The organism is Pseudochelatococcus contaminans, from assembly GCF_014195635.1.
In the GTDB taxonomy this organism is placed as follows: domain Bacteria; phylum Pseudomonadota; class Alphaproteobacteria; order Rhizobiales; family Beijerinckiaceae; genus Pseudochelatococcus; species Pseudochelatococcus contaminans.
The window spans coordinates 575,878-633,548 of the sequence record NZ_JACICC010000001.1; the positions used below are offsets into that span (position 1 = coordinate 575,878).

Below are 57,671 nucleotides of genomic sequence, written 5' to 3' on the forward strand. Positions count from 1 at the left end.
GGCGCTGTGGTGGTCGATGATCGCGAGCAACCAGTCGATATCAACCAGATGATCGCGCAGCAGAATGCGGCAGCCGAGGCGCGGGCAATTCAGGATCGCGCGGCTGGTGTGCAGACCGAAACCACGACCGCGCCGAACGTTGATGCTGCGGATGTCGTGTTGCCGGAAGCGCCGGAACCGACAAGCCCGGCTATCGCCGCGCTTGGTGAACCGCGCCGCGTGCGCACGGTTTCCGTGCGGCCGGATGGCAGCATCCTGCCGTCTAATGGCGCGCCGCAGGCTCCCGTCGCTCCCACGGCCCCGACCATCGAGCAACTGGCGTCCGGCACCACGCCTTCAGTGTCGTCACCGGCGACGACGCCAGTCGACGAGCCTCAAGCGCCTGCTGTGACGCCGAACGTCGCGCCGGTACCGCGTCCGGCGGCGGTGAACAGGCCTGCAACCCGTGCGCCCATGCAGCTCGGTCCGATGGCGCTGACGCCGTCCTCCGGCGCGCAGGTCGCGCAGGCGCCGGCCGCTCCGCAAGCCGCAGCACCGGCCGCATCAGGCGCATTCACGGTGCAGCTTGCAGCCCCCGGCAGCGAGAACGAGGCGCGCACCCTGTTTGCCAACCTCCAGCGCCGGTATGGCGATCTGGCTGGCTACTCGCCCAACATCATCCGCGCTGAATCCGGTGGCAGAACCATCTACCGCCTGCGCGTGGGGGCGTTCCCGTCCCGCGATGCAGCCACGGCCCTGTGCGTGCGCATTCAGGCGGCTGGCGGACAGTGCTTCGTCGCCCGGAACTGATGCACGCCGAATTTCGCCGGTCGGATAACGTTATCTGACCGGCAGACGGTTTTTGAATAAGCGGGCGCAGCCCGAAGGCGATGTCATGAAAGCGATCGTTCTGGGGTGCGCCGGTCAGCAACTGACGCCAGCCGAGCGTTCCCTGTTTCGGGATGCGGACCCGTGGGGGTTTATCCTTTTCAAGCGCAACATCGGCACACCCGATGATGTGCGCCGCCTCACCGGCGCTCTGCGTGAGGCCGTGGGGCGCGATGCGCCTATCCTCATCGATCAGGAAGGCGGGCGTGTGCAACGCATGGGGCCGCCGCACTGGCGCTCCTATCCGGCTGGCGCGATCTATGGAGGGCTGGCGCCGCACGATCCGCTTCTGCGCCGTGCGCTGGCGTGGCTGGGAGCGCGGCTTATCGCGCATGATCTGCGCGATGTCGGCATCGATGTGAACTGTGCGCCGGTTCTGGATGTGCCTGTGCCGGGGGCCAACGATGTCATTGGCAACCGCGCCTATCACGCCGACCCCGCTCTTGTCGCCGTTCTTGGGCGGGCGGTGGCGGAAGGCTATATCGCAGGCGGCGTCCTGCCTGTCATCAAGCATATCCCCGGCCATGGCCGCGCCAACGCCGATAGTCATCTGGCGCTGCCAGTGGTGGATGTCCCGCTGGCGGAGCTGGCCGGGCACGATTTCGTGCCATTCCGGGCGCTGGCGGATATGCCCGCAGCCATGAGCGCGCATGTCGTTTTTACGGCGCTCGACCCCGCACGCCCTGCGACCGTCTCACCAACGGTGATCGCGGACACGATCCGGGATGATATCGGTTTCGATGGCCTCCTGTTCAGCGACGACCTATCGATGCAGGCACTGGCCGGCTCCATCCCCGAACGCGGCGTGGCGGCGCTGTCGGCGGGGTGCGACATTGCCCTGCATTGCAACGGCGATTTCGCGGAGATGGCCGCCCTTTCCGATGCGGTCGGCGACCTCACGCAGGATGCAGCACGACGCTCGCGGGCGGCTTTAGCGCGCATTCGCCACACGCCGGAGCCGTTCGATCCTGTGGAAGCCTGGGCGCGGCTTGAAACAGCGCTTGCGAATCCGGATAGTGTCCCCAACTCTTGGATCTGATGATTCCTGAGGAAGAGAGTTGTGGAGATAGCCGTTCCGCGCCCTGACGATGACGATTTTGAAACCGCGCTGCGGGACGGCGCCGGTTTTCAGGGCGACCGACATTCTCGGGATGACAGAGATTCCGATCCCGCGTTGATTGTCGATGTCAACGGCTTCGAGGGGCCGCTCGATCTTTTGCTGGAGCTGGCGCGCCGGCAGAAAGTCGATTTGGCGCAGATTTCCATTCTGGCGCTTGTCGAGCAATATCTGACCTTCATCGAAGAAGCGCGCAAACTGCGGCTTGAGCTGGCTGCCGATTATCTGGTGATGGCCGCATGGCTGGCCTATCTCAAGTCACGCCTGCTGTTACCCACGCCGCCAACCTCTTCCGAGCCTGATGTCGGTGACCTTGCCACGGTGCTGACACTTCGCCTGCAACGGCTTGAAGCCATTCGCCGCGCCGCCGCTAGGCTCGCGGAGCGGCCCCGCCTCGGGCGCGATGTAATGGCACGCGGCGCGCCGGAAGAAATGGCCGTGATTCGCCGCCCCAAATGGGACGCCACACTCTACGAATTGCTGTCGGCCTATTCGGATAATCGCCAGCGCATGGCGAATGCCCGCGTCACGTTGGCGCAACGCGCCGTGTGGTCGCTCGCCGAGGCGCGCGAGGCGCTTCATCGGCTCATCGGCGACGCGGCAGACTGGTGCCCGCTGGATGCCTATCTCGCGGCCTACATGGCGACCCCGGAGATGGTTGCGACGGTGCGCGCCTCGGCGCTTTCGGCCATGCTGGAAATGGTGCGCGAGGGGCGCATCGATATCCGTCAGGAAGCACCCTTTGCGCCCTTGATGTTGCGTCGCCGGGTGGAGCGGGATGATGCGCGCGATGTCCCCGAGGTTGCCTGATGGAAAGGGCGATCTGATGGAAGGCGATGTCCATGCGCGCGCGGCCCGTGTCGTCGAGGCCATTCTGTTCGCATCGCGTGAGCCGGTGGCGGAGGCCGATCTGGCCGCACGTGTGCCTTCCGGCGCTGACCTGCCGGTGATACTGGCCGGTTTGAAGGCGCATTATGCCTTGCGCGGCGTGGTGTTGGTGCAGGTTGCGGGTGGCTGGGCGTTTCGCACTGCGCCGGACTTGGCCCCAACGCTGGTGCGCGAGCGGGAAGAGCAGCGCAAGCTCTCGCGCGCCGCGATGGAGGTGCTGGCCATCGTCGCCTATCATCAGCCGGTTACGCGGTCGGAAATCGAGGAGGTGCGCGGCGTCGCCACCTCGCGCGGCACGCTCGACACGCTGCTGGAGGCGGGCTGGATTCGCCTGCGCGGCCGCCGCCGTGCCCCCGGCCGGCCCGTGACCTACGGCACGACGCCGGGCTTTTTGTCGCATTTCGGCCTTGAATCTATTGAGGATCTGCCGGGTCTTGACGATCTGAAGGGCGCAGGCTTTCTGGATGGCCGCCTGCCTCGCGGCTTTGCTATTCCCGCGCCCCGCGACGATGACGCGTTGGACGCCGACGAGGACGCTCTTGACGAAAGCGCGTGATGAACTGTGCGCAAGGCTGATCTGTTCGGCGGTGCTTGCGTAAGCCGGCGAAAAAGACGATGTTGCAGCCGTAGGCACTGGGGTGCCGCGCAACCGCGCGGCTGAGACCATACCCATCGAACCTGTCTGGATCATGCCAGCGTAGGGAGGAGCCGTTGAACACGCGCGTATCTGAATCCGTTATCATCGTGGGTGCCGGCGTTATCGGCCTGTCGCTGGCGTGGCTATTGGCGCGGGCCGGCCGGCCTGTTGTGGTATTCGACAAAGCCGAGGCCGGGCAGGGGGCCAGCCATGCCGCTGCCGGTATGCTCGCCGCCTGCACGGAGCTGGAGCCGGGCGAGGAGTGGCTTTTGTCGCTCAATCGCCGCAGCCAGCAGTTGTGGCCAACTTTCGCCGCTGAACTTGAAAGTGCCTCCGGTATCGCCGTGGATCTGCGCGAGGAGGGCACGCTCCACGTTGCGCTCAACGCCGACGAGCAGGGCAAGTTGCGCCATCATCTGGCGTTGCAGGAAAAGGCCGATCTGCCGGTGGAGTGGCTGTCGCCTGCCGAGGTGCGCGCACGCGAGCCTTTTCTCGCCAACGCCACCGGCGCCATCTGGAGCCCGCAGGATCATCAGGTAGACAATCGAAAACTCGCGGCTGCTCTGCGCGTCGCCGCGCCGCGTGCCGGGGCGGTCGTTCACGAGCATACGCCTGTCGATAAAATTGTGGTCGCTGATGGCCGCATCACCGGCATCGAGGCTGGGGGCGCGTTTCATCCTGCGTCCGTCGTTGTGCTGGCGGCGGGTGCATGGTCGCGCAGCATCGGCGGGCTGACGCAGGAAACCCGGCCGCCGGTGCGTCCCGTCAAGGGGCAGATGCTGGCGCTTAGTATGCCGGCGGACGCGCCGCTGCTGCGACATGTGGTCTGGGCGGCTGGCATCTATCTGGTGCCGCGGGTTGATGGGCGGCTCATCGTCGGCGCGACTGCCGAGGAGCGTGGCTTCGACGGTAGTATCACGGCAGGCGGCGTGTTGTCGCTGCTGCAGAACGCGTGGCGCGCGCTGCCGGGCATCGAAGAACTGCCGCTCATCGAAACCTGGACCGGCTTCCGCCCGGGCAGCCGTGACGACGCGCCCATTCTGGGCGAGGGGCCTGTCGAGGGACTGGTGTATGCCACGGGACACCACCGCAACGGCATCCTGCAAACGCCGGTGACGGCGGACATCGTATCGCGCCTCATTCTGGAAGGTGCCCGTGATCCGCTAGCGGAACCATATGCATTCGGCCGGTTTAAATAATCATTAGGGGAGAGAGATAAAGTGACCCAGGTTGAAGTGCGGGTGAATGGCCAGCCTGAACTGTTGTCCGACAAGACAGTCGCCGCATTGCTGGCGCGCCATGATATCGACGTTGATACCAAAGGCGTCGCCGTGGCGCTGAACGGCGTGGTGTTGCCCCGGGCGCGCTGGACGGAGACACCCCTCGACGCGGATGACCGCATCGAAATCGTGCATGCAAGGCAAGGCGGTTGAGCCATGACGCAGAACCAAATTCATGATCCGCTGGTGATCGCAGGGCGCACTTTTCGGTCGCGACTGTTTCTCGGCACGGCTGGTTATCCTAGTCAGAAAACCATGCTGAACGCGGTTAAAGCCAGCGGCACCGAGATGGCAACGGCGTCTATCCGCCGCATCGACCTCTCCGGCGCGGCGGAGACGCTCGTCGATGTGCTGGATGACAGAATCCATTTCCTGCCCAACACAGCCGGATGCCAGACCGCGCATGACGCCGTGCTGACGGCTGAACTCGCCCGCGAGGCGCTGGGCACCAACTGGATCAAGGTTGAAGTCATCGGCGACCGCGAATTGCTCTATCCGGACACGGAAGAGTTGCTGCGCGCCACCACGGAACTGGTCAATCGGGGGTTCGTGGTGCTGCCGTATTGCACTGACGATCCCATCGCCTGCCGTAAACTCGCCGATGCCGGTGCATCTGCCGTGATGCCGCTGGGGTCGCCCATCGGTTCAGGCCTTGGCATTTCCAATCCGCATATGATCGAGATGATCGCGTCGCGCAGCTCCGTTCCTGTGGTGCTGGACGCTGGCATTGGCACGGCTTCGGATGCCGCGCTTGCCATGGAACTGGGGTGCTCGGCGGTGTTGCTTAACACGGCGGTATCCCGGGCTAACGATCCGGTCAGTATGGCGGCGGCCATGAAGCACGCCGTGGAAGGTGGCCGGCTGGCCTATCTCGCCGGGCGCATACCGAAGCGCCGAAACGCCGAGGCATCCAGCCCTCAGCTTGGCTTGATCGAAGCGTGAGCCGCCCCCTGCCGCAACCCGCGCTGCTTGTCATCACCGACCGGCATCAGCTTGCCGGCGGTGCAGCGGCTATCGGAGAGGTGGCGGGCGCCGCTTTTGCAGCCGGTTGCCGCTGGATCAGTTTGCGGGAGAAGGATTTGCCCGTGGATGAGCAGGTGACGCTGGCGCGCGATCTCGTGCGCCGCGCTGCAGCTTTTGGTGCCACGGTCACAGTGCATGGTGCGGCGGATATTGCTTTGATGGCCGGAGCGCACGGCGTGCATCTGCCGGAAACGGGGGATTCGGCGGCGGCGCGGCAACTGCTAGGGCCGGATGCGCTTATCGGCCAATCCGTCCATGCACCGGCGCAGGCGGCATTAATCGATCCTGCCGATGTTGATTACATTATCGCCGGGCCGGTTTTCCCGACTGCCAGCAAACCCGGTTACGGACCTGCCTTGGGTGCGGCGGGACTGGCGGCAATCGTTGGCGTTTCACAGGTTCCGGTGCTGCCAATCGGCGGTGTCGAGGAGGAATCTGTTGCCGCCTGTCTTGCGGCCGGAGCCAGCGGCGTGGCGGTGATGGGAGCAGTGATGCGTTCCCCCGCGCCGGAAACCGTGATTGCACCGCTGCTAGCGCGGATGCAGGTCGCTCGCGGCCTGTGATGCGTTACACCGTCCGCAACTTCCCGACGAAGTCGTTGACGTGTCGGCGCAGGGAGTCTGACTGCGCAGCCAAATTCTCTGCTGCTTCGAGGATGTCCCCGGACGCAGACTTGGTTTGCGACACTGTTTCGCGCGTTGAAACGATGTTGTGCGAAACCTCGCTGGTGCCTGCCGCTGCCTGAGAGACGTTGCGGGCGATTTCAGCCGTCGCCGCTCCCTGTTCCTCCACCGCGGAGGCGATGGACGTAGAAATGCTGTTCAACTGATCGATAACCGCCGAAATGGCGCCGATGGCGCTGACGACATCGTCCGTCGCGGTCTGGATGTCGCCGATCTGGGTCGAAATTTCGGTCGTGGCCTTGCCTGTCTGCTCCGCGAGGCTTTTGACCTCGCTGGCGACGACCGCAAATCCGCGCCCTGCCTCGCCGGCGCGGGCCGCTTCAATGGTGGCGTTCAGGGCCAGCAGGTTCGTCTGGGCGGCGATGTCGCTGATGAGGCTGACGGCCTCGCCGATCCGCTGCGCGCGTGTTGCCAGCCCGCTGACGGTTGATGTCGTCGCGTGGGCCTGCTCTAGCGCCTCGCCGGCCACGTCGGCTGCTCTGGTCACCTGCGAGCCGATCTCGCGGATCGACCCGGACAGTTCCTCTGCCGCTGCGGCCACGGTCTGGACATTTGTCGTCGTCTGTTCGGACGCTGCGGCGATGCCACCGGCTTGCTGGTCAGATCGTTCGGACAGCTTTTCAAGCCGCACGGCGCTTTGCTCAAGCGTGTGCGCCGCGCCGGACAGCGCATCCACAACACCCATGACACTGTTTTCAAAAGAAGTCGCCAGCTCGGCCCGCATGGCGCGTCGTTCTGCGGAGGCCTGCTTTTCCGTTTCCGCCTGTGCCTGCTTGATGCCCTCGTTCTCCTGCAAGGATTGCACGACGAGCTTCAACGTCCGCCAGATATCGCCGATTTCATCACGACCGGGCTTTGCGGGGAAGGCAATTGCGTAATCTCCCCTGCCGACACGGTCCAGCTGCACCGAGAGGTTTTTCAGCGGGCGGCTGATCTGCACAAGGCTCAAAATCCAGGCAATGAGGAAGCTGATGACGACACTGATAAGGGCCGTCAGAATGAGCGTGTTGAAAGCCCATGCGGACAAATCATTCAGCTCTGCCGATAGTCTCGCCTCCTCGGCAGCGCTTTCCTTGATGATCGCGTCCACCTGATTTTGGAAATTCGCCCGGTTTTCACGTGTCGCAGCGTTATTGCCGAGTCTGTCGGCCTCGGCGGGGCCTAAGGTGAGGCCGGCTTCGACAAGCTCCAGACGGAATTTCTTGAACTCGCCAAATTGCTGGAGCAGTCGATCGAACTCTTCAGGATCCTGATCGGGTATTGTTTCTTTCCACTGAACCAGTAATGCATCCATGTCGTCCAGCGAACTCTTGATGGCATTCGCATAGGGACGGCCAATATCGATTGTCGGGGACCGATAAAGCCCCCGTGATTCCATCACGTTTGTTGCAATCAGGCGGTTGAGGCGTTCGACGTAGCTGACGCGGCGCAGAATATTGGTCGCCGCGTCAGCTTTTATGTTTTGTTCAGTCGCAATATAGACGGATATTGAAGATGCCATCAGCATAAAGATAAGAGGTATCGCTATGAAGGATAATATCTTTAGCCTGATAGACATATTCGTAATCCGGTTAATTATTAGTCATTATTCACTTGAATATACGCTTGTATACCAAAATAATAAGACAAAAAAATAAACATAAATATCTTATGTCTGTACATGTTATTGCAATTTTATTATAAATATTGCTTTATACGCAAATATAATTATATATATTATTGAAATATATAATTATAAACAGCCGGAAACTTGGTTGTGTTTCATCTATATATTTTTTAAATTATTTGTATTAAAAATCGCCTGCCATCCAGGCAGTGATCCCGCATATGGAAGGGCAGTTGCTGTATGGATGCCGCGGGCAATCGCCCTTGCGAGGACATCTGCCGCCGCCAGCCCCAGCGTGGACAGTTCATAAGGCGAGGGGCCGAGCGGCCGACGTCCGGTGGATGCGGCGAATATCAGGTCTCCATCCAGCAGGGCATGGGCGGGGCGCAGCGCGCGGGCCATGCCGTCATGCGCCGCCAGCGCCAGCCTCTTGGCCTGGGCTTTTGTCAGCGCCGCATCCGTTGCGACGATGGCGATGGTGGTGTTCTCGTTCGGGCCGCCTTTAAAACGCGGAATCAGCGCTTTTGCAGGAATCGACGCAGGCAAGCCAAGGCCGCCGAACTCGCCATCCCTTTCATAGGGTGCAGCCCAGAAATGCGGTCCGTCGCCGATAACCGCCGATCCCACGGCATTGACCGCGACGAGAGCACCGACCCAGTGCCCCTCCGGCGTGCGGGCGCTGGCTGAACCTAATCCACCTTTGAGGTTGACGGTTGTGGCGCCGAAGCCTGCGCCGTGGGTGCCGAGGGGGAAAGCCCCTTGTGCGGCGAGGGCGTTCTCCACCGCCGCTTCCGCCAGCGCGCGATAGGGCGGAATGCCATCGCCCGCCGCCCAGGGTTTGCTGCCGCCGTTGATAAGATCGAACAGCACGGCCTGCGGCACGATCGGCACGCGCGCCGACCCAACCTCGAAGCCGCGTCCGTGCCGGGCGAGCGCGCTCATCGCGCCGCCAGCCGCGTCGAGTCCGAAAGCGGAACCGCCGGACAGCACGATGGCATCCACCGTCTGCACGGTCATCTCGGGCTCCAGCAGGGCGGTGTCGCGCACACCCGGCCCGCCGCCCATGATGGCGAGCGATGCGACAGCCGGTTCGTCGAATACCACGACGGTAACGCCTGTTGCGGCGGACGCGTCATCGGCATTGCCAACGCGCAACCCCGGAACGTCGATGATGAGATTGTGTCCGGTATCGGCCATTTCTTCTCTCCGCCTTCTGTGTCACGTTCCTGTGGGGCGACATCTGCCCGCAATAAACCATCGTGGCATATTGCCCCGGAGTGATGCGCAAGGCTACAACGCAGACATGATCGATGTGACTTATCCGGCGGCAGCTCTGGCCGGTCTTCTCAGCTTCCTCAGCCCATGCGTGCTGCCGCTGGTGCCGCCCTACGTCACGTTTCTGACAGGCACCACGCTGGACAATCTGTCCGCACGCACTGACGCAGCCGTCACGCGGCGGGCGTTCTTTGCGTCGCTGCTGTTCGTCGCCGGGTTCTCCACGGTTTTCATCGCCCTCGGCGCGACGGCGTCGGCGCTCGGGCAGGTCGTTCGCCAGTATCTTGATCTGCTCGGCACGCTGGCCGGCATCGCCATCATCGTGATGGGCCTGCACTTCCTCGGCGTTTTCCGGCTCGGGTTCCTGTACCGCGAGGCCAGGGTGCAGGTGGACAAGCCGACCGGGTTGTGGGGTGCTTACGTGATGGGGCTCGCCTTCGCCTTTGGCTGGACGCCCTGCATCGGCCCGATTCTGGCGGCGATTCTCGCTGTGGCCGGATCCGAGGACAGCGTCACGCGCGGCGCGAGCCTGCTGGCCGTCTACTCGCTCGGGCTTGGTATCCCGTTCGTTATCACCGCGTTTGCGATGAAGCCGCTGGTGGCGCTGATCCGCCGGATGCGCTCGAAATTCTCGCTGGTGGAAAAGGTGATGGGCGGGCTGCTGGTGCTGACGGGCATTGCCTTCCTCACCGGCAGCATCAACCGCTTCTCGTTCTGGCTGCTGGAGACGTTTCCGGCGTTGGGCCAGATCGGCTGAACCATAAAAAATCCCCGGTATGAGATACCGGGGATTGTTGATGCCGGGAAACTGCTCCCTTACTCGATTTCGTTGCCGGTGTAGCCGACGGTGCCATCCGGCGCGGCGCGCCATTCATAGACAACGTAATCCGGACGGGTCACGTCACCCTTCTCGTCGAACGACAACTCACCGATGACGGTGTTGAAGGTTTTGCCGGAGCGGATGGTCTCGGCCACCTTTTCCGGTTCCAGAGACTGGGCCGCTTCAGCCGCCTGTGCCAGCACCTGCACCGCAGCGTAGCTGTAGAGGGTGTAGGTTTCGGGGTCGTAGTTCTTGGCCTTGAATTTCTCGACCACGTCCTTTGCCGCCGGGTTCTTGCGCGGATCGGGGCTGAAGGTCATCAGCGTGCCGGCCGCGCCGGGGCCGGCGATGGCGGCATATTCATAGGACGCGATACCGTCGCCGCTCATCAGCGGGGCAGTCAGACCCTGATCGCGTGCCTGCCGGCTGATCAGGCCAGCTTCAGTGTAGAGGCCGCCGAAATAGATGGCATCGACATTCGCCGCTTTCAGCTTGGACACGAGAGCGGAATAATCCTTCTCGCCGGTGTTGACGCCTTCGTAGATCACCGGCTTGATGCCGCTGGCTTCAAGGGCCTTTACGGTTTCATCCGCCAGCCCTTTTCCGTAGGGCGTCTTGTCGTGGATGACGGCGATGTTCTTGTCCTTGAAGTGCTTCGACAGATACGCCCCCGCGACCGCGCCCTGCTGATCGTCGCGCCCGCAGGTGCGGAAGGTGTTCCACAGTCCGCGCTCGGTATAGACCGGGTTGGTGGAGCCGGGCGAGATTTGCAGGATGCCGGATTCCTCATAGGTCTCCGAGGCCGGGATCGAGACGCCGGAGTTATAGTGGCCGATGACGAACGACACGCCTTCGCCGGCGAACTTGTTCGCCACCGATACGCCCTGCTTCGGGTCCGACACGTCATCGCCCAGGCTGATCTCGATTTTCTCACCCAGAATGCCGCCGGCTTCGTTCAAATCCGCGATGGCCTGCTCCGCGCCGTGCTTGAACTGATCGCCGATGGCCGCATTGGGGCCGGTCAGCGGCGCGCCTATTCCCACCTTCACCTGCGCGAGGGCGGGGGAGGAGAGGGCAAATCCAAACCCCATTCCAAGCCCTAACCCCAGCGCCAGTGTTCCAACAATCGACTTTTTCATTGTGGTTCCCCTTTGTTTTTTATGAGGATCGTGGCTTGTCTCGCCAGGTGAACGGCCCTGAGCGGGTGTAAAGCCACGAGTATTGCGTCGTCATCTGCCGCGCGCGCGTGAAGCGAAACCCCGCCAGCCCGATGACGATCACAAATAGCGCATCGACCAGATAATAATGCAGCGACAGCAGCGAGCCCTGAAACAGGGCGAAGTGAATGAAACGCACCGCCGCCGCCAGCAGCAGAAAGTAAATGATGCCCTGCCACACGGGCGCCCAGGTGATTGCCAGCGCCCGCCCGGTCATCCATGCCGCACCGCCGCCCATGACGATGGTGACAAGCAGGAAAAGCCAGATCGATGGCTCTTCATAGAGAACGCCTTGAAGAACGCCCTGCATGCTCACCTCCCGCCTTCCAGATAAGCCGCCTGCACCTGCGGATCTTCCAGCAGCTCCCGCCCGGTGCCCGAAAGCGTGATCGCGCCCGTCACCATCACATAAGCGCGGTGCGCCAGCTTGAGCGCGTGATAGGCGTTCTGCTCCACGAGGAAGATGGTCATGCCGTCTTTGGTGTTGAGTTCGCGGATCACGTCGAAGATCTGCTTCACCACCAGTGGCGCAAGGCCCAGCGACGGTTCATCGAGCAGCAGCAGCTTTGGACGGCTCATCAGCGCCCTGGCGATGGCCAGCATCTGCTGCTCGCCGCCGGAAAGCGTGCCCCCACGCTGATGAAGCCTTTCCTTGAGGCGCGGGAACATGGTGGTGACCCGTTCCAGATCCTGCTCGAACCACGCGAACTTGTTGATCGCCGCACCCATCTGAAGGTTTTCGTACACCGTCATGCGCGGAAAAATCCGCCGCCCCTCCGGCGACTGCGCGATGTTGAGCCGTGCGATCTCGTGGGTCGGCAAGCGGGTGATGTCCCGGCCCGCATAGGTGATGGTGCCTTCGCGCGCCCGCGGGTTGCCGAAGATCGTCATCATCAGCGTGGACTTGCCCGCACCGTTGGCCCCGATCAGCGTGACGATCTCGCCTTCGTTCACGTCGATGTCGATGCCCTTGAGCGCGATGATGTTGCCGTAGTAGGTCTTGACGCCCCGCACGGACAGCAGCGGCTGGCCTGCCGCTTCGGGATTTTGCACAGCGGCGCTCATGCCCGCACCTCCGCTTCCACTTCCTCGACCTCGTCGTCGTCCACGCCGAGATAGGCGGCGATCACGCGCTGGTCGTTGCGGATCTCCTCCGGCGTGCCGTCGGCGATTTTGGTGCCGTAATCCAGCACGATGACATGATCGGAAATCTGCATCACAACGGACATGTCGTGCTCGATCAGCAGCACGGCGGTATTGTGATCGTTCCGCACGGAGAGCAGCAGGTTGTTCAACTCCTGGCTCTCACGCGGGTTGAGGCCAGCCGCCGGTTCGTCCAGACACAGCAGCACGGGGTCGGTGCACATCGCCCGGGCAATCTCCAGACGCCGCTGGTCACCATAGGGAAGGTCGCCGGCTGGGTCGTCGGCCCGCTCGATGAGGTTGATCTTCTCCAGCCAGTGACGGGCTTTGTCCACGGCTTCGCGCTCCGCCGCGCGGAAGGACGGCAGCCCGAACAATCCCGCTATGGTGAAACCCGACGCCTGCATCAGCGTGTTGTGCTGCGCCACCAGCAGGTTTTCGAGCACCGTCATGCCGGAAAACAGCCGGATGTTCTGGAAGGTTCGGGCCACGCGCGCATCCTGCGAGATCCGGTGACCGGGCAGGCGCTCCAGCAGAAAGCTGCCGTCGTCGCTGCCGGCCCTGTCGCCAGCTTTGTGCCGCAGCGTCAGCATGCCCTCGCTGGGCTTGTAGAACCCGGTGATGCAGTTGAACACGGTGGTTTTGCCTGCGCCGTTCGGCCCGATGAGCGCCGTGATGTCGCCCCTGCCGACCTTGAACGACAGGTCGTTCACCGCGACAAGCCCGCCGAAGCGCATCTTCAGATGCTCCACGTGAAGGATGGGATCTTTCTCCCAGCGCATTATCCGTGCCCCTCCTTGACCAGCGATCCCGATATTGCCTTGCGCTCCTTCAACGCGATCGAAGGATTGCGGTGGGAGATCAACCCCCGGGGACGCCATACCATCATCACAACCATAGCCAAGCCGAAAATCAGCAGGCGATACTCATTAGGGTCGAACTCCGGCCCGAATATCGCCTTGGTGAACGCCAGATGGCGCAACATCTCCGGCCCGCCGACCATCACGACCGCCGCTATGGCCACGCCAAATTGCGAGCCCATACCGCCCAGCACCACAACCGAAAGGATGATGGCCGATTCCAGAAAGTTGAAGCTTTCCGGGCTCACAAACCCCTGTCGCACGGCGAAGAACGCCCCCGCAAGCCCGCCGAAGCCCGCGCCGATGGAAAATGCCGTCAGCTTGGTGTTGCGCGTGTTGATGCCGAGCGACCGGCAGGCGATTTCATCCTCACGCAGCGCTTCCCAGGCTCTGCCGACGGGCAGCCGCCGCAGCCGCATGGTTACCGCATTGGTGATGAGCGCCAGCACCAGAATGAGGTAATACAGGAACACGATTCGGTGCATGGCGCTGAATTGCAGCCCGAACATCGCCGCAAAACCGTTTTCCCCGCGCTCGAACGGAACACCGAAGAACGTCGCGCGTGGAATGGACGAAATGCCCGCGCCGCCGTTGGTCAGCTCGACCCAGTTGATGAGCACGAGCCGGATAATCTCACCGAAGGCCAACGTAACGATGGCGAGATAATCGCCCCGCAGCCTGAGCACCGGAAACCCGAGCAGGATACCCCAGAACGCCGCCAGCACCCCCGCGAGCGGCAGGCAGATCCAGAACGACAGCCCGTAGGTGGTGGACAGCAGCGCGTAAGTGTAGGCGCCAACCGCATAGAACGCCACGTAGCCGAGGTCGAGCAAGCCCGCCAGCCCGACAACGATGTTCAGGCCCCAGCCCAGCATCACGTAAGTCAGGATGAGGATGCCAAGATCGATCCAGTAGCGCGCGCCGTTCAATCCGCCCGCCAGCATGCTGCTGATCAGCGGATAAGTCACCGCGATGCCCAGAAAAAGCGGCACGCCCACGCTGACGACATAATGCGCCAGCTTGCTTTGCGGCGCGCTGACCCCGGCGGCCTGGCGCGCCGCCCGCTGGCTTTGCCGCCGCGCCACGTAGAGGCAAACCACGAAGCGCACCGCGAAAATAATGGCGCACATCGTCGCCACCAGCCCGATTCGCGGCGTGAGCATGAGTTGCTGACCCGCACTCTGATCGGTGCGGAACAGCAGGATCGGAATGGACAACCCCAGCATGACCAGCGCCGCCAGCGCCGATTCGCGCAGCGCATGCAGCAGCAGGGGAGGCGGGGCAGGCTGGTTGGTTCCGGCAGGCCGGGCGGGGAAAGTCGGGATGCTGGTCATATCCGCCTCCCGCCTCAGACTTTTTCCACTTCAGGCCTGCCGAGAATACCCGACGGCATGAAGATGAGAACGATGGCGAGGATGGAGAACGCGGCGACATCCTTATATTCGATGGAGAAATAAGCCGACCAGAACGTTTCGACCAGCCCGATGATGAGCCCGCCCAGAACCGCGCCGGGCAGCGAGCCGATGCCGCCGAGCACCGCCGCCGTAAACGCCTTGACGCCGGGGATGAACCCATCCGTAAAGCCGACCACGCCGTAATACAGGAAGAACATCGTCCCCGCGACCGCGGCGAGCGCCGCGCCCAGCACGAAGGTCAGGGAGATGGTGCGGTCCACGTCAATGCCGAGCAGCGCCGCCATCTTGCGATCCTGCTCGCATGCCCGCTGGGCCCGGCCAAGAGATGTCCGTGTCACCACGAACCAGAAGGCCGTCAGCAAAACCGCGGTGACGGACATGATGATGATCTGCTTGTAGGATAAGGCAACGGCATAGCCGTTACGTTCGAACAGCACGATCACATCGGTCACGATCGGCGGCACGGCTTTGTTGCGCGCGCCCTGCGACACCTGCACGAAATTCGCCAGAAAGATCGCAACGCCGATGGCGGAAATCATCGGCGCCAGCCGGAACGAACCTCTCAGTGGACGATAGGCGAGGCGCTCAAGCGTCCACCCCCAGAGGGCGGTCATTAGCATTGCCAGCACAAGCACCAGCAGCAACGCCAGCGCAATGGAGGCGATGCCGAGCCATGTCGTCAGCAGCAGGAAAAAGATCATCGCGATGAAGGCGGAAACCATGAACACGTCGCCATGGGCAAAGTTCACCATGCCGATGATGCCAAATACCATGGTGTAGCCAATGGCGATCAGGCCATAGATGGAGCCGAGTGTCAGCCCGTTGATGAGCTGTTGCGCGAAAACTTCCATGAATGAAACATCCCCCGTTCTTCCCCATCCGGCATCGCTGGCCCGTTGTGGTGCGGGCGCGCGTCTCCTCTCGTCGACGCGTGTCTGTCTGGCCCACAGCGAAACGACGCCGCGTCAGGCCAGGAAGATCACCGCGTCGGAGCGGCAGATTGCATTTCTGATTCGCCGGCAGAGTCCGGCTCTTCGATTCGTCACAGGCACTTATGATTGCGCGTTGTTTTTCCGCATTGTCCCCTCAGGTGCCTGTTGCCATAGCAATCGAAATCGAGCGGCTTGTCCAGTGCCTACGCAGCGGTCATCGCGCGAAAAACGGGCACGCTCACCTCGTATTGGACGCAAGCGCATAAAAAAATGGCTGCGGCACAGAGCGCCGCAGCCATGATAATGTTTCGTCGTTCCGCTGATCCGGGAAACCCCGTCAACGGTGACAATGCGTCTATCAGGAACGCTGACCCAACGGAACGTAGTCGCGCTCCGCAAAGCCCGTGTAGAGCTGACGCGGACGACCGATCTTCTGGGACGGGTCCTCGATCATTTCCTTCCACTGGGCGATCCAGCCGACGGTGCGCGCAAGCGCGAACAGCACGGTGAACATCGTCGTGGGGAAGCCAAGCGCCTTGAGCGTGATTCCCGAGTAAAAATCGATGTTCGGATACAGCTTCTTCTCGACGAAATACTCGTCACTGAGAGCAATCCGCTCCAGTTCGAGAGCGACGTCGAGCAGCGGGTCGTCCTTGATGCCAAGTTCGCTCAGCACCTCATGGGTGGTGCGCTGCATGATCTTGGCGCGCGGGTCGTAGTTCTTGTAGACCCGGTGGCCGAAGCCCATCAGACGGAACGGATCGTTCTTGTCCTTGGCCTTGGCGATGTACTGCGGAATACGATCGACCGAGCCGATCTCTTCCAGCATGCGCAGCGCCGCCTCGTTGGCGCCGCCGTGAGCCGGACCCCAGAGGCAGGCAACGCCGGCCGCGATGCACGCGAACGGGTTGGCGCCCGAAGAGCCCGCCAGACGCACCGTGGAGGTGGAAGCGTTCTGCTCGTGGTCCGCATGCAGGATGAAGATGCGGTCCAGTGCACGCGACAAAACCGGGTTCGGCACGTATTCCTCGCACGGAACCGAGAACGACATGTGAAGGAAGTTCGAGGTGTAGTCGAGCGAGTTCTTGGGGTACACGAACGGCTGGCCGATCGAGTACTTGAACGCCATGGCAGCCAGCGTCGGGATCTTCGCGACCATCCGGATCGAGGCGATGAGACGCTGCTGCGGGTCGGAGATGTCGGTCGAGTCGTGGTAGAACGCCGAAAGCGCGCCCACGGATGCGACCAGCACCGCCATCGGATGGGCGTCGCGGCGGAAACCGTTGAAGAAACGGTTCATCTGCTCGTGCACCATCGTATGACGGGTTACGCGAAGGTCGAAGTCCTGCTTCTCCGCCGCCGTCGGCAGTTCGCCGTAGAGCAGCAGATAGCATGTTTCGAGGAAGTCACCGTGCTCGGCAAGCTGCTCGATGGGATAGCCGCGGTAAAGCAGCACGCCCTCATCGCCATCGATATAGGTGATCTGCGATTCACAGCTTGCTGTGGAGGTGAAGCCGGGGTCGTAAGTAAACTTTCCCGTATGCTTATACAGAGGTGTGATGTCGACGACGCTGGGGCCGATCGTGCCATCCTTAACAGGCAGTTCGATCGTCTTGTCGTCGATCGTCAACGTGCTCGTCTTCACGCTCATGGATGAATCCCTTTGCTGAGTGATCTGGCGAAAGCCGCACAGCCGGGAATGGAATGACCATAAAAAATCCGCGACAATCTGTGGTTTTCGTTCCGATCCGAGGTAAGACGGCTGATTGCCTAGCGCATTCGCGGCTGACGTTCAAGCATTCCGAGAGGGCGGCATCGGAGCCGAAGTCATCATACGCGTTGCCGACACACAGCGATTTATGGCATCGTCTTGATGCAAGAATTCACGGCATCCGGTAATAAGTTGATATAAAAGCCTTATGAGCGAAGGCTGAGTGCGATGAGCCCGATATGCTATCACTTTGTCGGGCTCAATTTGTTGCAAAGACAAGGCTTCAAATGCCGGGTTTCAAAAGCTGATATTTGAAACTACCGGCCGGAATTTGCCCCCTTCCGGCCGATTTTGCGCTGTCCCGGTTGCTGCTGCGCGTCACGCGCCGGTGGTCTGATCGTTAAGTCTGGCAAGGCTCTCTTCACGTCCGAGCACGGCAAGGACGTCAAAGAGCCCCGGGGATGTCGCCCGGCCGGTGAGGGCCGCCCGTAGCGGCTGAGCAACCTGGCCCAGCTTGACCTCTGCTTCCACGGCCGCCTCGCGCACAGCGGCCTCTGTCGTTTGCGCCGACCATTCCGTGAGGGCTGCCAGTTTGTCAGCGACGATCCGCAGTCGCTCCCGTCCGCCATTACCCAGCAGGGACAGGGCTTTTTCATCCAGCGCAAGCGGCCGCTGGCCAAAAATGAAGTAAGCGCTCTCAACCAGTTCGACGAGCGTTTTGGCACGCTCTTTCAAACCCGGCATCGCAGCCGTAAGTTGCTCTCGCGTCTTCTCATTCAGCTTGTCGGGAAGCCCGCGCGCAGGCCCAATTTCGGGAAGGATTGCCTCAACAGCGGCCACCAGATCGGCATCAGGTGCTGCGCGCATATAGTGCCCGTTGAGATTCTCAAGCTTGGCAAAGTCGAATCGCGCCGGCGAGCGGCCAATAGACGAAAGGCTAAAGGCTGCGATCATTTCCTCTGTGGAAAAGATCTCCTGATCGCCATGAGCCCACCCCAAACGCACCAGATAGTTGCGCAGCGCCTCAGGCAGATACCCCAGCGAGCGATAGGCATCGACGCCGAGCGCGCCATGACGCTTGGACAACTTGGCCCCGTCCGGCCCATGAATCAGGGGGATGTGGGCCATGACCGGCACCTCCCAGCCCAGCGCCTCATAAATGTGTTTCTGCCGCGCTGCGTTGGTCAGGTGATCGTCACCACGAATGACGTGCGTAACACCCATATCGTGATCATCCACCACGACCGCGAGCATGTATGTTGGCGTGCCGTCCGAGCGCAGAAGCACCAGATCATCGAGATTCTCGTTGCGCCATGTTACCCGGCCCTGAACTTCGTCATCGATCACCGTCTCGCCCTCCTGAGGGGCCTTGAGGCGAACGACCGGCCTGACACCGGCGGGCGCTTCGGATGGGTCGCGGTCGCGCCAGCGTCCGTCGTAGCGCATCGGGCGTCCTTCGGCGCGGGCCTGCTCGCGCATCGTCTCAAGCTCCTCGGGCGTCGCATAGCAATGATATGCGCGCCCCTGAGCCAGCAGCGTATGCGCCACTTCAGCATGACGCTCCGCCCGGGCAAACTGGCGTGTGGCATCTCCATCCCAATCGAGGCCGAGCCAGCGCAGGCCGTCGAAAATGGCCTCGACCGCGGCCTCCGTTGAACGCTCGCGGTCCGTATCCTCGATGCGGAGAAGCATTTTTCCATTATGCCGCCTGGCGTAAAGCCAGTTGAAAAGCGCGGTGCGCGCGCCTCCGATGTGCAGGAAGCCAGTGGGCGACGGGGCAAAACGCGTGACGACAGGTGAGGTCATTGCAACGACTGGTCCAGAAACGTTGAAGGAAAATAGCGCGACACGACAAATATGCCGCTATTATGACGCAAATGTCATATCGAGCTTGGCTTCATTGCCGGAAAGGCGATAATCGCCAGACGGCGACGAAGGTCAATCCTTAACATGAGTTGATGGGGCGGGGTAGGGAGCATGCGCAAGATTGCCGGCGATCAACAGGGCCGGATTCAGGCGCCTGGAGGTTGTGTCGCAAGGTGAGCCTCATACGCGGGAAGGATACGGCGCTGTCCGCTGCACGCTCTGGCCGCGTGCGTCAGGCGGTATTTGCTGCGGAGCATCATGCTGGGCAATGGCGTGATCGTGTTGAGAAATGGCTGATGCTCGAAGCCGGTCGACGCCGGTTTTTCCTGTGGCTGCCGGTGGCTTATGGCGCTGGCGTCGTGTTGTATTTTATCGCGGATCATGAGCCAGCCATATGGTCTGGACCACTGGCTGCGATCGTACTGGCTGCTCTGGCAGTTGTGCTGCCCGGCCGGGGCAAGATCATTGCCATGATTCCGCTCCTGCTGTTCGTCGGATTTACCGTGGCGAGTTTGCGCACGCATCATGTCATGCAACCGGCGTTGCAGCGCATGGTGATAGCGCCGATCAGCGGGTTCGTCCGCTCCGTCGAAGAAAGACCGCAGGGGCCGCGTGCTGTTGTCGATGTGGACAGCATCGGTTCCCTCACTGCGGATGAAACCCCACGCCGTATCCGCGTGACGTTCCGGCGCGGAACCCGAATTGACCCCGGCACCATGATAGAGGCCACGGCGCGGCTGGTTCCGCCGCCAGAACCGGCGCGCCCCGGTGGCTACGATTTCGCACGGGATGCTTTCTTTGGCGGCATCGGGGCAGTTGGCTCTGTCATCGGCGAGATTGTCGTGAAAGATCCTGCGCCTGAACGATCGCGACAAGACAGGCTCATGGCCTGGATTGACGGTCATCGCAATGCATTGACACGTCGCATCATCGACGCTGGAGGTAGCGAGGGCCTTGAGCGCCAACAGGAGGCTGCCTTTGTTGCGGCGCTGGTCACCGGCAAGCGTGGCATGTTGACGGACGAAACCAACGAGTCGCTGCGTGCGGCCGGCATCTACCACGTCGTATCCATCGGCGGATTTCATATGACGCTGGTTGCCGGCACGATCTTTTTTCTCGTCCGGGCTTTTCTGGCGCTGTTCCCGATATTGGCCCTGCGCTGGCCTGTCCGCAAAATGGCAGCTATCGCCGGAATAATCGGCGCAGGTGCGTATTGCATCTTCTCCGGCGCTGGGATCGACACAATGCGGGCGCTGGTGGTGACGCTGATTGTCATGGGTGCGGTTCTTGCGGATCGCCCGGCGCTGTCCATGCGCAATCTGGCGCTTGCTGCTTTTGTCTGCCTCACCTTGCAGCCGGAAGCGGTGTTGGGTCCAAGTTTCCAGATGTCCTTCGCCGGCGTGGCGGCACTTATCGCCTTGTTCGAACGGTGGAGGGACAATACCGGGCCACAGCCGGTTGTTGTGCTTCAGGAAGAAAGCGGTTTGCGCTTGTTGGACTCCGCTGTACCGGGAGGGCGACTCCGTCGGTTCATAATGGCAGGCATCATGACGACCGTTGTGGCGATGCTGGCGACCGGGCCTTTCAGCACGTATCATTTTCAGACCTTCAACCCGTGGGGCATTGTCGGCAACGCGTTCGGTCTGCCCATGGTTGAACTGCTTGTCATGCCGCTGGCGTTCATCGGTGTGCTGCTATACCCGTTCGGTCTCGATGGCATCTTCTGGAATCTGGCCGGGTTGGCGGCAGTTCCGGTGCTCGCCGGCTCGCGCGTTATTGAAGGTTTTGCCGGTGCGATTGTGGTCGTTCCTTCGTTTGGTCCGGGCGTTCTGCTATTGCTCACGATAGCGCTGTTATGGGCCTGTTTGTGGACCACACCGCTACGATGGCTTGGCCTTGCTCCCGCTATCGCAGGGATTGTCATGGCCGCTATTCCCGAACGTCCCGATATACTCGTGGACCGCGAAGGGAGAGGAGCAGCGGTGCGTGGAGCGAGCGGAGGCTACATCATTCTCGGCCGGCCTTCGTCCTTTACGGTCCAGCAGTGGCTGCGATCCGATGGTGACTCGCGCCGTGCGGACGATCCCTCGCTTCGAGAAGGCGTTCTCTGCGACCGGATTGGATGCGTCACACGCCTTCCGAACGGCCGCATTGCTGCTTTCGCGCTCGACGAACGCGCGCCATACGATGATTGCCGACGCGCTTCCATCATCATTACCCGCTGGCCGGCACCAGAAAACTGCCCAGCATCCTTTATTATCGATGCCGCCAGTTTGAAGCATCACGGTGCGCAGGCAGTTATTCTACGAAGTCAGGAAAACGGAAAGATGCATCGCGTATCCACGAATGCAAAAATAGATCGTCCGTGGCGACGCCTATCACCGCCTTGATTGCAACACCAAGGCAGTGGCGATCTTAAAAAAACGCGGCTCTTTTAGTAACGGCGCACGAGACTGATGAGCTTGCCTTGAATTCGCACCCTGTCAGGCCCGAGCACGCGCGTTTCATATGCCGGATTGGCTGCTTCCAGCGCAATCGACGACCCACGCTTGCGCAGGCGCTTCAACGTGGCTTCTTCATCGTCGATGAGGGCGACGATGATGTCCCCGGTGTCGGCATTGTCCTGCCGGCGGAGAATAACGGTGTCGCCATCCAGAATGCCAGCTTCGATCATCGAGTCGCCGCGGACCTCAAGCGCGAAATGTTCGCCGGAGGATAGCAGTTCAGGCGGCAGGGCAAGCGAATGGCTGGGGTTTTGTATGGCGCTGATCGGCGTTCCCGCTGCGATCCGGCCCATGATCGGTACGGGGTGCCCCGTTGTGGATACGAGAGAATCCACCTCCTGCACCGTCTTTTCCAGGCTGGTGCGGATGGGGGCTGGCGCGCGGCCAAGGCCACCTTCCACCACGCTGGGATTGAAGCGTCCGCGCGGAACGGGAGCGGCGGGCACTTCCGGCAGGCGGATCACCTCGATAGCGCGGGCGCGGTTGGGCAAACGGCGGATGAAGCCGCGTTCCTCAAGCGCCATGATGAGTCTGTGGATGCCGGATTTAGAGCGCAGGTTCAGCGCGTCTTTCATCTCGTCGAACGAAGGGGGAACTCCGGATTCGCGCATCCGTTCATGGATAAACCGAAGCAGATCGTGTTGTTTGCGTGTCAGCATGGTTTACGCGTCCTCCCCCTCTATCGTCGCGCCATTCTGTCAAATGACCGTCAACGAAACGAAACGCGAACACCATATACGTTCTTAATGTGTTCCGCAAGCGTCACTGTTCATCGCAAGTGTTAAAACTTTGTGAGTTGCGGCTGAATATTACGGACCTCGTAGCTTTTCCGCTGCTAGCAATGTGTTGGGCGGTGTCAGATATCAAGATCCGTCGCGAAGGCCGCGCGCTCCTGAATGAAGGAGAAACGTGCTTCCGGCTTGTTGCCCATCAGCCTGTCGACGGCCTCGCCGGTGGCTGGCCGCGAGTCCTGATCCACAACGACGCGCAGAAGAGTGCGGCGGCGCGGGTCCATTGTCGTTTCCTTCAACTGGGCCGGCAGCATCTCGCCAAGACCCTTGAAGCGGCCGATCTCCACCTTTTTTCCCTTGAAGGTCGTGCGCATGAGTTCCTGACGGTGCGCCTCGTCTTTTGCGTAAACCGTTTTGCCGCCATGCGTCAGGCGGAACAGGGGCGGCACGGCCAGATAGAGGTGCTGGCCGTCGATCAGACGCGGTGTCTGCTGCCAGAAGAAAGTGATGAGAAGCGATGCGATATGCGCACCGTCGACATCGGCGTCGGTCATGATGATGACCTTGTCATAGCGCAGGTCTGCCTCGCGATAAGCCGAGCCGGACCCGCAGCCAAGCGCCAGCATCAGATCCGAAATCTGCTGATTCTGGATGAGTTTGTCCCTGCCGGCCGAGGCCACGTTCAGGATCTTGCCGCGCAGCGGCAGAATGGCCTGCGTGGCGCGGTCGCGCGCCTGCTTGGCCGAGCCGCCTGCCGAATCGCCCTCGACCAGAAAAAGCTCCGACCCTTCCGCGCCTGCGCGCGTGCAATCGGCGAGCTTGCCTGGCAGACGCAGGCGGCGGGTGGCCGTTTTGCGGGCGACCTCTTTTTCGGCGCGGCGGCGCAGCCGCTCCTCGGCGCGCTCCACCGTCCAGTCGAGCAAGCGTGATGCCTGCTGCGGCGCGGCGGCGAGCCAGTGATCGAACGCGTCGCGCACGGCGCTCTCCACGATGCGCGCGGCCTCCGTGGTCGCCAACCGATCCTTTGTCTGGCCCTGAAACTCCGGCTCACGGATGAACACGGACAGCATCGCCGCGCACGACACCATGATGTCGTCGGCGGTGATCTGCGCTGCTCGCTTGCTCTGGTTGACGCGTTCGGCATGATCGCGCAGGCCGCGCAGCAAAGCCGTGCGCAGGCCCTGTTCATGCGTGCCGCCTTCCGGCGTCGGAATGGTGTTGCAATAGGACGCGACGTGGCCGTCGTCCTGCGTGTACCAGGCGATCGCCCATTCCAGTGAACCATGCGCACCGGTGGGCCCGGAGGTTTTGCCGTTGGCGGCGGATTTGTCGATCCTGCCCGAGAAAATCGTGTCGACGACAAGCTCGCGGCCTTCGATGTCCTGCGCCAGATAATCTCTCAGGCCGCCGGGAAAACGGAAGGTCGCCTCAGTCGGAACCTTGCTGCTGGGCGGCAACAACTCCGGCGCGCAACGCCAGCGGATTTCGACGCCGGCGAACAGGAACGCCTTCGAACGTGCCATGCGGAAAAGCCGTGCCGGATCGAATCGCGTATCCGGCCCGAAGATCTCATGGTCTGGCCTGAAACGCACGCGTGTACCGCGGCGATTGTTGACCCGTCCCACGGTGGCGAGGGGACCAAGCGGCAGCCCGCGCGAAAAATCCTGCCGGTAGAGCGTCTGGCCGCGCGCCACCTCGACTTCAAGCTTCTCCGACAGTGCGTTGACGACAGACACGCCGACGCCGTGCAGGCCGCCGGATGTTTCGTACACCTTGGAATCGAACTTGCCGCCGGCATGCAGGGTGGTGAGGATCACCTCCAGCGCCGACTTGTCGGGAAACTTGGGGTGCGGATCCACTGGAATGCCGCGGCCGTTGTCGGTGACGGCCAGAAATCCATCGGCGAAAAGCTCGACTTCGATAAACGTCGCGTGGCCGGCGACGGCCTCGTCCATGGCGTTGTCGATCACTTCGGCGAAGAGATGGTGCAGCGCCTTCTCGTCCGTGCCGCCGATGTACATGCCCGGACGCCGGCGAACCGGCTCAAGCCCTTCCAGCACTTCGATGGAGGAAGCATCGTAACCGCCTTCGGCAGCCGGGGGTAGCGGCGCGGCTTCACGCTTGACGGCAGCAGCCGCTTTCGCTGCCTGTGCCGGACGCGCCGGGGCTGGCTTGGCCGCCGTGGGGGCAGCCGGAGAGGCTGCGTCATCACCCTCCGGTGCGCCGAAAAGATCGCTGCCGTTCGTCATCTTGCCTGCCCGAGTTCCCATCCGTCGATTTACGCTCCTGCCGCCTTACGTCCGCCGCGACGATCCCGGCGCATGCACGAATGCACCGGCACGAAGCGAACGGACAGGAAACATGCAGGTGCGCCGGCAACTGTCAAGAGGCAAGCAGCCGCAAAACGGCGCCGGCGAATCCCTCCACACTATCGTTATACGATGTTGCGCCAGCGTTGCAGCCGCCGGGCGGGCAGGATGCAACGCCTTGTGCAAGCCGTACACAGGCGGTTTGTTTGCGGATGCGGCGCGGGTGGTGGCGAGCGCCAGGCATCGTGCTATCGTGCGGCCCGAATTCCGGTCGATATGGTGCCAGTTCAATTCTTGCAGCAGGGATTATCGCTTGTCCGACGATTTCAATGCCGAGGGCCGCAACGGTCATTCCCCGTCAGATCCGGCATTTCGCCAGCCGCCTTATCGCAGGCCCGCGTTTCGCGAACCGGCCTTCAATGTTCCCGGTGTCGTGCTGGGGATCATTGCGGTGCTCTGCGTCATTCATGCCGTGCGCATGATGCTGCCGGCGGAAGACGATTCCTACGCCATGCTGATGCTGGCTTTCATTCCGGCCCGGCTGTCGCTGTGGTTCGATCCGTCGCTGGCGCAGGGTCTGTTCGAGGCGGCGTTCAACGGCGGCGGTCTGCAAATGGCGTTGACGCGCTTCGTGCTGACGGAAGGGTCGGCACCGTGGTCGGTGCTGACTTACGCCGCGCTGCACGGGTCATGGATGCATCTGGCTTTCAACGCGGTCTGGCTGCTCGCTTTCGGCACGCCGGTCGCGCGCCGCTTCGGCACGGTACGTTTTCTGGTGCTGTTCATCGCGGCTGCGGTGGCGGGATCGCTGTTCTATTGGGTGATGCGGCCGCTCGATGTCACACCGATGGTTGGCGCTTCCGGAGCCATTTCGGGCGTGATGGCGGCAGCGGCGCGATTTGTGTTCGGGCCGGGAAAAATGGCCATGTTCGGCCGTTCTACCTCCATCCTGTATGCGCCGGCACAGCCGCTCGTCGGGCTGCTGGAGAACAAGCAGGCGCTGGGCTTCATCATTGCATGGCTGGTAATCAACCTTATCGCGGGCTTCGCTTCCGGCGCCTTCGGGGCCGATGGAGAAATCGCGTGGGAAGCGCACATCGGCGGATTTCTGGCCGGACTGGTGCTGTTCATGCCGCTCGATCCCATACCGCGCGCGCCGCGTCATCCGCGCGCCTGATCGCCTGATGCCTGATCCCGTCATGCGTCGTTCTCTATGAGGAAATGCGGGAGGTGGTCTTTCGAACTTGTCAAATGTTCGACCTTGCCAAGCGGCGGTGCCGGGGGCACACTCCTTGGCTGATGGCATACGAAGGCTGTATCTGCCCAAGGGCAAGCGCCGGATGACGCCGTTCGATGGGTTCGCCGACAAGCGCTCGATAGAGGCGCATGGTGGGCCGTGTTCGCGGGGCGGCTGAATGCCGGCGGACATATGCATCGACAGGAACAGGGGAGGTTGACATGACGACTGTTGCCGCAATCCTTGCGTCCAAAGGGCGCTCGGTCATAACGATTTCGCCCCAGCGCAGCTTGCATGAGGCCGTTGATGTTTTGTCGACGCGCGGTGTCGGCGCGCTGGTCGTGACGGGCGTGGACGGGGCTGTGCTCGGCATTCTGTCGGAGCGCGACGTGGTGCGCGTGCTCGGCAGCGATGGCGTGCGGGCGCTCGATAACACCGTCTCACGCATCATGACATCGCGGGTGAAGACCTGCACGCCCTACGACACCATCGACGAACTCATGGCGATGATGACGGAAGGCCGCTTCCGTCACGTTCCCGTGATCGCTGACGGTAAGCTGGCGGGGATCGTTTCCATCGGCGACGTGGTTAAATGGCGTCTTGCGGAATTCGAGACCGAGCATCAGGCCATGCGGGAATATATCGCGACGGCCTGAGGGGAGGGGCGGTTCCGGGGGATCAGTCTACTGAATTCCCATCGTCGCCGGTGAGGTATTCCAGCAGATCCGGCAGGGTGCGTTCCATGGCCTTCTCGCCCAGCGCGATGATGTCTGCCGCGCGGTGGAAATCGAACAGGCCGACATCCGACAGGCGGGGCGTGACCATCACGTCCGGCGGGTCGCCCGCGAGGCGGGAGCGGGCGATGCGATCCTGCGTGATGTTGAGCACGTCCATCAGCACGGTGCCGAGGCCCGGCGGGCGCGGGCGTTGAGATTGGCCTCGGCCGCCGGGAATTGCATTCTGAAGAGGTTGGAAGAACCGCCGCAACAGATTGTCGTTGGCTTCTTCGGTGCCGTCCCCCGGTTCGTCGTCGATGTCTGAACCGGCTGCATGTGCGATGGCGGCGCGCCCCCGCAACTGGCCGTTGAGGTTGACGGCGAGGATCGCTTCCGCGCCGAGCACGCGCGCGGCGTTGACGGGTATCGGGTTCACGAGTGCGCCATCCATCAGCCAGCGACCGTCAAGCGCAACCGCGTCGAAAACACCGGGCAGTGCGTAGGATGCCCGCAGCGCTTCCGCCAACGGGCCGCGCGTCATCCATATTTCGTGGCCGGAACCCAGCTCCGTCGCCACTGCGGCAAAGCGCAAGGGCAGATCCTCTATGCCAAGCTCGCCGAGATGCTCCAGCAGCAGCTTCTGCAAACGATCGCCAGCGAGAAGCCCCGAGCCGTTGAGGTGAAAATCCAGCAGGCCGACCACGCGCCGGGTGGTGAGGGAGCGGGCAAACTCCTCCAGCTCGTCCAGCTTGCCCGCGGCATAGCACCCGCCAACGACAGCGCCGATGGACGAGCCAGCGATGACGGATGGCCGCAGGCCTTCGCGCAGCAGCACCCGCAGCACGCCGATGTGTGACCATCCCCGCGCCGCGCCGCCGCCCAGCGCCAGTCCGAAGCGCATGCCGGCAGGAGAATCGGTGCCCGCCGTCGCCTGTCGCCGGGCCAGCTCGTGCCCGCGAGCGTGTTCCCTGCCTGCCTTCCGGCGCTGATTCATGATTGCGTTGCCTGTCATCAAGGAAAAATGGCTTGGGCCGCAGAATAGCACACCTCGCCGTCGATGCCGGAATTATCCGGCGCAACGCCGGTCTGGTCCACGGTTATGCTGCTGGCCGGGGGCATGTGCTTCATCCGCGTGGCGAATATCGAATTTCTGCCACTGTTAACCAATAGCCAAGCGGTGATGGTTACATTACTCGCGCGACTTGCCAGATTCTGCCGCGGCAAATGCCTGCTCACCGCAGGAAACGGTAGCAGATTCATTGGTCAAGCGTGCAGCCAGTGTTGCGCACGGGCGGCATGTTTCTGAAATCGCGCCGGGTGCAATGCATCTTTCGCGCCATGATGGTATATCGTTGAACAGTTGCATTGGAGGCCCGAAGGCGCGTGTTTGAAGACCGGACCATCCTGCCAGCCGCGCCGACCGGCCGAACTGCAGCCGACAGGGGGCAGATTGCCGGGCTTCCGGGCGCGCCGTTTCCGCGTGCGCGCCTTGCGGTGTTCGGGTTGGCGCTTGCCGTCTCCACCACGCTGACGGCGGGCACTGCCGGAGCGCAACTGCTTGCCCCGGAGCCTTCATCGACGGAAGATACAGGCGAAGCGCCGCGCCGGTCGTTCTTCGGGCGGCTTTACGACAGCATCCTCGGCCGGGAGCCTGAAGCCGAAGAGGAAGAAGCCTTTCCCGTGCCGGATGGCGTGCCATACACGGTGACGTTCGAGATTCCCGATGACAGCGCTGCCACGCAGCTCGAACAGGTGTCGGACCTGGAGCGTCTGCGCCGCCAGTTGCCCTCGGGCGCGATCGGGCTCGTGGCGCGCGCCAATGCCGATAAATCGCGGCTGATCTCCGGCCTTGAGGCGCTGGGCTATTACGATGGCAGGGTGGATATTCTGCTGGCCGGCGATCCGTTGGATAGTTCGCGCGTCACCGCTGGTATCGAGGCCGCACGCCGTTCCGGCCCTGTGCCGGTCACGGTCATCGTCAAGCCGGGTCCGCGCTATGTCTTTGGCCGCTTCGCGCTTGTGGACGCCAACACCCGCCGGCCGCTGCCCTCACCGGATTGGGCGAAGATCGGCCTCGTTGCAGGCGATCCGGCACTGAGTTCAACCGTGCTGAGCGCCGAAAGCGCCATCGTCGGGCAGTTCCGCAATCAGGGATACGCAATGGCGCGCGTGCCGGGGCGGCAGGCCACGGTCGACCACGCCACGCGGACGATGGACCTCGTCTTTTACGTCGATCCCGGCCGCCTGGCCACGTTCGGGCCGGTCACTGTGTCGGGTACGGACAGGCTCAACCCGGATTTCATCACCGAACGTGTTCCTTTCAAGGAGGGCGAGGTGTTCTCGCCGGAAGCGGTCGCGCGCATGCGGCGTGAACTGAGCGCTTATGACGTATTCAATTCAGTGCGCATCGTGGAGGCCGACCATCTCAACCCGGACGGCTCCCTGCCTATCGAGATTCAGGTGAGCGAGCGTTTGCCGCGCTTCGTTGGCTTCGGCGCGAAGTATTCCACGACCGAAGGCCCGGCGGCGAACGTCTACTGGGGGCACCGTAACCTGTTCGGCGGGGCGGAGCGTCTGCGGTTTGAGGCGCAGGTGTCCGGCTCGGATGTGGACACCATCAATGGCCGCTCGCGAGCGCGCACCGTCGACAAGCTCGGCTACAAGATCGGCGCTACCTTCCTGAAGCCCGGCATTTTCACCGTCAAGGACGATCTCATCGCCGAGGCGGCGGCGCTGCGCGAAATCGCGAAGACCTATACCCGGCAGGGCTTCATCGGCTCCATCGGCGTGAAGCGGACTTTCTCGGACGAGCTGTGGGGCCAGATCGGGCTGGATCTGGAGCGCGCCAAATATACCGCGCCGACCAACACGAGTTATACCAACAGCGGCTGGTATACGCTCGTGGGCGTGCCGGTGCAGCTTAATTACGACAACACCGGCGACAAGCTCAACCCGACGCGCGGCGTGCGTGTGGCGGCCAAGGTGACGCCTTATCCGTCCTTCCTCGGTTCCACCGTGGACATGACCAAGGTGGATGTGACGCTCTCCGGCTATCTGCCGCTGGATAGCGATGCGCGTTATGTACTGGCCGGGCGCACACGGGTCGGCTCGATTTTCGGCGCGGGAATGGACGATATTCCCCCGCCGCACCGCTTCTTCGCCGGCGGCGGCGGTTCCGTGCGCGGCTACGATTACCAGAGCCTCGGTCCGAAGGATTCCGCCGGCGTCGTGGTCGGCGGCCGCAGCCTGTTCGAGGCTTCGGCGGAGGTGCGCGCCAAGATCACCGATACCATCGGCGTGGTGGCTTTCGCGGATGCCGGTATGGCCTTCGCCTCATCCACGCCGGAATTCGATGAATCACTGCGGTATTCGGCCGGTCTGGGCTTGCGCTACTACACCGGCATCGGCCCGATCCGGCTCGATGTCGCACGCGGCCTCAACCGTGAAAAGGGCGATCCGCCCTATGGAATTTACATCAGTCTGGGACAAGCGTTTTGATCGGTCGTAACGGATACAGGCGCAGACGGGGGCGCATCGGTATCGGCGGGATGCTGCTGCGGGTGCTGGCCGTTATCGTTGTCGTGCTCGCGGGTGGCTTCCTTTTCCTGACGCGCACGGATACGGGCCGCGCCACGCTGGTCGGCATCGTGGAGAGCGTCGCGAACAGCCCTGATCTCACGCTTGCCATCGGGCGGCTGGAAGGCGCTGTCCCGTTCGACATGACGATGCGCGACGTGCGTGTCGGCGACGCTCAAGGTGTGTGGCTCGATGTGGATCGGGCGCGGCTGGCCTGGCGGCCATTGTCGCTGTTCGGCGGCGTGCTCGATATCGAGGTGGTGGAAGCCGATAAGGTCAACGTCGCCCGTGCGCCGGTATCGGCCGCGAAAACGGAGCCGGAGGAAGCTTCCAGCGGTGGCGGCCTGCCGCAACTGCCGTTCGGCATCACGCTGGAGCGTCTCGCTGTCGGCGAAGTGGCGCTGGGCGAAGCGCTGTTCGGACAGGCGGCGAGTTTGAGTGTCGCCGGGGCGGCGCAACTCGTGGACTACAGGCAGGGGCTGAATGTCGATCTCACCGTCGATCGCATCGACGGGCAGGAAGGGCGCATCGTCAGCCGGTTCGGATTCGCGCCGGAGGGCGACATCCTCACCCTCGACGTGACGGCGCAGGAGCCGGCGGGCGGCATCGTCTCGCGTCTGGCCGGCGTGGAGGATCTGCCGCCGTTGGCGTTCGCGGCCAAGGGCGCAGGGCCGCTCGACGACTGGAAGGGCCAGCTCGTGCTCGATCTTGCGGGCAAGGCGGGCGCGAACGGCGTGATAACAGTGAAGCGTCAGGATGCCGCGCGCGTCCTCACAGCAACCGTCAATGCCGATATCGCCGCTCTGTTGCCTGATACCATTGCACCGCTGGTGGCGGGGCAAAGCGAGGTTGCCATCGCAGCCCGCTTCAACGATGCCGGGCCGATCGAGGTGACGCAGGCGCGTCTCACCTCCGCCGCCGCGCAGGTTGAGGCCAGTGGCCGCTTCGTTCCCGAGACCGAAGACGTATCCGCCACCGCCACAGTCAACGTGGGGGCGCCATCCGCTTTCACGGCTCTGTCGCCCGTGCCGGTATCGTGGTTCGGCGCGACGTTGCGGGCGGATGTCGGCGGCTCGTTGTCGGCATTGACGGTTTCCGCAACCGCATCTGCCGCCCAACTGGCGGCGGAAGGTTATGGCGCGGACGATATCCGGATTGCGCTTGATGCACGCAGCAACGGCGACGTGCGCGAGGAAACGACGCGCTTCGATTTCACGCTCGACAGCAATATTGCCGGGGTGTCGACGCCTGACCCGGCGCTGTCACAGGCGCTTGGCGATTCGGTTGCGTTGAAGGCGCGCGGCAACTTCGAACCGTCGCTGGTCGCCCGATTTGATGAGGCGCATCTGGCGCTCGCACCGCTGTCGCTGCGCTTCACCGGCCTTGTCGATCCCGACGAGGTGATCGGCAAGATCGCGTTGGACCACGCGAACCTTGCAGCCCTGCGCGCCTTTGCCGGCCCCGAAATCGCCGGTGCGGCGAAGCTCGATGCGGATGTGGATGTGGCGTTCGACATGTCGCGCCTCACCGTCACGCTGAATGGCGTCGTGCAGGATTTGCGGACGGGCGTGCCTGTCGCTGATAATTTGACGGGCGGCAAGGTTTCTCTGTCCGGCGGCGTCAACCGTACGGAAGACGGCAGTTTCGGCTTCCGTGATTTCAAGGTGCTGGGCGCGCACGTCAGCCTGAACGCCGATGGCGCGGCGACACCGCAGCGTGCCGATGTGCATGCGAAGCTGGCACTACCTGAACTCGCCAAACTGGATCCGCGATTGCAAGGCGAGGGCGCCGTGACGTTGGCGCTCACCGGCAACCTCGAAAACCTCGATGGCATTGCAACGGTTTCCATCCCAAAGGCGCGGGCCATGGGGCGTCCGGTTGAGGGCCTCAAGCTCGATATCAACGCGCAGAACCTGCTTGGCGCACAAACCGGCTCCCTGTCGCTCGGCGGGTCGGTGGACGGCAAGCCCGCGCGCGGCACGGGTCGCTTCGCGCGGGGTGAAGACGGTTCGGTGCAGGTCAGCGACCTGAATATCGGACTTGGATCTGTGTCCGTCACCGGCGCTGTTGCTATGGACGCGGCGCAACTGGCCAGCGGGCGCGTCAACATCGTTGCAGGCAATCTCGCCGATCTAGGGCCGCTTCTGCTCACGGATCTTGCCGGGCGTGTCAATTTGCAGGCCGATCTGACGTCCGAGGGCGGCGGGCAGGGTGCGCGTGTTGCGGGCACGGTTGAGCAGTTTGCCGGTTTCGGCGCATCCGTTCGGCAGGCTCGAATCAATGCCACGGGTCGTGATCTGCTGCGCCAGCCGGTGCTTGATGCCCGCGTCGAGGTGGAAAACGTCAACGCCAGCGGCGTGGATATAGCGCGCGCCACCGTGACCGCGCAGGGCAGCGGCACGGCCAACGACATCCGCCTCAACGGTGTCGTGCAGGGCGCGGATGTCAATGCAGCCGCCAGAGTAACGCTCGGCGACGCGACGAGCATCGTCATCAATCAGGCGCGTATGTCTCGCGGCGGGCAGAACATCGATGTGCAGCCGAATGCGCGCATCGACATTGCCGGCGGAGATGTCCGCGTGTCCGATCTGGAGGTGCGCTCCGGGCAGGGCCGTCTACGCCTCTCGGGTGCGGCGGGCAGCCGGCTCGATCTGGCCGCGACCATCCAGAACTTCCCGCTGGCCATCGCGGAACTTGCCGCACCGGGGCTCGGCCTTGCCGGTACGCTGTCCGGCGAGGCGAACATCTCCGGCGCGGCTGCCAGCCCGGATGGGCGATACAGGCTCAACATTGCCGGTCTCAGTCTGCCGGCGATGGCCAACGCGGGTCTTCAGCCGCTGGCGATTGCCGCAAGCGGCGCGCTGGGGCAGGGCCGTGTCACGACCGACGCCACCATTCGCGGCCAGAATAATCTCACCATGCGCGTGCAGGGATCGGCCCCGCTCGGCGACGGCAATCTCGATCTGTCTGTGACCGGGCCGATTGACCTTGGAATCGCCAACGCCATGCTGTCGGCCAGCGGTCAGGTGCTGACGGGCACGGCCAATGTCGATCTGCGCATCGGCGGTACGACGGCGGCTCCCTCTATCGGCGGTAACGTGCGTCTGGCTAACGGACGTTTCGAGGATCCGGTGCAAGGCCTGTTCTTCGATAATATTCAGCTTGTCGTCACCGGCAACGATCGTGAGCTGACCATCACGACGCTATCCGCCCGCACCCGCAACGGCGGCGCGGTTACTGGGTCCGGGCGCGTGGCGCTCGATCCGGCTGCGGGTTTCCCCGGCAACATCAGCTTGCGGGCGCAGGGTGCGCAGCTCGTCGGTAGCGAGATGGTCAACCTCGTTGCCAATCTCAATATCGCCGTCAGCGGTGCGTTGGCCCAGTCGCCGCAGGTGTCGGGACAAGTCGACGTGCAGAACCTCCAGATCACGATTCCCAGCCGGTTCCCGCTGTCGCTCACGCCCATTGCGGTTCAGCACGTGCATCCGCCGCCGCGCGTACGCGCGCGGCTTGAGCAGGAGGCGCAGGCCGCAGCGCAAGCTGCTGCTTCCAAGCCGTTCGCGGCAACGCTGGATATTGCCATCAATGCTCCGACACGGGTTTTCGTGCGCGGGCAGGGCATCAATGCCGAGCTGGGAGGCATGTTGCGCATACGCGGCGACAGCAACAGTCCAATCATCGATGGCGGCTTCCAGATGCGGCGAGGCACCTTGTCCGCAGTCGGCCGCACGCTGACCTTCTCACGCGGCGAAGTGTCGTTCGCCGGCGGAAGCCTCGACCCGACCCTCGATTTCGTGGCGGAGGCGCCTGCAGGCGATATCACCGCGCGCATCGGTGTGAGCGGTTATGCATCGAATCCGCAGCTGTCGATTTCATCGAGTCCCGAGCTACCGCGCGACGAGGTATTCGCCCGCCTGCTCTTCGGCAAGCCCGTGACGCGTTTGACAACGGCGCAGACCATCCGCCTCGCTCAGGCTATTGCCCAGTTGACCGGGGTTGGCGGAAGCGATGGCCTGGGTGGAATAGGCCGCTCACTCGGGCTCGACTCGATCGATGTGGGCACCGATGATTCCGGCAATGTCGACGTTGGGGTCGGCAAGCGCATCAACGACAACATCTATCTCGGCGTGAAACAGGGTGCGAACGCAGGTTCCAGCCGCGTCACCGTTGATGTCAACATAACCGACCACATCAAACTTCAGGGAGAAGCGGGTGCGGATGGCTCAAGCTCGGTCGGTGTCGGCATGGAGTGGGACTACTGACATACGGACCGTAGTCCCATGCCCTGCCGCGAATCACCACGTCTCAAGGGTTATTCAGGAACGTTGGTTGCTCTGGAACAACGTGCGTTGACGACGGGTGACTTTTCGCACATTTCCCGTGCCGTCATATCAGGCCGCCCTGCGGCGTATCTCCCATAACATAGCGATTCGAGGCGGCAAAAGAATGTTGCCCTCAGCGTCTCGAATCCAGGCAATCTCGCGGTTTCCGGGGCTTTGTGTCATCGCGAATGCAATCGCGTCATCCAACGTTTGAAATTCGATGGCGTTCTCAGGGCGGGCTTCTCGAATGGCTGACCAATATTGCAGGCATACTTGACCGCAAGCATCGTTTGTCATCGGAGCCTCCTTCCGTTTTCACATCGGGAAAAGCCGCGCCCCAAGCAGGGCAAGGGCTGTGGGCCGTTGAGCGACGGTTTTCCCGGTTCGTTCGACCCTTCAGTTAGATTAGTCTAAAGTCGCATGTGAAGCAAAATGCGCCTTTAAGTCGGCATGCGGCACTTGCGTCCTGACGGAGGCTGAGATAAGCCTTCGCCCACATGCGAATTTCTCTAAGGCGGAACAAGCAGCAGATATTGCGATAGTTTCCGTCTCAATTCGCGAAAAGCCCGGTCCGCTTGGCGGGCGCCGGGCCGTCTGGCTAAAAAGTCCATGCCAGAGGGTTCTGGTAAAAAGGGCGCGGGAGCCGTCGGAGGGTCGGATGCAAGATTTGTTGCTGGATTATCTGCCGCTTGTCATCTTCCTGGGTCTGTCATTGGTGATCGGCCTCGCGCTGCTGGTTGCGCCGTTTCTGGTCGCCTACAAGAACCCTGACCCCGAAAAGCTGTCGGCTTACGAGTGCGGCTTCAACGCGTTCGACGATGCGCGCATGAAGTTCAACGTGCGCTTCTATCTTGTCGCAATCCTTTTCATCATCTTCGATCTCGAAGTCGCGTTCCTGTTCCCGTGGGCGATTACTTTCGGCGAACTGGGCTGGCTTGGCTTCTGGTCGATGATTGCCTTCCTCGGCGTGCTGACGGTCGGTTTCGTGTATGAATGGAAGAAGGGAGCCCTGGAATGGGATTGATCGGACAGCCCCCGTCTGGCAAGGCCGCCCCCGGGACGCTCGTGGCTCCCGCTCCGCGCGGCATCATCGATCCGAACACCGGCAAGCCGATTGGCGCTAATGATCCGTTCTTCGGCGAGATCAACGATGAGCTGGCGGATAAAGGTTTTATCGTTACGGCGACGGACGAACTGATCAACTGGGCGCGCACCGGCTCGCTGATGTGGATGACGTTCGGCCTTGCCTGTTGCGCCGTTGAAATGATGCAGCTGTCGATGCCGCGCTACGACGTCGAGCGCTTTGGATTTGCTCCGCGTGGCAGCCCGCGTCAGTCGGACGTGATGATCGTCGCCGGTACGCTGACGAACAAAATGGCCCCGGCTTTGCGCAAGGTCTACGACCAGATGCCCGAGCCGCGCTATGTGATCTCAATGGGATCGTGCGCCAATGGCGGTGGCTACTATCACTATTCCTACTCGGTGGTTCGCGGCTGCGACCGCGTCGTTCCGGTGGATATTTACGTGCCCGGTTGCCCGCCGACCGCCGAGGCCCTGCTCTACGGTGTGTTGCTGCTGCAGAAGAAAATCCGCCGCATCGGCACGATCGAGCGCTGAGGGGATGGGGATATGAGTACGGACGCCGCCGACATCACCGCCGAAACCGCGCCGGTCGCATCTGAGCTTGAGTTGCACGGAGCTGCTATTGCGGACGCTCTTGGCGACAAGATCGTGGCAACGAGAATCGCCTTCGGCGAGCTGACGCTCCTCGCGAGGTCAGAGGTCATCCTCGACGTGCTCACCTTCCTGCGCGATGATCCCTCTTGCCTCTACATCAATTTCACCGACATCAGCGGGGTGGATTATCCGGAGCGCGAGCGGCGTTTCGATGTCGTCTACCAGCTGCTGTCACCGCGCCATAACCGCCGCATCCGCGTGAAGGTGGAAACGGACGAGTTTACGCCTGTGCCCAGCGCGATCACGGTGTTCCCGGCTGCGAACTGGTTCGAGCGCGAGACCTACGATCTGTATGGCGTGCTATTCTCGAACCATCCTGACCTGCGGCGGCTGCTGACGGATTACGGCTTTGACGGCCATCCGCTTCGCAAGGATTTCCCGCTCACGGGTTATGTCGAGGTGCGTTACGACGACGCAAGGAAGCGTGTCGTCTACGAGCCCGTCAAACTGGTGCAGGAGTTCCGCAGCTTCGATTTTCTGTCGCCCTGGGAAGGGCCTGACTACATTCTTCCCGGCGATGAGAAGGCTGGAGGCAAACCGTCATGACGCATGCAGCCATCAAGGCTCAATGTCTGTGCGGCGCTGTCGAGCTGAGTGCCGTTCCTGAGAACGACGAAGCCGGTGTTTGCCATTGCTCGATGTGTCAGCGCTGGGCTGGCGGTATTTCCATACTGCGCACCTGCAGCGAGCTTGTCGTGGTCAAGGGCGATGCGCTTGGCATTTACGAGTCGTCCGAGTGGGGCGAGCGCGGCTTTTGCCGCAATTGCGGCTCGTCATTGTTCTGGCGTGCCAAGGAGGGCGGGCACAGCTCTGTCTCCGCCTCGGCATTCGAGAACTACGATGGTCTGCGGCTGACAAGTGAAATTTTCTATGATCGCAAGCCGGCATTTTACGCGCTGGCAAATGACACGAAGAAGATGACCGAGGCTGAAACCATCGCCTTCTTCACCGGCGCCGGCGCCGGGGATGCCAATGAAGGCAGCGCCCAGCACGGGAAGGACCATGACCATGGCTGAGGCGGACGTTCGCACCTTCAACATCAACTTCGGCCCGCAGCACCCTGCCGCTCACGGCGTGTTGCGCCTTGTGCTTGAGCTTGACGGCGAAATCGTCGAGCGTGTCGATCCGCATATCGGCCTGCTGCATCGTGGTACTGAGAAGCTGATCGAGTACAAGACGTATTTGCAGGCAACCCCGTACTTTGATCGGCTCGATTATGTTGCGCCGATGAATCAGGAGCATGCATTCGTCCTGGCGGTTGAGAAGCTGCTCGGTGTCGAAGTGCCGCGCCGTGGACAGCTTATTCGTGTGCTGTTCTCGGAAATCGGACGCATTCTGGCGCATCTGCTGAACTTCACCACACAGGCTATGGACGTGGGCGCGCTCACGCCGCCGTTGTGGGGGTTCGAGGAACGCGAGAAGCTCATGATCTTTTATGAGCGGGCCTGCGGTGCGCGTCTTCACGCCAATTATTTCCGTCCCGGTGGTGTGCATCAGGACCTGCCCCTCGATCTCATCGACGACATTGAAGCATTCTGCGATCCGTTCCTGAAAGTATGCGACGATCTTTCGGATCTCGTGCTGACGAACCGCATCTTCAAGCAGCGTAACGTCGATATCGGCGTCGTGTCGCTGGAAGAGTGCTGGGCGTGGGGCTTCTCCGGTACGATGGTGCGCGGTTCGGGTGCGGCGTGGGATCTGCGCCGTGCGCAGCCCTACGAATGCTACGAAGAGATGGAATTTGACATTCCAGTCGGCAAAAACGGCGATTGTTATGATCGGCAGGTGATCCGCCTGGAGGAGATGCGTCAGTCTGTGCGCATCATTCGTCAATGCGTTGCCAAGCTTCGTGAGCCGGCAGGGCAGGGGCCTATTTCCGCGACAGATCACAAGATCGTTGCGCCAAAACGCGGCGAGATGAAGCGGTCGATGGAAGCTTTGATCCATCATTTCAAGCTGTTTACTGAAGGTTTTCACGTGCCGGCCGGCGAGGTTTATGCGGCTGTCGAAGCGCCCAAGGGTGAGTTCGGCGTCTTCCTCGTGTCGGACGGCACCAACAAACCTTACCGCTGCAAGATCCGCGCCCCGGGCTTTGCCCATTTGCAGGCGATGGATTTCCTGTGCCGCGGGCACATGCTCGCCGACGTGTCGGCGATCCTGGGTTCGATCGATATCGTGTTCGGAGAGGTCGACCGCTGATTATCAGGTGGTCGGGAAACGGGTGACGGAATGGCCGTTCGCAGGCTAGCGCCAAAGGAAATTCAGCCGGAAGACTTCGTCTTCACGCCGGAGAATGCCGCCTGGGCTGAGCGCATCATCGCCAAATATCCCGAGGGCCGTCAGGCCTCGGCAGTGATTTCCTTGCTCTGGAAAGCGCAGGAGCAGGGTGACGGCTGGGTGTCCGAGCCTGCGATCCGTGCTGTCGCCAATCTCCTCGGCATGCCGTACATCCGGGTGCTGGAGGTCGCGACCTTCTACACCATGTTCAACCTTCAGCCGGTCGGTCGTTATTTCATCCAGTTTTGCGGCACGACGCCATGCAGGCTGCGTGGCGCGCAGGCCATTCAGGATGTTCTCGAACAACGGGTTGGCCATCAGGGCCATGTGACGGATGACGGGTTGTTCTCATGGCTTGAGGTCGAGTGCCTTGGCGCATGCTGCAACGCGCCTATGGTGCAGATAAACGACGATTACTACGAAGACCTGACACCGGATAACTTCAACAAGCTGCTTGATGACCTTGCATCAGGCCGAGCAGTCAAGCCGGGTCCGCAAGACGGTCGTGTGTCGTCGGAACCGCAGGATGCGGTCAATACGCTGCTCGATCCCGCACTTTACGATGGCTCGGTCGTCGGCGCATGGCGCAAGCGTTTCGAGGAAGAAGACGCGCGCGTCAAGGCAGAGGCAGAAGCCAAGGCTGCTGCTGAAAAAGCTGCTGCTGATCCGACACCTGCCCGTCCGGAAACGACCCGTGGCGGCGAGCAGAAGGCCGAAACGCCTGCGGATCGTGTTGCAAACGGCAAGGACGCCGCAAAGCCGGAAGAGAAAAAGGCCGCGTCGCCTGCCACCGCTCCCGGTGCGGAAGCGCGTGCCTCAGAAGACAAGACGAAGGGGTGATCGCAATGTTGAACGACAGGGATCGCATCTTCACCAATCTCTACGGCTTCCACAGCCCGGGCTTGAAGGAAGCGCTCAAGCGCGGCAACTGGGACGGCACGAAGTTCCTGCTTGAAAGGGGCCGCGACTGGATCATCAACGAGATGAAGGCTTCGGGCCTTCGTGGGCGTGGTGGGGCGGGCTTCTCTACCGGCCTCAAATGGTCCTTCATGCCGAAGCAGTCGGATGGCCGCCCGCATTATCTGGTGGTGAACGCCGACGAATCTGAGCCGGGTACCTGCAAAGACCGTGAAATCCTTCGTCACGATCCGCATCTGCTGATTGAAGGTTGCATGCTGGCATCGTTCGCCATGGGTGCGCACGCAGCCTATGTATACCTGCGCGGTGAATACATCGCCGAGCGCATTGCGCTTCAAAAGGCGGTTGACGAAGCTTATGAAGCCAAGCTCGTCGGCAAGGATAACGTTCACGGCTACCCCTTCGATATTTATGTTCATCACGGGGCAGGGGCTTATATCTGCGGTGAGGAAACGGCACTGCTCGAAAGCCTCGAAGGCAAGAAGGGCATGCCGCGTCTCAAGCCGCCATTCCCGGCCAATATGGGCCTCTACGGTTGCCCCACGACGGTCAACAACGTGGAATCGATTGCTGTTGCCGGCACGATCCTGCGGCGCGGCGCGGCATGGTTCTCCGGTATCGGCCGTCCCAACAATGTCGGGACGAAGTTGTTCTGCGTTTCTGGCCACGTCAACAAGCCCTGCAATGTCGAAGAGGCCATGGGGTTGACCTTCCGCGAATTGATCGAAACCCATTGCGGTGGCATCAGGGGCGGCTGGGATAATCTGTTGGCGGTCATCCCCGGCGGTGTTTCGGTGCCGATGGTTCCGGCCGATCAGATCATCGATGCGCCGATGGACTTCGATACGCTGCGCGGGCTGCGATCAGGTCTAGGTACGGCTGCGGTCATGGTCATGGACAAGTCGACGGACGTCGTCAGGGCCATCGCGCGCATCTCATACTTCTACAAGCACGAGAGCTGCGGCCAGTGCACGCCTTGCCGTGAAGGTACGGGCTGGATGTGGCGCGTTATCTCGCGCATGGCCGAGGGCAGGGCGCAGAAGCGCGAGATCGATCTGCTGCTGGATGTCACGACTCGTGTCGAGGGGCACACGATCTGCGCATTGGGCGATGCAGCTGCATGGCCGATACAAGGTTTGATCCGGCATTTCCGCCACGAGATCGAGAAGCGCATCGACGATTATGCGGCGAACCCGCATAGCGATCCTGTGCTCGTGGCGGCGGAATAAGGGTAGGGTCGATGGCAAAGATCATCGTTGACGATGTCGAAGTCGAAGTCCCGGGCGAGTACACGCTGTTGCAGGCTTGCGAGGCTGCCGGCGTGGAGGTTCCGCGCTTCTGCTTCCATGAACGGCTGTCGATTGCCGGCAACTGCCGCATGTGCCTTGTTGAGGTTAAGGGCGGTCCGCCCAAGCCGACTGCGTCCTGCGCCATGAATGTCCGCGATCTGCGGCCCGGCCCTAACGGTGAGCCCCCGGTGATTTCCACCCGCTCACCGATGGTGAAGAAGGCTCGCGAAGGCGTGATGGAGTTCCTGCTCATCAACCATCCGCTTGATTGCCCCATTTGCGACCAGGGTGGTGAATGCGATCTGCAAGACCAGGCGATGGCATACGGGGTCGACTCCAGCCGCTTTGCCGAAAACAAGCGCGCCGTAGAGAACAAATATATCGGTCCGCTCGTTCGCACGTCGATGAACCGCTGCATTCATTGCACGCGCTGCGTCCGCTTCGTCACCGAAGTCGCTGGTGTGCCAGATCTTGGCGCCATTGGCCGCGGCGAGGATATGGAGATAACGACGTATCTCGAAAAGGCCATGCGCTCCGAGTTGCAGGGCAACGTCATAGACCTCTGCCCCGTTGGTGCGTTGACGTCCAAGCCATACATGTTCAAGGCACGGCCTTGGGAGTTGCTCAAGACAGAGACGGTTGACGTCATGGACGCGCTTGGTTCGGCGATCCGCGTCGACGCGCGCGGGCGTGAGGTCATGCGCGTGCTGCCGCGTATCAATGAAGCGGTGAATGAGGAGTGGATCTCCGACAAGAGCCGCTTCATCTGGGACGGCCTCAAAACGCAGCGCCTTGATCGTCCTTATGTGCGTGAGAACGGTCGCCTGCGTCCCGCCTCATGGCAAGAGGCTTTGGGCGTTGTGGCTGCTCGCGTTAGGTCGACTGCTCCTAACAGGCTTGGCGCAATTGTCGGCGATCTGGCAGCGGCGGAGGAGAGCTTTGCTCTCAAATCACTGCTGTCGCGGCTTGGCTCCATCAATATCGATGGTCGGCAGGACGGAACTGCGCTCGATCCCATTCTCGGGCGGGCCACTTACCTGTTCAATACCACCATTGCTGGTATCCATGAGGCGGATGCGATTCTGCTGGTTGGCACAAACCCGCGCCGCGAGGCCGCTGTGCTCAACGCCCGCATTCGCGAGCGCTGGCGGTTGGGCAACCTCAAGGTCGGCCTTATCGGTGAGCCGGCCGATCTCACCTACACACACGAATATCTGGGAGCCGGTTCCGATACGCTTGCGGCAATTGCCGACGGCACGCATTCTTTTGCCGATGTTCTGAAGCAGGCGGAGCGGCCGCTTGTCATCATCGGTCAAGGCGCATTAAGCCGGCGGGACGGCCTTGCCGTACTGTCGCTTGCGGCAAGGGCTGCTGTGGCTGTTGGCGCGGTGAAAGACGACTGGAACGGCTTCTCCGTGCTGCACACGGCGGCATCGCGTGTTGGTTCGCTCGATCTGGGTCTCGTGCCGGGCGAGGGCGGTCTCAATGCCGCAGAGCAGGCTGCCGGCGGCGTCGACACACTGTTCCTGCTGGGTGCTGATGAGATCAAGGTCGCGGATGGACCCTTCGTGGTTTACATAGGCACGCACGGCGATCAAGGCGCCCATCGCGCCGATGTCATCCTGCCGGGCGCTGCCTACACGGAGAAGTCTGGGCTCTACGTCAATACGGAAGGGCGCGTGCAGATCGCAAACCGCGCGGTATTCCCGCCGGGTGAAGCACGTGAAGACTGGGCAATCATTCGCGCGCTATCGGAGCTGGTGGGGCATAAGCTGCCATTTGATAACATAGCGCAGCTTCGGCAGTCTCTGTTCGTATCTCACCCACATCTGGCCCGTATCGATACTGTCGAGCCTGCGGACCATACGGCCATCGAAAGGTTGGCTGCCCTGGGCGGTGCGACGGATAAGACAGGGTTCGAAACACCTGTCGTCGATTTCTACCTGACCAATCCCATTGCTCGGGCATCGGCGATCATGGCTGAATGCTCGGCGTTGGCTCTTGGCGTCAGCCGCCAGGCAGCGGAGTAGGGGGCGCACATGGAAACTTTTCTCGCCTTTGCGCTTATCCTCGGCAAAAGCCTGCTGCTGCTTGTGGCGCTGCTGGTGTTCATCGCCTACATCCTGTTGGCCGACCGCAAGATCTGGGCGGCCGTGCAGCTCCGGCGCGGTCCGAACGTCGTTGGGCCTTATGGTCTGTTTCAGTCGTTCGCGGACTTGCTGAAGTTCGTTTTTAAAGAACCGACAATTCCGGACAGCTCAAACAAGTTCCTGTTCCTGCTGGCACCACTGATTACCTGCGTTCTGGCGCTGTCTGCATGGGCGGTGATTCCAGTTGCCGAGGGCTGGGCCATCGCCAATATCAATGTTGGCGTACTTTATGTTTTGGCAATCTCGTCTCTCGGTGTGTACGGCATCATTATCGGTGGTTGGGCGTCGAACTCGAAGTATCCCTTCCTTAGTGCGCTGCGCTCCGCAGCACAGATGGTGAGTTACGAGGTTTCGATCGGTTTTGTCATCGTCACGGTGTTGATGTGTGCCGGATCGCTCAATCTGACGGAAATTGTTCGCTCGCAGCAGGATCAGGGGCTTGCAACATGGCTTGGTGTGCCGTGGTTGGCTTTCCTGAACTGGTATTGGCTGCCGCTGTTTCCGATGCTGATTATCTTCTTTATTTCGGCACTTGCGGAAACGAACCGTCCGCCCTTCGACCTCGCTGAGGCTGAGTCCGAGCTTGTCGCTGGCTTCATGCTTGAATACGGGTCTACGCCATATCTGCTGTTCATGCTCGGCGAGTATGTGTCGATCATCCTGATGTGCGCCATGACAACCATCCTGTTTCTCGGGGGCTGGAGTGCGCCGATTGATCTGCCACCCTTTACCTGGGTTCCGGGTGTGGTGTGGTTCGTCATCAAAGTCTGCCTTGTGTTCTTCATGTTCGCGATGACCAAGGCATTCGTACCGCGTTATCGCTACGATCAGCTTATGCGGCTTGGCTGGAAGGTTTTTCTGCCCATTTCGCTCGTGATGGTGCTGGTCGTTGCATTCGTTCTGCAGTTGACCGGCTGGGCCCAGGCAGGCTGAGGCTTTGTTTGGGTTGCCGGTCGCTGCCATTGTCGGAGGGCTTCTGGGCCTCTCGGTAGGGTTGTTGGGACATGGACTCGCTAACCGTGTCATCGAAAGTTGGCTCGACGCGGCTGAGCGCGATGAAGATGAGCCCGTTGCGATGACGCGCGGTGAGTTGGAAAAATGGATCGTCGGCCTGCGGCGGATGGTCTTTGTCGGAACTGTGATCGTGTTTCCGGTGGCAGGCTTTTTAATCGGTCTTGCTATCGGCGGTTGAAGGGTCGCGTGGATGCGCGGCGCAATGGAGGCGGGCGATGAGGCTCGATCAAGCTGCGAAATCGCTTTTGCTGAAGGAATTTGTATCGGCGCTTCTGCTGTCGATGCGGTATTTCTTCAAGCCGAAGCCGACATTGAACTACCCCTATGAAAAGGGGCAGTTGAGTCCGCGTTTTCGCGGTGAGCATGCTCTGCGCCGTTATCCGAACGGCGAAGAGCGCTGCATTGCATGTAAGCTTTGCGAGGCAATTTGCCCCGCTCAGGCTATTACGATTGAGGCAGGTCCGCGCCGAAACGATGGAACGCGTCGTACCACTCGTTACGATATCGACATGGTGAAGTGCATTTACTGCGGCTTCTGTCAGGAAGCTTGCCCTGTGGATGCAATCGTCGAAGGGCCGAATTTCGAATTTGCGGTGGAAACCCGTGAAGAGCTTTTCTACGACAAGGAAAGGCTTCTTGCGAATGGTGCGCGCTGGGAACGCGAGATTGCTCGCAATATAGCGGCCGATGCGCCCTACCGATGAATATAAACCCGGTTAACCGGGTTTAGCGTTTGAGAACAACCGGATGCAGGCGTCTTGTCGGACACGGCGTGGCATCCAAGGACAGGACGGGAACCGGGCATGGTTGCGGCGGCCTTCTTTTATCTTTTTGCAGGTGTCTGCATCGCGTCGGCGTTCATGGTGATCGCCGGGCGCAACCCCGTGACATCGGTGCTGTTCCTCATTCTCACCTTCTTCAACGCGGCAGGGCTTTTCATCCTGATCGGTGCCGAGTTCCTGGCGATGATGCTTGTCGTCGTCTATGTCGGCGCGGTCGCGGTGCTCTTCCTCTTCGTCGTTATGATGATCGACGTCGACTTTGCCGAGTTGCGTTCTGGTTTTCTCCAGTTTCTACCCGTCGGGGTGCTGGTGGGGATCGTCTTCCTGATCGAGCTTTTGCTGGTGATTGGGACGCTATTCGTCGACCCGGCAATCCTTCAGACGGCTGCTGCCGCCGCTGCGGCGGATGCGCCAGCGGTCGGCGTCACCAATACCGAGGCAATCGGACTCGTACTTTACACTGACTACCTGTTCGTTTTTCAGGCAGCCGGTTTTGTTCTGCTTGTGGCCATGATCGGTGCGATCGTGCTGACACTGCGGCATAAGCCGGGTGTCAAGCGTCAGGATATCGGCAAGCAGGTCGAGCGTTCGCATGAAACGAGCGTGGAATTGAAAAGCGTGCCGTCGCGGCAGGGCGTCTGAGAGGGCTGGAGTTATGATCATCGGGCTCGTTCATTACCTAACGGTTGCGGCGACGCTGTTCACGCTGGGCGTGTTAGGCATCTTTCTCAACCGGAAGAATGTCATCGTCATTCTGATGTCGGTGGAGTTGATCCTGCTGTCGGTCAACATCAATCTGGTCGCTTTCTCTGTTTTCACCAATACCATCGTGGGGCAGGTCTTCGCGTTGCTGGTGCTCGCTGTCGCAGCGGCAGAGGCGGCTATCGGACTGGCGATCATGCTGGTCTTCTTCCGCAACCGTGGCTCCATCGCGGTTGAGGACATCAACTTGATGAAGGGCTGAGGGCAGGCCGAATGTATCAGGCAATCGTCTTTCTGCCGCTGGTCGGCTTCCTCGTCGCGGGCCTTTTCGGCCGCTTCATCGGCGCGCGTGCCAGCGAAATTATTACGACGTCGTTGCTGTTTGTTACAGCAGCCCTGTCGTGGGTGGCGTTCGTCACTGTCGGTTTCGGAACGGAGACTTTTTACGTTCCGATAGCCCGCTGGATTACCTCTGGCACCCTCATTGTCGACTGGGCATTGCGTATTGATACCTTGACGGTGGTGATGCTCGTCGTCGTCAACAGTGTGTCGGCGCTGGTGCATCTCTACTCCATCGGCTACATGCACGAAGATCCCGACAGGCCGCGGTTCTTTGCCTATCTCTCGCTGTTTACCTTCGCGATGTTGACGCTGGTTACGGCAGATAACCTGGTGCAGATGTTCTTCGGTTGGGAGGGCGTGGGTCTCGCCAGCTACTTGCTCATCGGTTTCTGGTATGAAAAGCCATCCGCCTGTGCGGCAGCGATGAAAGCGTTCATCGTTAACCGCGTCGGTGACTTCGGCTTCATGCTCGGTTTGCTGCTGACCTTTATCGTGTTCGGCTCCGTGAGCTTTGGCGATATCTTCTCGCGGACGGCTGAATTCCAGGATGCGACGTTCAATTTCATCGGTTTCGAGTGGCATACACTGACGCTGATCTCGCTGTTGCTGTTCATTGGCGCCATGGGCAAGTCAGCGCAGTTCATTCTGCACACCTGGCTCCCTGATGCCATGGAGGGGCCGACGCCGGTTTCTGCCCTCATCCACGCGGCCACCATGGTGACGGCGGGTGTCTTCATGGTCACCCGTATGTCGCCGGTGTTTGAATACGCGCCTTCCGCATCGACGGTCATTATTGTGATTGGCGCGGTCACGGCTTTCTTTGCCGCTACGATTGGACTGGTGCAGAACGACATCAAGCGTGTGATCGCTTATTCAACCTGCTCGCAGCTCGGTTACATGTTCGTTGCGCTCGGTGTCGGCGCTTATAGCGCTGGCGTGTTCCACCTGTTCACCCACGCCTTCTTCAAGGCACTGCTGTTCCTTGGTGCCGGCTCTGTGATCCATGCGATGCATCATGAGCAGGATATGCGGAAGATGGGTGGTCTGCGGAAATACATTCCGTTCACCGCGCTGGCCATGACAATCGGCACGCTGGCATTGACCGGCTTCCCCTTCACGTCGGGCTTCTATTCGAAAGATGCGATTATTGAATCCGCTTTTGCGTCGCATTCTTCTGTCGCTGGCTTCGCCTTTACGTCGACGATTGTGGCCGCGTTGATGACGTCGTTCTACTCATGGCGTCTATACTTCATGACGTTCGAGGGTAAACCGCGTTGGGAGCATCACGACGACCATGCTCATGGGCATGATCATGCACACGATGACGGGCACGACCATAAGCCGCATGAAAGCCCATTGGTCATGTTGCTGCCGCTTGTCGTCCTGTCGATCGGCGCCTTGTTCGCTGGTGCGGTATTCTACAACGCCTTTATCGGCAGTGGTTATGATGCCTTCTGGAAGGGCGCCATCTTCACCAACCCGGATAACCACATTCTGCACGACATGCACGAAGTGCCGCTTTGGGTGAAGCTCGCGCCGGTGGTAACGATGGTGATTGGCTTCCTGCTGGCGCTGTGGTTCTACGTGCTCGATACGTCAAAACCCCGCCAACTCGCGGCTGCGTTCCCCGGTGTTTACCGCTTCCTGCTCAACAAGTGGTACATTGATGAGCTGTACAACTTCCTCTTCGTCAGGCCAGCAAAGGAGCTTGGCCGCTTCTTCTGGAAGCAGGGCGATGGATGGCTGATTGACGGACACGGACCTGACGGTATTTCCGCCCGCGTACTCGACGTCACGGGCAGGGTCGTCAAACTCCAGACTGGTTATGTCTACCACTATGCATTCGCGATGCTGATCGGTGTCGCAGCCTTTGTGACCTGGTATATTTTCGGGGGTGCTGTCTAATGTTCGGCTTTGGCATCCTTTCGGGTCTGTTGCTGCTGCCGTTGGTCGGCGCGGTGGTGATCCTGACGCTGCGCGGCGACGATGCCGCCGTGCAGTCCAACGCCCGGTCCATCGCATTGGCGACAACCATTGTCGTTTTCATCGTGTCGCTGGTGGCATGGGGGCGGTTTGACGTCGCTGACCCGGCCTTCCAGCTTGTGGAAACGCATCCCTGGCTGGCGGAAAACATTGCCTTCAAACTTGGCGTCGACGGTTTTTCGTTTCCGCTGGTATTGCTGACGACCTTCTTGATGCCCTTCTGCATTCTGGCATCGTGGAAGTCGATCAGTTCGCGCGTGCGGGCTTACTACGTCGCTTTCCTTGTCTTGGAAACGACGCTGCTCGGCGTGTTCGTGGCGCTGGATCTGGTTCTGTTTTACGTCTTCTTCGAAGCCGGTCTCATCCCGATGTTCCTCATCATCGGCATATGGGGTGGGGCGCGGCGTATTTATGCCAGCTTCAAGTTCTTTCTCTACACGCTGCTCGGCTCGCTGCTGATGTTCCTGGCGATCCTCGTCATGTACTGGCAGGCTGGCACGACCGATATTCCGACACTGTTGGCATTCAGGTTCGATCCGTCTGTTCAGACTTGGCTATGGCTGGCCTTCTTCGCCTCATTCGCGGTGAAGATGCCGATGTGGCCAGTGCATACGTGGTTGCCAGATGCGCACGTCGAGGCGCCAACAGCCGGTTCCGTCATTCTGGCCGGTGTCATGCTGAAGATGGGTGGCTACGGTTTTATCCGGTTCTCTATCCCGATGTTCCCGGATGCGTCCCTGTACTTCCAGCCGCTGGTTTTTGCGCTTTCGATCGTCGCGATCATCTACACGTCGCTCGTCGCGCTCGCGCAAGCTGATATCAAAAAGCTGATTGCCTATTCATCAGTGGCGCATATGGGCTTCGTGACCATGGGGCTGTTCGCGCTTAATGAACAGGGCATTCAGGGTGCGATGTTCCAGATGATTTCGCACGGCCTTGTGTCCGGTGCGCTGTTCTTTGGCGTCGGCATCATCTACGACCGCATGCATACACGTGAGATTGCAGCGTATGGCGGCTTGGTGCATCGCATGCCGTTCTATGCTGTCGCGTTCATGGTGTTCACGATGGCGAACGTCGGGTTGCCCGGAACGTCAGGCTTCATCGGGGAGTTCCTGACGCTCGCCGGTGCATTCAAGGCCAATCCTTGGGTTGCATTCTTTGCCGCAACCGGCCTTATCCTCTCCGCTCCCTACGCATTGTGGCTTTATCGTCGCGTCATCTTCGGGCCGCTGGAGAAGGATAGTCTTAAGTCAATTCTCGATCTCGATCGCCGTGAGATTATCGCCGTTGTGCCGCTGATCCTGCTCATCGTGTGGTATGGTGTGCAACCCGACGGCATCCTGAATGTGTTTGCTCCAGCTACGGAGCATCTGCTGAAATCCACCGAAGCAGCGCTTGCGGTCGTCAAGACCGCCGCCGTGATTGCGCAGTGAGGCCGCCGCGATGACATCCGTTAACCTTCCGGCGCTTGGCGTCGTTCTGCCGGAGCTTTTGCTGGCCGTTGGTGCGCTTGTTCTGGTGCTCGTTGGCGCGCTGCGCGGCGAGCGCTCGTCCGGGCTGGTGAACGTCCTGGCGCTGGTGCTGATTGTGCTCTCCGCGATTGCGGTTGCGGCACAGGGATCAGAGACGGTTGTGGCTTTCAACGACTCGTTCATCGTCGATGGCTTTGCTCGTTTCTGGAAAATTCTGGCGCTGATCGGCTCGGCCGTTGCCATCGTCCTGTCGCGAGACTTCTTCATCCGCGAAGGCCTCGATAAGTTCGAGTTTCCCGTGCTCGTGCTGTTGTCGACGCTGGGCATGCTGATGATGATCTCGGCTAACAGCCTGCTGACGCTGTATGTTGGTCTGGAGCTGCAGAGCCTCGCGATTTATGTGATCGCCGCGTTTGATCGTGATAACACCCGCTCCACGGAAGCAGGGCTGAAGTACTTCGTCCTAGGTGCTCTTTCTTCCGGCATGCTTCTCTATGGCTCCTCGCTCGTCTATGGCCTGACGGGCAGTGTGAACTTTGCCGCGATTGCTGCTGCGGTGCAGGGTGAGCAGGGTGTTCTGTTCATTTTCGGACTTGTGTTCATTATTGCTGGTCTCGCGTTCAAGATTTCGGCTGTGCCTTTCCACATGTGGACGCCAGACGTTTACGAAGGTGCGCCGACACCAGTCACGGCATTCCTCGCGGCGGCGCCCAAAATGGCTGCGATGGCGCTGACTGTGCGCGTGCTGGTTGGTGTCTTTCCGGGCATCTTCGAGCAGTGGCAGCAGATCATCCTGTTCGTCTCGGTCGCGTCCATGGCGATTGGTTCGTTCGCTGCCATCGGTCAACGGTCCATCAAGCGACTGATGGCCTATTCGTCTATCGGTCACATGGGCTACGCGCTCGTCGGCCTGGCCGCGGGCACGGAACAAGGTGTGCAGGCGGTTCTCATCTATATGGCGATTTACCTCGCCACGACGCTGGGTGCTTTTGCCGGAATTCTCGCTTTGAGAAACGGCAATGTTTATGTCGATCGTATTGAAGATTTGGCAGGCCTGTCTCGCTCGCAGCCGGCTCTGGCCTTCTTCTTCGCCATGCTGTTCTTCTCGCTTGCCGGCATCCCGCCGTGGGCAGGGTTTTTCGCCAAGCTCTATGTATTCAGCGCCGCCATCGAAGCAGGACTTTATACGCTCGCCATCATTGGTGTGCTGCTGAGTGTCGTCGGTGCGTTCTACTATCTGCGTATCGTGAAGATTATCTACTTCGATGAAGCCAAGACGCCTTATGAGCCGATGACTTCCGGACTCAAGTTCGTGCTGGGTGTTTCGAGTGTGGTGGTACTGCTATTCTGGGTTCTGCCTGCGCCGTTGGTGGGGTCTGCTGTCGTTGCCGCCAAGTCTCTGTTCTGATGGCATCCATCCCCTTCCACCTTTCACATAATGCCGAGGCCGCCGGTTTCCGACTGGCGGCTTTCGACACGTTCAATGGCTCGACTAATACCGAGGCACTTGATCGCGCCAGGGCGGGTGATTGCGGATCTTTGTGGATTGTTACAGATAATCAACTCGGTGGTCGTGGCCGCCGAAATCGCGCGTGGATCGCACCAAAAGGCAATCTGGCCGCCAGTCTGTTGATTGTGACGGACGTGTCGACGTCGACGGCCGCTACCCTCGGATTTGTTGCCGGCGTTGCCCTTGAGCGCGCTATCGTACGTGTTTCGCCATACCTTCGTCACAGGATCAGTCTCAAGTGGCCGAATGATATTCTGGCTGACGGGGCGAAACTGTCCGGCATCCTGCTGGAAAGCGAGCCACTTGACGAGCGGCGTCGCGCCGTGGTTGTGGGAATAGGTGTCAACGTGGTTGCTGCTCCCGAAGGGCTTCCTTATCCCGGAGCATCTCTTGTTTCGCTTGGGGCAAATGTCAGCGCTTCCGAGTTGTTCGCGGCGTTGGCGGATGAGTGGATTGCCGCGGCTGCGATCTGGGATGAAGGGCGCGGCATGGGGGCGCTTCGGGATTTGTGGCTCGAACGGGCGACGGGATTGAACGGGCCGATCAGTGTGCAGACGCCGTCTGGTGTCATTGGCGGTATATTTGAGACGATTGACGACATGGGGCGCCTGATTATGCAGCGCGCGGACGGAACCACAGAAGTAGTTTCCGCCGGAGACGTTCACTTTGGCGGACTGGCAACCAGAAAATAAGCAGGAAAAAGGAAAGTTGACTTATGGCCCGTCGTAACGACGAACTGGTGTTCGTAGCCCTTGGAGGGCTTGGCGAGATCGGCATGAATCTCGGCCTCTATGGCTTCGGCCCGGAAGATCGCCGTAAATGGGTCATGGTTGATTGCGGTATCAGCTTTGCCGGAGAAGAAGCGCCGGGCGTCGATCTGGTGTTCCCGGATATTCGATTCATCGTCGAGGAGCGCCGCGATCTTCTGGGAATTGTGATTACGCACGCCCATGAGGATCATATCGGGGCATTGGCGCGGCTGTGGCCGCAACTTGAAGTGCCGGTTTATTGCACGCCATTTGCCGCCGGCCTGCTGGAGATGCGTCGCCTTTCAGAACCGGGCGCGCCTAAAATTCCGCTGCGGCGTGTTGCGCAGAACGGCCGGATCAATCTTGATCCGTTCGATATCGAACTCATCCCGGTAGCGCATTCGATTCCCGAGGCCACTGCGCTGGCAATTCGCACGCCGCTTGGCACCGTTCTGCATACAGGCGACTGGCGTCTCGATCCTGAACCGGTGGTGGGGCGTCCTACGGATGGCGAGCGGCTGGCCGAAATCGGCGATGAGGGCGTGCTCGCCATGGTCTGCGATTCCACCAACGCTTTGCGCGATGGAATTAGCCCCAGCGAGACGGAAGTTGCCAATAATCTGGCGGAAATTATTGCCGCATCGCCGCATCGCGTGGCTGTGACCACATTTGCTTCGAACGTCGCTCGGGTGCGTGCGGTGGCTCTGGCAGCCCAGAAAGCCGGACGTGATGTCGTCGTCGTTGGTCGTGCGATGGATCGCGTCGTGTCGGTGGCGGGAGAGCTCGGCTACCTCGATGGCTTGCCGCCGTTCTTGTCGCCGGAAGTCTATGACCAGCTGCCGCGTGACAAGGTCGTGGCGTTGCTCACTGGTTCTCAGGGGGAGGGCAGGGCCGCTATGGCGCGGGTGGCGACGGATACTCACCCGGACATTTCCCTGGCTGCCGGGGATCGCGTTATCTTCTCGTCTCGGGCTATTCCGGGGAATGAGAAGGCCATCAACACCATCATCAATAATCTTGTTCGCCGAGGCGTCGAGGTTATTACCGATCATGATGCGCTGGTTCATGCTTCCGGTCATCCGCGCCGCGGAGAGCTTGAGCAGATGTATCAGTGGGTTCGTCCGCGTATCGTATTGCCGGTGCACGGCGAGCCGATGCATCTTGCCGGGCAGCGGGAGTTCGCGCGCAAGCAGGGCGTGCAGGTCATTCTCCGTGCCGAGGATGGCGAGATGGTGCGGTTTGCCCCCGGGGAGGCGCGTGTCATCGACGAGGTGCCTGTCGGGCGTGTCTATCAGGACGGCGATTTGCTCGTGGATTCGCAGGAGCGCACCATTCCGGAGCGGCGCAAGCTGGCATTCGCTGGCGTGGTTTCTGTCGCCATCGCGCTGACGGATCGCGGTGAGTTGGCTGGCGATGTCTCCATCGGGTCAAGCGGACTGCCTCCTATGAATTCCGATGGCGAAGTTTTCGATGAGGCAATCGGTCAGGTCGTGGTGGAGCTAATCGAATCGTTGCCAAAGGCACGCCGGCGCGACCCTGATGCTGTGGTCAATGCTGTCGAGCGGGCTGTGCGATCGGAAGTACAGCGCAAGTGGGGAAAGAAGCCGGTCTGCCACGCGCATGTCATCACCGTCTAACCTAGCGCATTTGAGCTCTGCGCACATGCTGTCCTGCCATGACATGACGTAATATGGCGGACAGCATCGTGGGCATGGTGGCCCTTTATTTTCTCATATGGTGGATTGTGCTGTTCGCAGTGTTGCCATTTGGTGTGCGAGGACAGCATGAGGATCAAGTGGCTCCGGGCACGGAGCCCGGCGCGCCTCAGACGCCTCGCATTGCGCGCAAAGCACTGGTGACCACGCTTTTGTCGGCTGTCGTGCTCGGCGTTGTTGTATTGCTCTCGGAGTTCTTTGAATTTTGAGCAGTTTGCGTTCAAATCGATCCATCAAGTCGGGCGCAAGTTACCGTAAAATGTAAAATTTATAAGGCGAGTTTTTCCACTCTATCAGAGCATCCACCCGTTATAGACCCGAGCATTCCATGCTTTCGCGGTCGAGGCGAGGAACTTCGTGGAAATCCGTTGATAGAGTATCAGGGCTTTGACATTGTTGAAATATGGCATGGCAAAATAAAAGAGCAGGGCCGTAGCCCTGCTCTTAAAGTTAGAACAAATTCCCAATCTGCCGCAACGCCAAAGGCCGCTGTTTTTTATACGGCGTTGACCGCGCGCGACAGATTTCCTCCCGAGACTTGGACCGCACTGGAAGAACGACAAGGCCCTTCCATTTGCCAGCCGCGTGACTCATACGACATTCCTCGCAACTTGTCATCACTTTATACATGCATCTGAAACAGCATGGGCTTTAACGCATCCTTGGCAATTGGCCGGTGGCATTCCAGCTCTTCCTCGGCGGCTCTTTCCAATAAACGCAGCAGTTTGTGCCTGGACCGCAGTTTTTGATGGGGTGCGGATGTACGCGACATCAGATTGCCGTATAAAGGTTGCAAATCGATTCCACCCTCACGCCGTTCGTGCCGCCAGTCAGGACAGCCATGCGCCTCAGCCGCTATTTTCTCCCGAACCTCCGCGAAACTCCCAAGGAGGCGGAGATCGCCTCCCACCGCCTGATGCTGCGGGCCGGCCTCATCCGCCAGCAGTCCGCGGGGATATATTCGTGGCTGCCGCTCGGTTTGCGCGTTCTCAACAAGATCACCGCAATCATCCGTGAGGAGCAGGTGCGGGCCGGCGCGCAGGAAATCCTGATGCCGACCATTCAACCGGCAGACCTGTGGCGCGAATCGGGCCGCTACGATGCATATGGCAAGGAGATGCTACGTATCCGCGACCGGCATGATCGCGAGATGCTTTATGGTCCGACCAACGAGGAAATGGTTACGGACATCGCGCGCGCTTACGTGCGATCCTATAAGGATCTGCCGCTCAATCTCTACCATATTCAGTGGAAATTCCGCGATGAGATCCGTCCGCGCTTCGGCACGATGCGCTCTCGCGAGTTCCTGATGAAGGACGCTTACTCGTTCGACATCGATGCCGAGGAAGCGCGCCACTCTTACAACCGTATGTTCACCGCGTATTTGCGCACGTTCTCCCGCCTTGGCCTGAAGGCCATTCCGATGCAGGCGGATACGGGGCCTATCGGCGGTGACCTCAGCCACGAGTTCATCATTCTCGCCTCCACTGGTGAGAGCGAGGTTTTCTGTCATCAGGACTTTCTCGATTTCCCAATTCCGGCAGCGGATACGGATTTTGAGGACAAGGAGGCCCTGCAGGCCATTTTCGACCGCTGGACATCGCTCTATGCCGCGACGTCCGAGAAGCACGATCCTGCGACTTTCGAAGCTATCGCGCCGGCCAAGCAGGTCTCGGCACGGGGTATCGAGGTGGGGCATATCTTCTACTTCGGCACTAAGTATTCCGAGCCATTCGGCTTGAGCGTCGCCGGCTCAGACGGTCGCGATCATCTGCTGCACATGGGCTCGTATGGCATCGGTCCCTCGCGGCTAGTCGCAGCGCTTATCGAAGCCAACCATGATGAAGCCGGCATTATCTGGCCAGATCCGGTTGCGCCGTTCCATGTCAGCCTGCTCAATCTCAAAGTGGGTGACGAAGCGACGGACGTTGCAGCGCGGCGTATCGAGACGGCGCTCACCGCCCGTGGCTTTGATGTTCTCTACGACGACCGCGACGAGCGGCCGGGGGCAAAGTTCGCGACCGCCGATCTCATCGGCTCGCCTTGGCAAGTGCTGGTTGGTCCCAAGTCGCTGGCCGAGGGCAAGGTCGAGGTGAAGCGCCGCGCTACGGGCGAGCGCGAACTGCTGTCCGTCGAAGATGCCGTGGAACGCATCGCATCGTGATCGTCGCTTGAATTCCGGCACACCCCCAGACTGACAGGTGAGGCTTCCATCATGGCGAAGGCGCAATCGACCAAGGCCCAAGGCGCCGCTTCCGGCGCGACACGGGCTTTCGCGGCCTTCGAATGGCTGCTGGCGTGGCGCTATCTGCGTGCGCGCCGGCGGGAAGGATTCATCTCGATCATCGCCGGTTTTTCCTTTGCTGGGGTGATGCTGGGTGTGGCCACGCTGATCGTGGTCATGTCGGTGATGAACGGCTTCAGGGCCGAATTGTTGAGCAAGATCATCGGCGTCAACGGCCATATCTTCATCGCGCCCATCGATACGCCACTGCGCGATTTCGAAGAGGTTTCCGGGCGTATCGCCGCATTGCCGGGCGTCGTGCGCGCCGTGCCGATGGTGGAGGGGCAGGCGCTCGCGTCATCTCCCTACAATGCCGGCGGTGTGCTGGTGCGCGGTATTCGCGAGCAGGACATCAGCGCGATTCCCTTCATCGCGGGCACCATTCGCGAGGGGTCGCTGGAAGGCTTCAACGAAAAGGGAGGCGTGGCCATCGGCCGCCGCCTGTCGGAACAGTTGAGCCTGCGCGAGGGGGATACCCTGACGCTCGTTTCGCCCAAAGGTGCGGCAACGCCCTTTGGCACAGCGCCGCGCATCAAGTCATATCCCATCGTGGCGGTGTTTGAGATCGGCATGTCCGAGTTCGACGCCGCCTTTGTGTATATGCCGCTTGAAGAGGCGCAGGCCTACTTCAATCGTGACGGCGACGTCACTGTCATCGAGGTGTTCGCGGAAAACGCCGATCGCGTCGATGAACTGCGCACCGCCATCGATGCCGCTGCCGGGCGGCAGATCATGATGACGGACTGGCGGCAGCGAAACCGAACGTTCTTCTCCGCGCTGGAGGTGGAGCGCAACGTGATGTTCCTGATCCTGCTGATGATCGTGCTGGTCGCGGCGCTCAACATCATTTCCGGCCTGATCATGCTGGTGAAGGACAAAAGCGCGGACATCGCGATTTTGCGCACCATGGGCGCGACGCGCGGCACCATCATGCGGGTGTTCCTGATTACCGGCGCATCCATTGGCGTCACGGGCACGTTGGCGGGATTTTTGCTCGGGCTGCTGATAACGCTGAACGTGGAATCCATCCGGGCGTTCCTGTCGTCACTGAGCGGCACGGACCTGTTTTCGGCGGAGATCTACTTCCTCAGCCGTCTTCCCGCCGTGATCGAGCCGGGGGAGGTGGCGACCGTGGTGATCACGGCGATGTTGCTGTCTCTCGCTGCAACCATTTATCCCAGCTGGCGGGCCGCGCGCCTCGACCCTGTTGAAGCCTTGCGTTACGGGTGATCTTATGAGCAGCACGCCGACACCCGCCCTGTTTTTGTCCCGCGTCGAACGCCATTACAAGCAGGGACAGGGCACGCTGGAAATTTTGCGCGGCGCGGATGCAGCCGTGTGGCCGGGCGAGATCGTCGCGCTGGTTGCGCCATCGGGCTCGGGCAAATCAACGCTGCTTCATTGCGCAGGGTTGCTCGAAAAGCCTGATTCGGGCGAAGTGTATATCGGTTCGCAACCAACCGTTCAGCTTGACGATGCCGGCCGCACGCGTCTGCGGCGGCTTGAGATCGGTTTCGTGTATCAATTCCATCATCTGCTGCCCGAGTTTTCGGCGCTGGAAAATGTCTGCCTGCCACAGCTCATTCGTGGGCTGGATCGCGACACCGCGCAAGGGCGCGCGAAGGAACTGCTATCATTTCTCGGCCTTGGCGCGCGACTGGAGCATCGTCCGGCGGAGCTGTCGGGAGGTGAGCAGCAGCGCGTTGCTATCGCACGGGCGCTTGCAAATGCACCGCGCCTGCTGCTTGCGGATGAGCCGACAGGCAACCTCGACCCGAAGACGGCGTCGCATGTTTTCGCAACGCTGATTGCGCTGGTGCGTGCGTCGCGTGTAGGGGCGCTGATTGCGACGCATAACCTCGATCTCGCTTCGCGCATGGATCGCCAGATAACGATCCGCGATGGTCTCGTCGTGCCGGCTTGAGCGGATCTCTCACGCGAGCATTTTATGTCTCGCGTGAGAGTGAGGCTTATGGCAATGGGTTGCCTTTGTTGGCTTATGACTCGACAGC

Annotated in this window: 51 protein-coding genes, 1 pseudogene and 1 riboswitch (2 of these 53 only partly in view); of the genes and pseudogenes, 36 read left to right on the plus strand and 16 right to left on the minus strand. The window is 61.2% G+C overall.

Annotated features, from left to right (window positions below; genetic code table 11):
- The 8 genes from FHS81_RS02450 to FHS81_RS02485 form a co-directional block, all read left to right on the plus strand.
- Positions 1 to 789 carry the end of an SPOR domain-containing protein gene (locus FHS81_RS02450; RefSeq protein ID WP_183750423.1) on the plus strand. Its footprint begins 930 nt before the window's first position, so 789 of the gene's 1,719 nt are visible here — the last part of the coding sequence; its start codon lies beyond the left edge, outside the window; the stop codon is at positions 787 to 789.
- An 85-nt stretch (positions 790 to 874) separates the two neighbouring features.
- Positions 875 to 1,906, plus strand: coding sequence for a beta-N-acetylhexosaminidase (gene nagZ, locus FHS81_RS02455; protein ID WP_183750424.1), 1,032 nt, complete (start codon positions 875 to 877; stop codon positions 1,904 to 1,906).
- 69 nt (positions 1,907 to 1,975) lie between these two features.
- Entirely contained in the window at positions 1,976 to 2,794 is an 819-nt protein-coding gene (locus FHS81_RS02460) for a segregation and condensation protein A (protein ID WP_183750764.1), read from the plus strand.
- Positions 2,775 to 3,428, plus strand: coding sequence for an SMC-Scp complex subunit ScpB (gene scpB, locus FHS81_RS02465; protein WP_210281497.1), 654 nt, complete (start codon positions 2,775 to 2,777; stop codon positions 3,426 to 3,428). The genes FHS81_RS02460 and scpB overlap by 20 nt, the downstream gene beginning before the upstream one ends.
- Positions 3,429 to 3,496: 68 nt before the next feature.
- Positions 3,497 to 3,594: riboswitch (TPP riboswitch) on the plus strand.
- The gene (gene thiO / locus FHS81_RS02470; RefSeq protein ID WP_210281498.1) at positions 3,584 to 4,708 is read left to right on the plus strand and encodes a glycine oxidase ThiO; all 1,125 of its coding nucleotides are present in this window, start codon (positions 3,584 to 3,586) and stop codon (positions 4,706 to 4,708) included. Its footprint overlaps the riboswitch before it by 11 nt.
- 21 nt (positions 4,709 to 4,729) lie before the next feature.
- A complete protein-coding gene (gene thiS, locus FHS81_RS02475) occupies positions 4,730 to 4,942 on the plus strand; it encodes a sulfur carrier protein ThiS (RefSeq protein ID WP_183750426.1) in 213 nt (70 codons plus the stop codon).
- A gap of 3 nt (positions 4,943 to 4,945) precedes the next feature.
- Positions 4,946 to 5,731 (plus strand): thiazole synthase, encoded by a 786-nt coding sequence (gene thiG / locus FHS81_RS02480; protein ID WP_183750427.1) that lies wholly within the window; start codon positions 4,946 to 4,948, stop codon positions 5,729 to 5,731.
- Positions 5,728 to 6,375, plus strand: a complete 648-nt coding sequence (locus FHS81_RS02485; RefSeq protein ID WP_183750428.1) for a thiamine phosphate synthase — start codon at positions 5,728 to 5,730, stop codon at positions 6,373 to 6,375. The genes thiG and FHS81_RS02485 overlap by 4 nt, the downstream gene beginning before the upstream one ends.
- Before the next feature lie 4 nt (positions 6,376 to 6,379).
- Here FHS81_RS02485 and FHS81_RS02490 read toward each other — a convergent pair whose 3' ends face one another.
- Both FHS81_RS02490 and FHS81_RS02495 read right to left on the minus strand, forming a co-directional pair.
- On the minus strand, positions 6,380 to 7,996 hold the full coding sequence (locus FHS81_RS02490) for a methyl-accepting chemotaxis protein (protein WP_210281499.1): 1,617 nt from the start codon (positions 7,994 to 7,996) through the stop codon (positions 6,380 to 6,382).
- 264 nt (positions 7,997 to 8,260) lie between these two features.
- Positions 8,261 to 9,298 carry a P1 family peptidase gene (locus FHS81_RS02495; RefSeq protein ID WP_183750430.1) on the minus strand — a complete coding sequence of 346 codons (1,038 nt, stop codon included), beginning with the start codon at positions 9,296 to 9,298 and terminating at the stop codon, positions 8,261 to 8,263.
- A gap of 106 nt (positions 9,299 to 9,404) precedes the next feature.
- Between FHS81_RS02495 and FHS81_RS02500 the strand changes: the two genes are divergently transcribed.
- Positions 9,405 to 10,133: a cytochrome c biogenesis CcdA family protein gene (locus FHS81_RS02500; protein WP_183750431.1), complete on the plus strand. Its 729-nt coding sequence runs from the start codon at positions 9,405 to 9,407 to the stop codon at positions 10,131 to 10,133.
- A 59-nt stretch (positions 10,134 to 10,192) separates the two neighbouring features.
- Here FHS81_RS02500 and FHS81_RS02505 read toward each other — a convergent pair whose 3' ends face one another.
- The 8 genes from FHS81_RS02505 to gltX all read right to left on the minus strand — a co-directional run bounded on the left by FHS81_RS02505 (position 10,193) and on the right by gltX (position 19,280).
- The gene (locus FHS81_RS02505; protein ID WP_183750432.1) at positions 10,193 to 11,335 is read right to left on the minus strand and encodes a branched-chain amino acid ABC transporter substrate-binding protein; all 1,143 of its coding nucleotides are present in this window, start codon (positions 11,333 to 11,335) and stop codon (positions 10,193 to 10,195) included.
- Positions 11,336 to 11,354: 19 nt separating this feature from the next.
- Positions 11,355 to 11,723 (minus strand): DUF6867 family protein, encoded by a 369-nt coding sequence (locus tag FHS81_RS02510; protein WP_183750433.1) that lies wholly within the window; start codon positions 11,721 to 11,723, stop codon positions 11,355 to 11,357.
- A gap of 2 nt (positions 11,724 to 11,725) precedes the next feature.
- Positions 11,726 to 12,478 (minus strand): ABC transporter ATP-binding protein, encoded by a 753-nt coding sequence (locus tag FHS81_RS02515; RefSeq protein WP_183750434.1) that lies wholly within the window; start codon positions 12,476 to 12,478, stop codon positions 11,726 to 11,728.
- Positions 12,475 to 13,338 (minus strand): ABC transporter ATP-binding protein, encoded by an 864-nt coding sequence (locus FHS81_RS02520; protein WP_183750435.1) that lies wholly within the window; start codon positions 13,336 to 13,338, stop codon positions 12,475 to 12,477. Before FHS81_RS02520 ends, FHS81_RS02515 begins: the two co-directional genes overlap by 4 nt.
- Complete coding sequence (gene livM / locus FHS81_RS02525) at positions 13,338 to 14,750, minus strand: high-affinity branched-chain amino acid ABC transporter permease LivM (RefSeq protein ID WP_183750436.1); 1,413 nt, start codon at positions 14,748 to 14,750, stop codon at positions 13,338 to 13,340. Before livM ends, FHS81_RS02520 begins: the two co-directional genes overlap by 1 nt.
- A gap of 14 nt (positions 14,751 to 14,764) precedes the next feature.
- Complete coding sequence (locus FHS81_RS02530; RefSeq protein WP_183750437.1) at positions 14,765 to 15,682, minus strand: ABC transporter permease subunit; 918 nt, start codon at positions 15,680 to 15,682, stop codon at positions 14,765 to 14,767.
- Between the two features lie 439 nt (positions 15,683 to 16,121).
- Positions 16,122 to 17,414: a citrate synthase gene (gltA, locus tag FHS81_RS02535; protein WP_183750438.1), complete on the minus strand. Its 1,293-nt coding sequence runs from the start codon at positions 17,412 to 17,414 to the stop codon at positions 16,122 to 16,124.
- Positions 17,415 to 17,852: 438 nt separating this feature from the next.
- The gene (gene gltX / locus FHS81_RS02540) at positions 17,853 to 19,280 is read right to left on the minus strand and encodes a glutamate--tRNA ligase (protein ID WP_183750439.1); all 1,428 of its coding nucleotides are present in this window, start codon (positions 19,278 to 19,280) and stop codon (positions 17,853 to 17,855) included.
- Positions 19,281 to 19,513: 233 nt separating this feature from the next.
- On the opposite strand from gltX, the gene FHS81_RS02545 reads away from it, so the two are divergent.
- Complete coding sequence (locus FHS81_RS02545) at positions 19,514 to 21,730, plus strand: ComEC/Rec2 family competence protein (protein ID WP_183750440.1); 2,217 nt, start codon at positions 19,514 to 19,516, stop codon at positions 21,728 to 21,730.
- A 44-nt stretch (positions 21,731 to 21,774) separates the two neighbouring features.
- Here FHS81_RS02545 and lexA read toward each other — a convergent pair whose 3' ends face one another.
- Together lexA and parE are read right to left on the minus strand one after the other, a co-directional pair.
- Positions 21,775 to 22,503 (minus strand): transcriptional repressor LexA, encoded by a 729-nt coding sequence (gene lexA / locus FHS81_RS02550; protein WP_183750441.1) that lies wholly within the window; start codon positions 22,501 to 22,503, stop codon positions 21,775 to 21,777.
- A gap of 197 nt (positions 22,504 to 22,700) precedes the next feature.
- Positions 22,701 to 24,824 carry a DNA topoisomerase IV subunit B gene (gene parE / locus FHS81_RS02555; protein ID WP_183750766.1) on the minus strand — a complete coding sequence of 708 codons (2,124 nt, stop codon included), beginning with the start codon at positions 24,822 to 24,824 and terminating at the stop codon, positions 22,701 to 22,703.
- Positions 24,825 to 25,197: 373 nt separating this feature from the next.
- Between parE and FHS81_RS02560 the strand changes: the two genes are divergently transcribed.
- A complete protein-coding gene (locus tag FHS81_RS02560; protein WP_183750442.1) occupies positions 25,198 to 26,061 on the plus strand; it encodes a rhomboid family intramembrane serine protease in 864 nt (287 codons plus the stop codon).
- Positions 26,062 to 26,342: 281 nt separating this feature from the next.
- Entirely contained in the window at positions 26,343 to 26,777 is a 435-nt protein-coding gene (locus FHS81_RS02565) for a CBS domain-containing protein (protein ID WP_183750443.1), read from the plus strand.
- A 22-nt stretch (positions 26,778 to 26,799) separates the two neighbouring features.
- On the opposite strand, the gene FHS81_RS02570 is transcribed toward FHS81_RS02565, so the two are convergent.
- On the minus strand, positions 26,800 to 27,831 hold the full coding sequence (locus FHS81_RS02570) for a patatin-like phospholipase family protein (protein ID WP_183750444.1): 1,032 nt from the start codon (positions 27,829 to 27,831) through the stop codon (positions 26,800 to 26,802).
- A gap of 17 nt (positions 27,832 to 27,848) precedes the next feature.
- Complete coding sequence (locus tag FHS81_RS02575) at positions 27,849 to 28,097, minus strand: hypothetical protein (protein WP_183750445.1); 249 nt, start codon at positions 28,095 to 28,097, stop codon at positions 27,849 to 27,851.
- 123 nt (positions 28,098 to 28,220) lie between these two features.
- On the opposite strand from FHS81_RS02575, the gene FHS81_RS19240 reads away from it, so the two are divergent.
- Complete coding sequence (locus tag FHS81_RS19240; RefSeq protein WP_183750446.1) at positions 28,221 to 30,335, plus strand: BamA/TamA family outer membrane protein; 2,115 nt, start codon at positions 28,221 to 28,223, stop codon at positions 30,333 to 30,335.
- Positions 30,332 to 34,675, plus strand: a complete 4,344-nt coding sequence (locus FHS81_RS02585) for a translocation/assembly module TamB domain-containing protein (RefSeq protein WP_183750447.1) — start codon at positions 30,332 to 30,334, stop codon at positions 34,673 to 34,675. The genes FHS81_RS19240 and FHS81_RS02585 overlap by 4 nt, the downstream gene beginning before the upstream one ends.
- Before the next feature lie 129 nt (positions 34,676 to 34,804).
- On the opposite strand, the gene FHS81_RS02590 is transcribed toward FHS81_RS02585, so the two are convergent.
- Positions 34,805 to 35,032, minus strand: coding sequence for a hypothetical protein (locus tag FHS81_RS02590; RefSeq protein WP_183750448.1), 228 nt, complete (start codon positions 35,030 to 35,032; stop codon positions 34,805 to 34,807).
- 361 nt (positions 35,033 to 35,393) lie between these two features.
- Between FHS81_RS02590 and FHS81_RS02595 the strand changes: the two genes are divergently transcribed.
- The 22 genes and pseudogenes from FHS81_RS02595 (at position 35,394) to FHS81_RS02700 (ending at position 57,583) form a co-directional block, all read left to right on the plus strand.
- Positions 35,394 to 35,759, plus strand: coding sequence for an NADH-quinone oxidoreductase subunit A (locus FHS81_RS02595; RefSeq protein ID WP_183750449.1), 366 nt, complete (start codon positions 35,394 to 35,396; stop codon positions 35,757 to 35,759).
- Entirely contained in the window at positions 35,750 to 36,352 is a 603-nt protein-coding gene (locus FHS81_RS02600; protein WP_183750450.1) for a NuoB/complex I 20 kDa subunit family protein, read from the plus strand. Before FHS81_RS02595 ends, FHS81_RS02600 begins: the two co-directional genes overlap by 10 nt.
- Positions 36,353 to 36,364: 12 nt before the next feature.
- Positions 36,365 to 37,018, plus strand: a complete 654-nt coding sequence (locus FHS81_RS02605) for an NADH-quinone oxidoreductase subunit C (RefSeq protein ID WP_183750451.1) — start codon at positions 36,365 to 36,367, stop codon at positions 37,016 to 37,018.
- Entirely contained in the window at positions 37,015 to 37,488 is a 474-nt protein-coding gene (locus FHS81_RS02610; protein ID WP_183750452.1) for a GFA family protein, read from the plus strand. Before FHS81_RS02605 ends, FHS81_RS02610 begins: the two co-directional genes overlap by 4 nt.
- Entirely contained in the window at positions 37,481 to 38,671 is a 1,191-nt protein-coding gene (locus FHS81_RS02615) for an NADH-quinone oxidoreductase subunit D (protein ID WP_183750767.1), read from the plus strand. Before FHS81_RS02610 ends, FHS81_RS02615 begins: the two co-directional genes overlap by 8 nt.
- Positions 38,672 to 38,701: 30 nt before the next feature.
- Positions 38,702 to 39,577, plus strand: a pseudogene (nuoE, locus tag FHS81_RS02620) (NADH-quinone oxidoreductase subunit NuoE); the annotation flags it as partial.
- 17 nt (positions 39,578 to 39,594) lie between these two features.
- Positions 39,595 to 40,896 (plus strand): NADH-quinone oxidoreductase subunit NuoF, encoded by a 1,302-nt coding sequence (gene nuoF, locus FHS81_RS02625; RefSeq protein WP_183750454.1) that lies wholly within the window; start codon positions 39,595 to 39,597, stop codon positions 40,894 to 40,896.
- Between the two features lie 11 nt (positions 40,897 to 40,907).
- Positions 40,908 to 42,986, plus strand: coding sequence for an NADH-quinone oxidoreductase subunit NuoG (nuoG, locus tag FHS81_RS02630; protein ID WP_183750455.1), 2,079 nt, complete (start codon positions 40,908 to 40,910; stop codon positions 42,984 to 42,986).
- A gap of 9 nt (positions 42,987 to 42,995) precedes the next feature.
- Positions 42,996 to 44,039, plus strand: coding sequence for an NADH-quinone oxidoreductase subunit NuoH (nuoH, locus tag FHS81_RS02635; protein ID WP_183750456.1), 1,044 nt, complete (start codon positions 42,996 to 42,998; stop codon positions 44,037 to 44,039).
- Between the two features lie 4 nt (positions 44,040 to 44,043).
- Positions 44,044 to 44,298 (plus strand): hypothetical protein, encoded by a 255-nt coding sequence (locus tag FHS81_RS02640; RefSeq protein WP_183750457.1) that lies wholly within the window; start codon positions 44,044 to 44,046, stop codon positions 44,296 to 44,298.
- A 37-nt stretch (positions 44,299 to 44,335) separates the two neighbouring features.
- Positions 44,336 to 44,824: an NADH-quinone oxidoreductase subunit NuoI gene (gene nuoI, locus FHS81_RS02645; protein ID WP_183750458.1), complete on the plus strand. Its 489-nt coding sequence runs from the start codon at positions 44,336 to 44,338 to the stop codon at positions 44,822 to 44,824.
- 99 nt (positions 44,825 to 44,923) lie between these two features.
- The gene (locus tag FHS81_RS02650; protein WP_183750459.1) at positions 44,924 to 45,544 is read left to right on the plus strand and encodes an NADH-quinone oxidoreductase subunit J; all 621 of its coding nucleotides are present in this window, start codon (positions 44,924 to 44,926) and stop codon (positions 45,542 to 45,544) included.
- Between the two features lie 13 nt (positions 45,545 to 45,557).
- A complete protein-coding gene (gene nuoK, locus FHS81_RS02655; protein ID WP_183750460.1) occupies positions 45,558 to 45,866 on the plus strand; it encodes an NADH-quinone oxidoreductase subunit NuoK in 309 nt (102 codons plus the stop codon).
- An 11-nt stretch (positions 45,867 to 45,877) separates the two neighbouring features.
- On the plus strand, positions 45,878 to 47,851 hold the full coding sequence (nuoL, locus tag FHS81_RS02660; RefSeq protein ID WP_183750461.1) for an NADH-quinone oxidoreductase subunit L: 1,974 nt from the start codon (positions 45,878 to 45,880) through the stop codon (positions 47,849 to 47,851).
- Entirely contained in the window at positions 47,851 to 49,362 is a 1,512-nt protein-coding gene (locus FHS81_RS02665) for an NADH-quinone oxidoreductase subunit M (RefSeq protein ID WP_183750462.1), read from the plus strand. Before nuoL ends, FHS81_RS02665 begins: the two co-directional genes overlap by 1 nt.
- A 10-nt stretch (positions 49,363 to 49,372) precedes the next feature.
- Positions 49,373 to 50,809 (plus strand): NADH-quinone oxidoreductase subunit NuoN, encoded by a 1,437-nt coding sequence (gene nuoN / locus FHS81_RS02670; protein WP_183750463.1) that lies wholly within the window; start codon positions 49,373 to 49,375, stop codon positions 50,807 to 50,809.
- 8 nt (positions 50,810 to 50,817) lie between these two features.
- Positions 50,818 to 51,603: a biotin--[acetyl-CoA-carboxylase] ligase gene (locus tag FHS81_RS02675; protein ID WP_428982427.1), complete on the plus strand. Its 786-nt coding sequence runs from the start codon at positions 50,818 to 50,820 to the stop codon at positions 51,601 to 51,603.
- Between the two features lie 23 nt (positions 51,604 to 51,626).
- Positions 51,627 to 53,297: a ribonuclease J gene (locus FHS81_RS02680; RefSeq protein ID WP_183750465.1), complete on the plus strand. Its 1,671-nt coding sequence runs from the start codon at positions 51,627 to 51,629 to the stop codon at positions 53,295 to 53,297.
- A 53-nt stretch (positions 53,298 to 53,350) separates the two neighbouring features.
- Positions 53,351 to 53,584 carry a DUF1467 family protein gene (locus FHS81_RS02685; RefSeq protein WP_183750466.1) on the plus strand — a complete coding sequence of 78 codons (234 nt, stop codon included), beginning with the start codon at positions 53,351 to 53,353 and terminating at the stop codon, positions 53,582 to 53,584.
- Between the two features lie 632 nt (positions 53,585 to 54,216).
- Positions 54,217 to 55,539 carry a proline--tRNA ligase gene (proS, locus tag FHS81_RS02690; protein WP_183750768.1) on the plus strand — a complete coding sequence of 441 codons (1,323 nt, stop codon included), beginning with the start codon at positions 54,217 to 54,219 and terminating at the stop codon, positions 55,537 to 55,539.
- A gap of 51 nt (positions 55,540 to 55,590) precedes the next feature.
- Positions 55,591 to 56,889 (plus strand): lipoprotein-releasing ABC transporter permease subunit, encoded by a 1,299-nt coding sequence (locus FHS81_RS02695; RefSeq protein ID WP_183750467.1) that lies wholly within the window; start codon positions 55,591 to 55,593, stop codon positions 56,887 to 56,889.
- Between the two features lie 4 nt (positions 56,890 to 56,893).
- Positions 56,894 to 57,583 carry an ABC transporter ATP-binding protein gene (locus FHS81_RS02700; RefSeq protein ID WP_183750468.1) on the plus strand — a complete coding sequence of 230 codons (690 nt, stop codon included), beginning with the start codon at positions 56,894 to 56,896 and terminating at the stop codon, positions 57,581 to 57,583.
- A 73-nt stretch (positions 57,584 to 57,656) separates the two neighbouring features.
- Here FHS81_RS02700 and FHS81_RS02705 read toward each other — a convergent pair whose 3' ends face one another.
- A protein-coding gene (locus FHS81_RS02705; protein WP_183750469.1) for a PTS sugar transporter subunit IIA crosses the window boundary here: on the minus strand, positions 57,657 to 57,671 show its final stretch. The gene runs 441 nt beyond the window's last position; the window shows 15 of its 456 coding nt (coding positions 442–456); its start codon lies off the right edge, out of view; it ends in the stop codon at positions 57,657 to 57,659.

Coding starts and splice junctions, on each gene's coding strand:
- nagZ (WP_183750424.1), top strand. CDS start 875: ATGAAAGCGATCGTTCTGGGGTGCGCCGGTCAGCAACTGACGCCAGCC.
- scpB (WP_210281497.1), top strand. CDS start 2,775: ATGTCCCCGAGGTTGCCTGATGGAAAGGGCGATCTGATGGAAGGCGAT.
- thiG (WP_183750427.1), top strand. CDS start 4,946: ATGACGCAGAACCAAATTCATGATCCGCTGGTGATCGCAGGGCGCACT.
- FHS81_RS02490 (WP_210281499.1), bottom strand. CDS start 7,996: ATGGCATCTTCAATATCCGTCTATATTGCGACTGAACAAAACATAAAA.
- FHS81_RS02495 (WP_183750430.1), bottom strand. CDS start 9,298: ATGGCCGATACCGGACACAATCTCATCATCGACGTTCCGGGGTTGCGC.
- FHS81_RS02500 (WP_183750431.1), top strand. CDS start 9,405: ATGATCGATGTGACTTATCCGGCGGCAGCTCTGGCCGGTCTTCTCAGC.
- FHS81_RS02505 (WP_183750432.1), bottom strand. CDS start 11,335: ATGAAAAAGTCGATTGTTGGAACACTGGCGCTGGGGTTAGGGCTTGGA.
- FHS81_RS02510 (WP_183750433.1), bottom strand. CDS start 11,723: ATGCAGGGCGTTCTTCAAGGCGTTCTCTATGAAGAGCCATCGATCTGG.
- FHS81_RS02515 (WP_183750434.1), bottom strand. CDS start 12,478: ATGAGCGCCGCTGTGCAAAATCCCGAAGCGGCAGGCCAGCCGCTGCTG.
- FHS81_RS02520 (WP_183750435.1), bottom strand. CDS start 13,338: ATGCGCTGGGAGAAAGATCCCATCCTTCACGTGGAGCATCTGAAGATG.
- livM (WP_183750436.1), bottom strand. CDS start 14,750: ATGACCAGCATCCCGACTTTCCCCGCCCGGCCTGCCGGAACCAACCAG.
- FHS81_RS02530 (WP_183750437.1), bottom strand. CDS start 15,682: ATGGAAGTTTTCGCGCAACAGCTCATCAACGGGCTGACACTCGGCTCC.
- gltA (WP_183750438.1), bottom strand. CDS start 17,414: ATGAGCGTGAAGACGAGCACGTTGACGATCGACGACAAGACGATCGAA.
- gltX (WP_183750439.1), bottom strand. CDS start 19,280: ATGACCTCACCTGTCGTCACGCGTTTTGCCCCGTCGCCCACTGGCTTC.
- lexA (WP_183750441.1), bottom strand. CDS start 22,503: ATGCTGACACGCAAACAACACGATCTGCTTCGGTTTATCCATGAACGG.
- parE (WP_183750766.1), bottom strand. CDS start 24,824: ATGACGAACGGCAGCGATCTTTTCGGCGCACCGGAGGGTGATGACGCA.
- FHS81_RS02565 (WP_183750443.1), top strand. CDS start 26,343: ATGACGACTGTTGCCGCAATCCTTGCGTCCAAAGGGCGCTCGGTCATA.
- FHS81_RS02570 (WP_183750444.1), bottom strand. CDS start 27,831: ATGAATCAGCGCCGGAAGGCAGGCAGGGAACACGCTCGCGGGCACGAG.
- FHS81_RS02575 (WP_183750445.1), bottom strand. CDS start 28,097: ATGAATCTGCTACCGTTTCCTGCGGTGAGCAGGCATTTGCCGCGGCAG.
- FHS81_RS02590 (WP_183750448.1), bottom strand. CDS start 35,032: ATGACAAACGATGCTTGCGGTCAAGTATGCCTGCAATATTGGTCAGCC.
- FHS81_RS02595 (WP_183750449.1), top strand. CDS start 35,394: ATGCAAGATTTGTTGCTGGATTATCTGCCGCTTGTCATCTTCCTGGGT.
- FHS81_RS02600 (WP_183750450.1), top strand. CDS start 35,750: ATGGGATTGATCGGACAGCCCCCGTCTGGCAAGGCCGCCCCCGGGACG.
- FHS81_RS02605 (WP_183750451.1), top strand. CDS start 36,365: ATGAGTACGGACGCCGCCGACATCACCGCCGAAACCGCGCCGGTCGCA.
- FHS81_RS02610 (WP_183750452.1), top strand. CDS start 37,015: ATGACGCATGCAGCCATCAAGGCTCAATGTCTGTGCGGCGCTGTCGAG.
- FHS81_RS02615 (WP_183750767.1), top strand. CDS start 37,481: ATGGCTGAGGCGGACGTTCGCACCTTCAACATCAACTTCGGCCCGCAG.
- nuoF (WP_183750454.1), top strand. CDS start 39,595: ATGTTGAACGACAGGGATCGCATCTTCACCAATCTCTACGGCTTCCAC.
- nuoG (WP_183750455.1), top strand. CDS start 40,908: ATGGCAAAGATCATCGTTGACGATGTCGAAGTCGAAGTCCCGGGCGAG.
- nuoH (WP_183750456.1), top strand. CDS start 42,996: ATGGAAACTTTTCTCGCCTTTGCGCTTATCCTCGGCAAAAGCCTGCTG.
- nuoI (WP_183750458.1), top strand. CDS start 44,336: ATGAGGCTCGATCAAGCTGCGAAATCGCTTTTGCTGAAGGAATTTGTA.
- FHS81_RS02650 (WP_183750459.1), top strand. CDS start 44,924: ATGGTTGCGGCGGCCTTCTTTTATCTTTTTGCAGGTGTCTGCATCGCG.
- nuoK (WP_183750460.1), top strand. CDS start 45,558: ATGATCATCGGGCTCGTTCATTACCTAACGGTTGCGGCGACGCTGTTC.
- nuoL (WP_183750461.1), top strand. CDS start 45,878: ATGTATCAGGCAATCGTCTTTCTGCCGCTGGTCGGCTTCCTCGTCGCG.
- FHS81_RS02665 (WP_183750462.1), top strand. CDS start 47,851: ATGTTCGGCTTTGGCATCCTTTCGGGTCTGTTGCTGCTGCCGTTGGTC.
- nuoN (WP_183750463.1), top strand. CDS start 49,373: ATGACATCCGTTAACCTTCCGGCGCTTGGCGTCGTTCTGCCGGAGCTT.
- FHS81_RS02680 (WP_183750465.1), top strand. CDS start 51,627: ATGGCCCGTCGTAACGACGAACTGGTGTTCGTAGCCCTTGGAGGGCTT.
- FHS81_RS02685 (WP_183750466.1), top strand. CDS start 53,351: ATGGCGGACAGCATCGTGGGCATGGTGGCCCTTTATTTTCTCATATGG.
- proS (WP_183750768.1), top strand. CDS start 54,217: ATGCGCCTCAGCCGCTATTTTCTCCCGAACCTCCGCGAAACTCCCAAG.
- FHS81_RS02695 (WP_183750467.1), top strand. CDS start 55,591: ATGGCGAAGGCGCAATCGACCAAGGCCCAAGGCGCCGCTTCCGGCGCG.
- FHS81_RS02700 (WP_183750468.1), top strand. CDS start 56,894: ATGAGCAGCACGCCGACACCCGCCCTGTTTTTGTCCCGCGTCGAACGC.